Source organism: Vibrio sp. JZG120 (genome assembly GCF_053890955.1).
The window spans coordinates 1-57,671 of sequence record NZ_JBSRRK010000017.1 but is presented as its reverse complement, the minus strand read 5'-3'; the positions used below and the strand labels follow the sequence as shown (position 1 = coordinate 57,671).

The window sequence follows — 57,671 nt, the reverse complement described above, 5'->3', positions numbered from 1 at the left end:
TGCGTAGAATTTGGTGATTAAGGTGGTCTGCGGCTGCTTAGGTATTGCGTTGCTCACCCCTTAGCAGGGCGTTATGTGCTTAGAGGAAAATCGGTAGTGATAAGAGAAATGCATATCTCAGATTACTCGCAAGTAATCTGCTTGTGGTCAACAACAGAAGCGATGTTGCTACGAGATGCAGATTCAAAGGAAAACATAGGTAAGTACCTAAAACGCAATCCAAACCTTAGCTTCGTCGCATTGGATGGTGACAATATTGTTGGTGCTATTCTAGTTGGGACTGATGGGCGTCGAGGTTATGTGCAGCATCTGGCTGTTGATTCAACTTTTCGAGGTAAAGGCGTTGGTGCAAAGCTCATATCGTCAGCAGTGGAAGCGCTATCGAAAGTAGGCATAGCCAAAACACATCTATTTGTCGCAAATGAAAACATTAATGCGCAGTCTTTCTACGAAAAATTAGGTTGGTTTCCTCGCGACGAAGTTCGTATGTTTTCTTTCAATTCCTCTAACAGTGGCAACGTTTAGTACGCACATAACAAACTGTTCAAGAGTGACTCGCAACGCGTGGCATTTTCACTATGCGTTGCGTTTAGTGTTTAAGGTGGTATGCGGCGGCTTAGGTATTGCGTTGCTCACACCTTAACAGGGCGTTAGCTTTCACGGAGATTCGCGTGACAATCATATCTATTTCGCAAGATGTACCTTTAGCGAACTACAATTTGGCGTTGTTTTTAGCATCAACTTTCTCTGCTGTATTCTTTGTATTTTTGGTTTTAAGTAAAAAGTACTCAGTAACGAAAAGCTCAATCTATACGTCACTATTGTTTACTGTTTTTTATTATGCTGCGTACTCACAAGTAGATAAATTCTATCAGTTATCTTTGAATGGTAACTACATTGAGTTGAAATATGCACCTCCTAGCAAAGACAAGCTCATTCTAAAAACTGAGGTTAAGTCTGTAACCTTCGGAGTACCTAGTAAAACAGGACGCAATTGCTACATTGCACTGAATCTGCTATCAGGTGAAAAGTACAAGAGTGCATCAATTGTAGCTAAAGTCGAGTACTGTAAGAATGTTAGGGCAGAGCTTCAAAAACAATTGACGCTATAAAGCTAACAAAGCATTTAAGAGGGATTCACAACGCTTGGCAGTTTTGGTTTGAATCAGCTTTAGTGTTTACGGCACAATATCTTAGGTTGGGTGGTGGCGTTGTTCACCCCTTAATGCGGCGTTATATGCAGGGAGAGGAAATGAAATACGATGATGCAAGTTGGCACTACAGTGGCGACTTTCCTGTGAGCTCTCCGATAGAATTTGGGGCAACTCATATTGCTCTTATTATGAAGTGGTGCTTTCAGAAAGGGTGGGCTGGTGAAGTTCACACTGGAGATGATAACTCAAATAATGCTCTGCAAAAGGTAATCTCTGGTGAGCTTCCAGCTACAGAGTATTTCATGCGTTGGTGTGATGGTAAGCTAACTGATGAAGACTTTACAGAAGAGGGAAATAGTTTTCTCCATAGCTACTATGGTGAAGAAACGGATTTGTACACATCAGACTATGTTGAACATTTCGGTGAGTTAATGTACGTGAAAGGTGAAAATGAGCATGACTACCTAAAGTTCTCAGAAGTAATTGAAAAACGGTATCGAGCCTACCTCAGCAAACCAAAGCCGTGGTGGAAGTGGTGGTAAAGCATATAACAAACTGTTTAAGAGTGATTCGCAACGCTTGGCATTTTTGCTATGCGTTGGTTTTAGTGATTAGGGTGGTGTGCGGAGGCTTTTGTACTGCGTTGCTCACACCTTAACAGGGCGTTATGTGAATGGAGTCAACCTTGAAAATATCAGTTGTCAAAAGTGGTCAGGTTGGGGCTTACGAAGCTGAACTTAATGCTCATCTAAACTCCGTTTTTGGCCAAGATTCCATGTTCATTTTCAATCGTGAGCTCGTCTGTGCAATTCTCATTGAAGACGATAATCAGATTATCGCTACTGGTTTTGCTTATAGTCGTTTAATGAAGCAGGGCTCAATAAGCTTCAAAGGGGGCATAATTGGTGGTATTGCCATTACACCAAGTAAGCGAGGTTTGGGCTTAGCTAAAGTCATCGTGAAAGAACTCGATCGATGCTTAGTGTCTTTTGGGGTAACTCATTCTTTTCTCTTCGCTTATGAGCCAGATGTTTATCGAAGCTCAGGGTATTCGGAGTTAGTTTTGCCTATCCATTACTTCGACGTGCAGCAGAAAAATTGGAATCAGTTTGTCTACCGTGGAGGTATGGTTAAGTCTTATAATGACAGTCATGCTTTAAGCGATCAAGTCATTGAATTTAATGGTTGTGTGTATTGAACACTCTGAAAAAATTCACATAACAAAGCGTTCAAGAGGGATTTGGCACGCGTGGCATTTTTAGTATGCGTTGAGTTCAGTGTTTATGGCGCAATGCGGTAGCTTTTGTATTGCGTGCCGGCACCCCTTAACGCGGCGTTAGGCAAATATTGGTGAGGTGATAATTGAAATGAGTTTAGAAAAAGCACTTATTAAAAATTTATTTACAGATGTTCTTATGGCGCCAGAGTTAGATGTTGCATTAATTGAGCAGTACGTCGACCCATCTTATATACAAAAAGTGGATGGAGTGGAGTTGGATTATGATAGCTTTGTAAATCATATAGAGGCACAGAAGAAAGTTATTAGTACATTAGATGTTAACTTTCTTACTTTGGTTCAAGAGGGCAATGTTCTTTTCAGTAATCATGTAGTAACAGCCCACAAAAAAGATGGCTCGATTATAAAAGTCAAAGTTATAGCCCAGTTCACGATACATAATAATCGTTTAGTCTTGTGTGATGAATTAACAAGGTTAATTGAGGGCGGTGATGAAGATCATGATATTGGGTCAAGGCATTAAATCACTTTGACTATTTGCCTAACAAGCTGTTCAAGAGTGATTCGCAACGCGTGGCATTTTTACTATGCGTTGGTTTTAGTGTTTAAGGTGGTATGCGGCAGCTTTTGTATTGCGTTGCTCACACCTTAACAGAGCGTTAGCAATATAAGAGGAAACCAATATGTCAGGGATTACGGATTTAGACGAACTGCTACGTTCGATGAGTCCCAAATTAGTAGAAACTGAGTTTGTATTTTGTACTGTTTCAGGTCAGCTTGCAGACTACGTTCAGTTAAATCCAGTCGCTACGTTCGCTGAATCTGAGGGCTTAACTTTAGTTCTTGAAAAGTCAGTCGCAGAGAAAGCTGCTTTGTCGTTTGATGGTACGTATAGCCAAATCACTTTGACGGTTCACTCTAGCTTGGAAGCTGTCGGTCTTACAGCAGCAGTTGCGAGTAAGCTCACGTCAAAGGGCATTAGTGCTAATGTAATTGCAGCTTATTATCACGACCATATTTTCGTTCAAAGTAGCAAGGCTGAAGCGGCAGTTTTAGCGTTAGAAGAGTTCAGTGTTTAAGGCTGAGTCATATTGCTAACAAACTGTTCAAGAGGGATTCGCAACGCGTGGCATTTTTACTATGCGTTGGTTTTAGTGTTTAAGGCGGTATGCGGCTGCATCGGTATGGCGTTGCTCACCCCTTAACAGGGCGTTATACGTAATCGCAAGTCTCAATAATTGTTATTTTTAATTCAACAAGTTGCTTATTGGTGGTAAGTTCTAATAACTTTAGTTTATGAGTGATGTTGTGATGGGCAACTATAGTATTACTTATGCGATTTATAACCCTAAATGGACTTACGGGATAGACGAAAGGCTCTTAAAAATAGGAGCTTCTGAAGTTACACCTGAAGAATACGAACAATACATGCATGGTTCCATCTTTTGCCCCAAGTGCTTTACTCCTTTATCTAGAAACCCTTCGAAAAAGAACGTGTCTAAAAATGCTAAAACAGCACACTTCCGACACCTCCCAAGCTTTAAGCACATTCCATGCGCGTATCACACTACTCAGCAAGATGGCTTTAACTATGTCAATGACGAATTGACAAGTGAGACAGAGGAAGATGGTCAGTTCAAACGCGTTAAAGAATGGGCAAAACTACCTCCTGAAGAGTATATGAAAGGTGATAAAAAAATCACTTATAATGGCATTAATCACGACCCAGAAGGTGAAATAACCGAAGAGGCGATCCCTCGCCACAATGGAAATAAGGTAAAGGTAGGTTCAAACATAGAAACAGTGCAATATATTTGCTGGAACTTAGACTCTTTGTTGAATGTCGGTTTTTCTTTGCCAGGCAAACAAGTTACCTTGCCGTTAAAGGACTTGCTGTACAATACGCAAATGTTGCGCAGAGATATCAGCGAGGAGCCGCAGCTCTTTTACGGTAAAATGAAAGGTTTTCACTACCAAACCTTTAGTAATCGTACAAAAATACAATGTCATGGTAGCAAGTTCATGTACATCTATACAAAAAATGAACTTGATGAACGTCGAAGTTTTGGTGCTGATAGTATAGGGCGTTACGTAATGTTTTTCGGTTCAGTTAAATGGGACGAAAGCAAAAAACCATATGTAATGTTAGATGAATGGGGCTCCTATGCTGTTGTACCGAGAAAGTTAGAGCCTTATCTAGAGAAAGTAACAAGCCACGTATAAAGATTACGTATAACAAACTGTTTAAGAGTGATTCGCAACGCGTGGCATTTTTACTATGCGTTGCGTTTAGTGTTTAAGGTGGTATGCGGCAGCATCGGTATTGCGTTGCTCACACCTTAACAGGGCGTTAAGCTTCAATGAGAAAACTATGGATTACGAAGAAGTAAAAAAGCAAGGAATCGAGAGTTTTCTTGCCGACGAAGAACTTAATAAAGCCGATAAAATTGAACGTTTTGTTGAGTTAAATGAATTGTTTGGACCACAAGGTGACAAGCTGTTAACCGGTGGTATGCAATCACAACTTGCGTTGCATGAAGTAGCTAATAGTTATGTCAATGGAAACTACATGGCAGTTGTGCTCCTTGCTCAAGCGTTTATCGAGCACTCTCTATCTGGCGAATTCATAATGCGAGGTCAAAACGCGATTGCAGAGTCGTCATTTAAAAAGATTATCGATAACTCACTGAGCGAGAGCATTATAGGTGAAGAGCTTTACGTTTCACTGGAAGTACTAAGGAAAATTAGAAATCCGTATGTGCACGCTAAAGCGGGCATCAAATCAGGCTCCCTTATAAAAAAGATGATCGATGGGCGCTTTGAGTCAGCTGAACTTTTGGCCAAGTCTGATGCACTAGAATCACTGTCTATCCTTAAAGCCTTTATGGAACAAAAAGTAGTTATGTGGTTCCCTGAAGATGAAGCTTAACAAAGCGTTTAAGGCAGATTCGCAACGCGTGGCATTTTTGGTTTTATTCAGCTTAAGTGTTTATGGCACAATAGGTTAGGTTCAGTGGTAGCGTTGCTCACTACTTAACGCGGCGTTAGTTGCCAACGAGAAAAACGCGGCTAAAACAAAATATTTAGAGCTAAGGTCTGTGTTTTTGGCTAAATTTTCGTATTTCAATTTCTAGTCATTTGGGTTTGTGAAATCGAGCGTTGGTTTCTTTTGTGGTTGGATTTTCTATTTCAGCAACCGATTTATATGTTGAAAGTTAGCTGTGTAACATTGTCTGACCAAAGGAGCTTTTTGGTGTTGTTAGCCCGTTTTCTACGGCGTTGTGTGTTCCAAGTGGTTTCAGTTACAGGCGCTTTGAAACTGCGCCTGATTTGAGCTTCTTAAAACACGTAAAGCTAGTGTTGGCAAAGCGGCAATTAACTCCAAACCCAAGCCTTGGTTTTGGCAACTAACAAAGCATTCAAGAGGGATTCACAACGCTTGGCAGTTTTGGTTTGAATCAGCTTTAGTGCTTACGGCACAATAGCTTAGGTTGGGTGGTGGCGTTGTTCACCCCTTAATGCGGCGTTAGGCATATCGGGACAGTACATGAGTTACAGTGAAGAACAATTAGGAAAACTTTATAAGTTGCGAAGCTCATATGACACGCAGCTACAAAAGATCCAAGAAAATTTTCTAGTCTTATCTGCGAAAATGGATGGTGGTCTATATGATCATACTGTTTACGGTATTTGTCGTAGAGTCAGCACGTTAAGGTTCTGTCTCAACTTCTTTTTTGATGCCTTATCTCCAGAAACAGATGTATTAGAAAATGACGTGTTACCCCAAGGAAATGTGCATTTACATGCCTTTCTGGTTAATTGTTCGGGGGTTAGTGATAATATTGCTTGGTTTCTCGCATACCACCACAAAGTGGATGAAATTGAAGATCTAGATAAATTTAAGTTCAATATTGGTATATTTGGTAAAAAGAAATTTAAGAAATATATCACTGACAACCTATCTGAAAAAATTACAGAGTTTCAAGATTGGCATGAGCACATCAAAGCTTTTAGAGACCCAACAGCTCACAGAATACCTCCATATTTAATCCCTTATGTCATTGATACAGAGAGAAACCTTATTGACTGCACCCCTAAATATATTCATGAATTTAGTAAAAGTGTACCAGTTTTGCTACATGCGCAGGTTATCGCAGATATTGGTGCAGTAATAGGGTTACTCGAAGCACTGTTTAACGATGTGTTGGACTCATATGCCTAACAAACTGTTTAAGAGTGATTCGCAACGCGTGGCATTTTTACCATGCGTTGGTTTTAGTGGTTAAGGTGGTATGCGGAAGCTTCGGTATTGCGTTGCTCACACCTTAACAGGGCGTTATGTATATCGAGAGGTTCTACATCAGTAATGAATAAAAAAATCATTTCGGCATTGAAATACACGGCCGTATTCTTGTTAGGTTTCCTTACCAATTTTAGTGGTTTTTTGGATAACATCACTAGTATTCCTAACTCCTATAAGGAATTTAAAAAAGTGTATTTCTATAATTCCGATCTATTTAAAGGTAAATGGTCAAATAACACCGAGTACCTCTTGGGTGGGGGAGAGTTAGGCTTAGATTTTTCGCAACCTCTCATTACAATGGAACTTGACGTTAATGAGTTTGGTGAAATTAACGGTGGGATTCTAAATAAGCGGGCGTGTGATGCGATGCCTATGACTTGGGATATTTCAATAGAAAGCCCTGAACCTGGGCTAAGCACCATTCTGTTTGACCGTCGTTTTTATATCAAACAGTTAAGAGACGATAAGATGCAAGTCGTTGCGGAGTTTAAACTTTCAGAAGCGGATGAGCGGAAAAAAGTTATAACGTTTGAACGAGTTGAAGATCGTTGGAACATCCTCCCAGAAACTATCCGACTAGCTAAAAACTTGCCGGCATATGAGCGTGATTCTAAAGAACTAAGTGAATACTGTGACGGTTCGCTCCAAAGACTAAGAGATAAAGTTAGGCAAAGTAATGTGTCGTCATGATATACATAACAAAGCATTTAAGAGGGATTCTCGGTTTTACTATAAGGCACTGTTTTATAAGTTATTTTTTCTTGATGCCACCCCCTGGGGGAACATTGAGGGGAACTGCGGAAAATAACTCTTAATTGTGATTTAAATCACTATTTTTGCTTATTTTTGTTTCGGCTCTTCACCGAATAGCCTCTCAGAGCAAAATGTGCTTAAGAGGAGCAATTCAAGTTTGTGGAACTAATCTCAGGCTTCGAGATACTTTTTAAGATAGCGCCCAAGCTTTTTAAAGCGGTAGCTCTTGCCCCATTTCGTGCTGGCAACAAGTAAGAAACCCTTACCAGTTGCTTTCCAACTCAAAGCAATTCTTTAGTTGTTGCGTCCGCTGTAACGAGCCTATGCCCCATTCCTTGCCATTAACGTTCAACCTCACAAGTTACAGTGAGGTGGTTTGACCTACTTCTTCTAATCAGCATAGTGTCTATGAAAGTGGGGTCTTACCAACTTAGCCAACTAGGCCGTCTTATTTCCATTTTTTAACCTACCGAAGAAACGTGTTCTCTGTTAGAGTCACCGTCAACTACGCTATTGAAAAAAGACACCCGCAGATCGCATGTGATTGATGGATTTTTATTCACCCTTAGAACTCATTTTAGGAATCCCTAGTGACTAACAACGAAATTTTACGTCGTATCCAACACGCGTTAAACCTTAAAAACGCACAGATAATGAAAGCTTTCGGGCAGGCCGAAGTCACTGTGGCTCACGATAAAGTGGCAAACTGGTTAAAAGATGAAAGCGACAAATCTTGCGTTAAGATGAAGGATCAAGAGTTAGCGGTATTCTTAAATGGCTTTATTAACCTCAAGCGAGGAAAAAAGACGGCGAGCAACCTAAGCCAGAAGTCGCGTTGACCAACAACATGATTCTCATGAAGCTGCGCATTGCGCTAGACCTGAAAGCAGAAGATGTGTTGGACGTATTAGAAGTGGTTGGTATTAGTTTAAGTAAATACGAAATTGGTGCGTATTTCCGCAAGCCAAACAACAAAAACTACAAACAGTGTGAAGACCAACTGCTGTGCGACTTCTTAGATGGTGTGCAGTTTATCAATCGTCCCGATTCTGAAGAGTTTTCTGGGTAATTTTTATCTCGAATCGAACGAGGTAATTGATTAAATGTAAAAAAGCGAGGTCCATTTCATTTGGCTACTCGCTTTTGTCATGTTAACGACCAATATTAGAGCTTCACAATCACGTCTACTCTTTGTCTTTCTTCAGTAGATACCTATCAAACCACGCTGAAATCTGGTCGGCTTTTAGAATCAAGACACACCGACCCCTATGACCCGACCAAGATAAACCCAAGCTAAAACCTTAAGCCAGTTAGATCTATTCTTGTTAAGCTATTCCAGACATCTTGTAGTGATTCACTAAAACTGGCCACGTATATAGAGTCTTTCCATACTTTTGGTCATGTGAGCAGGGTCACGGCTGACGCCATTGGTAACACGAATTTGCCCCAAAACCCGTTAGACAGAATACCCTACAAAATCCAGAGGCGTGCATTTCCCCTACTAAATCTAATGTATTCGTGGGCGTTACAAATTTGGACAAAAAGAGTCAATGATGAGTAAGTAATTAACTGCAATCTTCCTGGCGGAGTAAACTGTACTTGCTACTTATTTGATTCCGAAATCAATTCTATCTCTAACCTAATAGATGGTAAGGAAATGCAGTAGTTATCTAATATTAGGGTTTTGAATTGGTAAAGCACCGCTCTAGATGTTAATGGTTACCTCCTTGCTTCGTTTGGACTAAACAAACTCAACATGGGAGGTAATCCAACAATTTAGTTTTTAATAATCATTGTGCCGACCAACGTTAAAGAGATTCAACAAACTCTTTGACTTGCTCTGGGTTATGGTCACACCAATGGCGGCACACTTTGGCAAAAAGAGTAGCCTCATCTATCGGCAATGTTTTCACAAACTCTCTAAAATAGTCGTGAAAATCGACACCTTGTGACGATTCTTTTGCTATATCAACTCGATAACCTGCAACACTAAGTTCTGCTGCAATAGTTTCACTATCTAAACCAACAAAGTAATCGTGTATAAGTTCGTCTGGAGCAAGCTGGGACGGCAAGTATCTATCTACACTACTATTGTTGAGTCTAGCTGCGTACTTTCCTCTGGAGTCTCCGTCGAAAACAGCTCGAAACTTGTAGTCATCTACACTGTCGCAAAAGACATCACAACGCTTGATTAGATCCCCTTCAGAACCAGCAATTTCAAAAGAATAAAGGTCAGATAAATCTCCGAGAACTTCTTTGATTAGGATTAATGCAGCCTCATCTTCTACACTCAATAATCCTTTTTTTGAAGTGGTTTTTTGAAGTCCTAGTTCTAAGATCTCACCAACGGCTTCAAAATCTCTATAAAATCGCTTTTCTTGCCCAGAATCCATCATCAAGTTGATCCGTTCGGGATCTATGAAAGACAGTATATGTTCCGAGTGTGTAGATAGAACAACGCTAACGCCTTTTTCACTTACAAGCCATGCAAGGCAATTCATCAAACGTTTTTGTGTCTTAGGAGGTAAATAGCTTTCTGCTTCCTCAATAAATAGTAACGCATACTCGTCAATGCTCGAGATACGTTCGATTAACCAGAAAAAGTATAGCAATGAGATTTCACCGATACCCATAGTCGAACTTTGGTACGTTACGCCATTCCTTTCTACTTCGAAAATAGGAATTATAGGATGTTCATCATACTCTTGCTCAATGTTCCATACTTTCACAGAATTGTAAATGGTATTAGTCAGGTAGTTAATATTAAGTATTTGTTCATTTGAGTATTTTCTATAGCCTACCTGTTCTAATTGTTCATCAAGATTGTCTTGACTACGAATAAAAGATAAGTAGGTAGGAATATACGAACATGGATCAAACAAATATGGTGTTACCTCTCCCTCTTCCAGTTCAGAGGAGTCGATAGCGACAGACTCCCCATTTCTCATTACCGATACGGTAACTTGAACGTTATTTAAGTCAATAAGAGTGTCAATTTTACACCTGTTACTGTTGTCGTTTATAAGGCTATTATATAGTGAAGCAATTAATGTACTTTTACCGACCCCGTTTTTACCTGCGATGGAGGTTAGGCCTTTCCTCAAGCTTAATATAGAACCCGCTAAAATGTCTCCGTTGTTAACTTTGAACTCGCTGATATGACAGTTGAAGTTTCTCTTACTGCTCTTTCTCCAGTAATCATTAAACTTGGCTTGCTTAAAGTTAATCATCTACAACGGTCTCCAATCTAAGCTCTTCGCTAATACTAGGAGTTCGTCTTCTGATATAAATGCCCTATTTGTTAAATGAGAAAATTGTTCTGTCAATTTTTTAATTCGAGGCTCTTCTATATAGGCATCTGAATAAAGATAGAAAAGCCCATGTAAAACGATGTCTCTTAATATAACGGAGGAAGTATCTGCGACTCTTGACGTTGAACGATCAGTGAATATTTTTAGTGACTGTCTAACTCCGTCACTAGTAGCTCTGAATCTTGGGTTGGAAAATAAATCAAACTCATCGTTATTGCGACTGTGCTCGAAATCGTAAATGAAATTAGCTAGCTTTCTCATCGGTAAGTCTGAGCTTGCTAAACTAATTATAAACAGTATCCATGAGTGAAAACTGGCTTTGTTGAACCTAACGTTAGCACCGCTTTCTTTTAGTGCTATTGAAAAGTTCATCAGTGCATTTTTTAAAATAGTTACACTTTCTTTAGAAAAGCCCTGTTCGGAACGGTATTTATCAGTAATTATAGATGATGTAATCTTCTTTCCTAAAACACCATTCTCCATTGTTATTAAGAGCTTAGCTACGATATCGTCATATGCCATTCTAGAGTTTGTAAAACCAATGGTAGATTTGTCAAAACCCAACTCCTCGGTCATATATAACGCTACTGATTTCACTTGTTGCCTTGACTCTCCAAAGAAAGCATTTCTTTGCTCTGCTGAGGTTAGGCTTGTTGGGTGGTTCAACCGATGGAACAGCTCTCCAGGCTCCCCAATCTTATAGTCGCTAATAGTTAGAAAGCGTATTGTAAACAACTCAATTTTATCTTGATAATGTGGCGGTAAGTCACTCCAGTACAACCTATCCAAAGAGCTTAATTCATCATCTTTCGGTTCTAAAGTACCATTGATTGGAAATTCACCAGCAATAAAGTCCCTGATCGAAACAAGTCGCTGCTGACCATCCAATACCTCAATCTTATTCGTCGAAGGCGAGGAAATAAGGTGAATAGGGGGAATATGCCAGCCTCTCAAAATACTATCTATCAATCGTTGCTTTTTAAGGGTGTTCCAAACCTCACCCCTTTGGAAGTCAGGCTGTAAATCAATAAGACCGCGATTGATACGATTTACAATCGATAATATGTCAGGATCAGATGTTTTAATGTGCATTGTTTTGCCCGATAGTAATGATTTAATTACAGTAACTTATTGATTATGAGATGTATAGAACTGTCATCTTTGTTGACGGAGTTCTTTGGTACAATACATACCATTACAGGTCGCCTCCTAATGCTTTGAAGGAATAAATGTTATACCTCACATAATCCGTCAAATGCTAATTTAGCAAAGTCACTGATACGTTTTTGTCCACTTTCGAGTTAGCGAGGTTAAGCTTGATTGGTCGGACTATAGGTCAGCACAAGCGCTTGTTGCTTGTGCATTCAGAAAAGTGCATTTTTGGTAGGTTATATATATAAACTGAACAAATGCACTTTTTACATAAACAGAAGCTCTTTCACTAACACACTCACTCTTTGCCTAGAGAGTCCCATTTCTCTGGCAATTTGGGATAAGTTGACTCGTCCGTTATCTTCTAACTGCTTACGGTAGAGTTCACGCAAAATTTCTCGGCGCTCCACGTCTGCACCATAGCCTTTCATAGGACCCGACTTCAATGGCTGATATATGCGCTGCGTAGCTTCATACCTCGCTAAAATGCTCAGAATAGCAAACCTCAATTGACCGTTATTGAAATGATTTAATTCTTCAGAAGCTTCCCATCGTGAAGATTCACCCTCCGAGTCATCGAGGCTTTCGATAACCATGAATCCCCAACCTAGAAGAGAATTAAAGCTGGAGAATTGAGTTAAATTATCGGCCTGTTGTAAGCGATGAAAGCTAGTAGGGTAGTTATTTTTAGCATAGAGAATTATCGATTCGGCATATGACTCCCAGTGTTCATCGGTTTGATAACTGAGAACATCAACTACTGCGGGGATGCTATCGTTCACCATGCTGAACAACTTAGCAGCTAGGCCTCTTTGCTTTCCGTTCTTCTTTCTATATGCATTGGAAAAATCTTTTAACTCTGAGTTAGAAGAGTGTCTTCCCGTAAATGATAGAACCTTTCGTACGGCCGAGTTGTACGCTTTTTTGTTGTGAATGGAATGGTGCTCTTTACAATAGTAACTGGATGAAAATGTCCGTTTCCAACAAACAGCACACATAGGCAAACGAGTTTTGTATTGGGACTCAAAAAGATTTAATCGCCCTTGCTCTTGAGCGATTTCAAAAGGTATCCACTTTTTAGTTTGGCTAGTTGCACTCCTTGCTTTTAGCAAAACGCTTTCTAACGAAAAAAGTAAGAACTCTAAATCATCATCTACTTCTATCCTCATCGGTAATTCGAATTCGTAAGCGTATTGGATGTTATTTATAGCTGTGCTTAGTCCACCACAGTAGCGTATTAACTCTTCAACACTTTGTGGCTTCAGGCCTTCGTATTTCCTGCAAAAAGGAATGGTATCTGAAATTAAGCTTGAATAATGGGCTGATAATTGTGGTTGAGAAAATGCTGTTGAAACCAGAATTCCCGAACTCTTGTGACACTTCTTTTTGAGGAGGCTAAGCCCTTTGTGAGATGCACTAGCTTTGAGTTTTTCAAGGTTGGATACTAATTCGGCTTCTAGTTCTTTATATCTCATGTCAACAGGGTTGTGTGGTTTTTTGGTTATTTTTTGTATGGTACAGAGATTTTAAAGTGAAGTCATGTTCAACACACAAGTCGAAAAAACAAAATGAAAAAACAAAATAACAACCAAACAACGGAAGTCAGTGAGCAGACTATAAGTAACTTACTTACTGACGGACATACTGAACAAACTAACTTTACTGATCAAGCTTACTTACTGATGGAAGCATCGTTTGTAGAGAAACTGAAATCGTTGGGATATAGCCCTCAAAAAGGAAAGCCATTCTCAGATTACTACAAAGCAATGAAAGAGGGCGAAAATTCAGGGGACCCAATTGAAAACATGACCCAATTGAATGAAGCGGTCGGCGGTAAGTTCAATAAATCGAGAGCGGCTTATGAAACGTACTGGGAGTTCCACTCTCCAAACCTGCCGTCAGAGCCTATTCCGCAGGCTTTTTCTCAAAAACTAATGGGTTCGATTCAAGTTGATATTAAAAGTATTTGGCGGCAGATACAGGAAGAGATTAACAATGCGCTAGCTGAAAAATCTGCTCAAGACGACGTTGAAAAATCAATGCTATCACTTCAGTTGATAGAAAGTGGTGAACTCATCGATGAGCTGAGGGACCAGTTAGTAGTATTGGAAAGGAAGGCGATTGAGTCTCAAATAAAGATGGATGAATTTTCTGAGACTAAGGCTCAGCTAATGCAACTAGAGCAATGTCAGATAGAAATTGAAAGCTTACGAGACAAAGGTGCTGAAAATCAGAGAGTGATAACGGAGCTTCATGTCATGAATCGACAGCTAAAAAATCAAGCTAATCAACTCATGGAGCAAAACCAGCGGTTACAACAAGAGTATGAGTTCTCAATGGCCGAAAGGTACCGCCTTGAAGGGCGATTAGAGCAGCATCTGTCTGAGCAGACATTTAGTTAAACCAGTATAGGTAAGCAGGTACTCAGTACCTGCTGCAAGAAACAATAAGAATAAGAATAAGAATAAGAATAATGAAACTAGTAGCTAAAAATCATAATTTTGCTCATTTAATCGAGCAAGAAAGACAAACGAAAAGTATCGTTGTTAAGGCATCAGGCAAAATCAATTTCCAATCAGAAACAGCAACGATCGTAACCCCTTTAGATAAAAAAAACCTCCAGAAAGTTTGTGAATATTATCGATATGCAAACTATCGTGTAACCATTGCTATTGATAGTCAAAATTTTCGCAAAGAAGCAGTTAGGGTCTTACAAGAGAATTACTTCGGGTTAGGTTGTTCCGTGTTTGATTTGTCAATATCGGAGTCCCTCCCGAATCCTCAAAATGCAAAGCTTGAGTACTTATGTAAAGCATTTGAGTTAACACGCTCTGGAAACCTTGCTCAATTAGCTGCGAAGATAGCGATCAGAAAAATTCCTTTTGTCGTTTCTTGTGCTGAACAGTGTGCAGCAGCATATATTCAGGATGATAGCTTGAAAGCTCCTTTCATTCGATGTATTGAGCGCAAAATAGAAAGGGTGAAAGAGGCTGTAGAGCGTGATTTTAAAATCAATTCATCTGACAACTATCAGCGAGTAGACAGCTTGAGAGATCTAGAACTCTCTCAACTCTCGTCAACTACAGCAATTATCGCTGCGACAGGAGTGGGTAAAACAAGCTATGTATATACTCCGATTGCTCGTAGCGCTTCGGCAGATAAAAATGTGATTTATATCTCGCATTTGATTTCGTTAGTGGAGCAATTTTGTCTGGAAGCAAGCTGTGCTTCCTATCAAGAGCAAGATCTAATGAAGTTAGGGCAAGCCAACAGCATGGGGAGTGTAATTAATAGCATTTGGAAACCCCATATCTTCGAGAAGATATGCTCATCACATACTTTACTAATCGATGAGTTCGAGAAGGTCTTTAAGACTCTCGTATGTAGCGAGAACAGTCGAACGATGCAAGCAGATAGAGTGTTTGATGCACTAGTTCATATTTTAAAAACAGTACCAAGGGTAATAGTAGCTGACGCTGATCTTACTGATAACTCATTATCCTTTCTCAAGCAGATTCGCGGGGAACTGTCAGTAATTGAGTGCGAAGAAAACCCATATAAAGGCCTTAACGCAACGATCTTGAACAAAAAGGAACTTTTAAATCCGAAGCACGTTCGAGATGTATTAGAACGGGATAAAGTGTTTCTGTTTGACAATCTTCAAACGCTGAAACGATTTGTTGGTGAGCTAGGCTATCAAAATCATCTGGGCTTAGATTGCGAAACGAAAGCTTTAAATGACGGTGTTCTTGTGCTGCATAGTGATAATCGAGATATGCCAGCTCAGAAAGCATTCCTAAAAAATCCGAATCGAGAAGTGACAAAGTACAAAGCTATTATTGCTTCGCCATGCTTAGGTGCTGGCTTTTCTATTATTGAAAACTATAGCAAAACAGTGAATGTCATCTGTGAATCCACTTTGATACCAAGAGAGTTAGTTAATTTCTCGAGGCGATTTCGATGTGCAAAGGAATATAACTTTTTGTGTGGAAATTTGAAAAGCTCTCGTACTACTAACCAATTTATTAGCGACTGTCTTGAAAAACATCACCACTCACATCTCGGGCAACGTTATACAGAAAGGTTGAAATTCGAAAAGCAAAAGCGAGAGCTTAATGAGCATCTAGCTCTATCAATGCGATTTACACTAGAAAAGCTTGGCTTTGAAGCCTCTTGTAAAAACTCTATGCAGCAGCATACTGTCGTTTCCACACACAAAAGGCAGTTTGATGCTGAATTCAAAGCTAGGCAGCAAATTGCAGTCGTGAAAGCAGTTGATATCACACTGACGGAATTTGCCACTAAACAACGTTGCAATGCACTATCGTCAATAGATTTAGCAGAGGTAAGAAAGTTTGAGATCAAAATGGTCTACAACTTAGACAAAATCAAGTTAGAGCATGTGAAGTTTGATGATAACTTCGATCGAGAGCTATTTGCTCACCTGCCGTTTGTGTTAGACAAGCCAAGTCTTCTAAGGCTCGGTATTTACTCTAGACAGAAAAAATACATTGCGAATCTGATTTATCTAGTAGTGTTTGATGGTTATAACTTCGAAGAAGAAAAGTCCAATCACTTCTTATTTAAATCTTCTGTAGCCGACGTATTAAGAAAGATGGATGGTGATGGCTTTGATCTCTATTTCCCACCACACTTTAAATTTCCCAGCTTAGGTAAAGAGGAGCAGACTTACAAAGCCACAAGCTATTTAAAAGCAGTGCTAACTAAGCTTGGGTTTGTGCTTGGAAGATACGGAGGAAAGGAGCAAAAAGCTAGAGTATCGGTGTCACCTCTAGCAAAAGAGTACAAAATATGGTTGCGTAACGCCTCACTGAAGCCTGTTGCTGGCTATTAGTTAAGTGATTAATGTATTTGTTAAATAATCAGTTTTTGAACCATAGTTGTGTATTGCTTAGTCAGTTTCTATACAATACGGTTAACGAAATATAAGGTTTAACAGCAAAATGAACTCGAATCTTAAAGATGTTTTTGATAAAAGCCGTCAAGAACTCCTTGATATGGGGCTTAGAGGAAATACATTACTTAATGTCGGCAAGGGAGCCAAAATTCTAGACATTGTTGACGAAAAGTCCGAGCAAGTGTTTCAACATTTGGTTGAAGACTCAAAGACAATGTCATTTCTTCCAGCTCCTGACTCTCTAGAGAAAGAGGATAGCAATTCGATATCTTTAACTGATTTGACAGCTCATCTTGAAGAAACAAATGGTGATAAAAGGCACGCTGATAACGCTCTGCAAACTCAGTTATTTAGAAAATCACTCGATACTCGCCTACTAAAGCTGAGCACGGAAGCTACGACCTTTGTCCAAGAACAGGGTGTTGATCTACTTTATCTTGCTCTTGGTTTCGTTAAGTGGTTTGAAGACGCTAATTCTGACAAACCGAGACATGCTCCCTTAGTACTTATCCCTGTCGAAATTTTCCGAGCTGATGCGGGTGATGCATATAAAATTCGCTACACAGAATCAGAACTAGGAACAAACCTTACCCTTGCCGCTAAGCTTAAAATGGAGTTCGGTATTGTCTTACCTGATTTTGAAGAAGGAGAAGAGGGTTATGATTTCCAAGGATACTTAAATTCAGTTGCGAATGCTATTTCAGGTGAAAAGCGTTGGTCGGTAGAAAGCAATAAAATAGTATTAAGTTTCTTCTCTTTTGGTAAGTTTCAGATGTATCAGGACTTATCAGATGAAGTGTGGCCCGAAGGTAAAAAACCATCGGAAAATAGCTTAATTAAAAAGCTGTTTACGGAGGGTTTTGAACGTGATGCAACTTTGCTCGATTCAACACCAATGGATGTCAACCGTGTTGAAGAAGTTCAACTGGTTTTAGATTCGGACTCAAGCCAAACAGAAGCCGTATTAGCGGCAAAGTCGGGGGCTAATCTTGTTATTCAAGGTCCTCCTGGTACAGGTAAATCACAAACTATTACAAACATCATCTCTCAGGCTTTAGCTGATAATAAAAAAGTGCTGTTTGTTGCTGAAAAAATGGCGGCGCTTGATGTTGTTAAACGCCGACTAGATAACTGCCATATTGGTGATTCAGTATTAGAGTTACACTCCCACAAAGCGAACAAGAAATCAGTACTTTCTTCATTAGAAAGTACATTGATGCAGTACGCTCCTGTCACTCCAGAGAGAAGTGACGATATTGACCGCTTGGTATCTCTTCGTAATAAGCTGGATGATTACTGTCTGTCGGTGAATGAAAGCATTGCTAAGACCGAAGTGAGTTATCATGATGCTCTAGGTTATAGCTCACAGTTTGAGCGAATCATTACTGACGCTTCAATCGACTTGGATGAACTGCCTAGTACCGACTTTGATTTAAATGTATGGGATAAGAGTTATTACTTATCTGCCCTGGCGAAGATAACTGAGGCTGTTGACTATTTAAGTGAGCACGATGCGCCAAGCCTTAATCTGTTTTCATCAACAACCCTTAAAGATTATTCGCCGTCTGATGACAAGCTGGCTCAAAAGCTCGTCTCTGAATTAGAAGAAACACAGCAAGAAATTATCACCCAGGTTAAAGGCCTTCATACATGCGCTGGTTATGTTTCACCTATCACTAATTACACAGACTGTATCTCGGTTTTAGAGGGGCTTTCTCTTATTGCAGATAGACCTGAGCTTGAAAGCGTTGATGCGAACTCTTCCGCTTGGGAGTCTAAAGGTGATGCGATACTCGAGTTCGCTCTTCAAGGTGCAACCCTACAAGATCAAAAGGCAGAGTTATCTGATTACTTTGTCGATAGCGCTTTAGATTACGATTGGATGCCTGTTCGTGGATCATTGCTGACGACTGGTCACAAATGGTGGCGATTCTTATCAGGTGATTATCGAAGAGCGAAAAGTACTTATGCTGGCATGTGTAAGAATGGACTTGCTGGTGGTGCAAGTGAATGGATTGAAAAAATTGATACCGTATTGGAATATCGCTCGACTCAAAAGCGCTTCATCGATTCTGCACAACTAGCAATAGATACTATCGGTAGCCATTTTAAAAATGAGAGTACTGACTGGATAGCGATCTTAAAACCGCTTCAATGGGTTCACCAGTGCCATTCAGGAATTAAGTCTGGCTCACTCGATGCGAGTGCTGCGCAGTACTTAGACCCTTCAAAGGAAATTGGATTTACCACAACAGAGCTTAACCATGTAAAAGAGTTAATCAGTAAGCGTGAAGGTATGCTGAGCGAATTAGCTTCATTACTTCAGCTAGATCTGACGAACTTTACTGACTGTTGTGACTCTTTATCTATTGATGATGTTGAGTTGTTGGGGAAAGATATTCAAAAGTTTTACCCTCTAACTCGCTTTAACCGCTTAGGAGCTGAGTTAGACCGAATTGGACTTTCAAAATGGAAACAGGAGGCATTTACTTGGGCTAATGTGCCAACACTTTTCCGTGACTGCTTCAAATATACGTTTTATCGCTCACTTGTTGAACATCAGTATGATTCAAGAGATGAAATCCGTTATTTCGATCGAGTTGAGCATGAAAAACAGATTGAGCAGTTTAGCTTCATAGACGGGCGACTGTTCCACTTTGCTCAAGAGTCATTGGTTAAGCAGCTCTACGATAATTTACCCAACCCATCAGCAAGAGGTGAAGTTGAAACTTTAAGACGAGAGTTCAATAAGAAGCGACGTCAAATGCCAATCAGAAGACTGCTTAATAAATCAGGTCGTGTGATCCAGCAGATCAAGCCCGTATTTATGATGAGTCCAATGTCGATAGCGACTTATTTAGAGCCAGGTGTGGTTGATTTCGATTTGGTAATCTTCGATGAAGCCTCACAGGTTAAAGTCGCTGATGCACTTGGGGCTATTATGCGTGGTAAGCAGGTTATCGTGGTTGGTGATACCAAGCAGATGCCGCCAACAAGTTTCTTCGGCAAACAATTAATCTTAGATGATGAAGACGCAGAAGAAAGCCTCACTGCGGATATGGAAAGTATTCTGGGCATGTTCTTAGCGTCAGGTACACCAGAAAAGATGCTTAAATGGCATTACCGTAGCCGTCATGAGTCATTGATTGCAGTGTCTAACCAAGAGTTTTATGACAATAAGCTGATGATTTTCCCTTCGTCGGGCATTAACCCTCATGCGAAAGGTTTGAGTTTTAACTACTTGCCGAATACTACATACGATCGTGGTGGCTCTCGAAGTAACGTGGGAGAGGCGATAGAGGTTGCAGAAGCTGTAATTAAACATGCTAAGACAACGCCAAATCAAACACTAGGTGTTGTTGCATTCAGTACAGCTCAGCGTGATGCAATCCTTCTGGAAGTTGAACGACTAAGAAAAGCGAACCCAGATCTTGAGAACTTCTTTGGAAAGCATGAGGAGGGGGAAGACTTCTTTATTAAAAACCTTGAAAACGTGCAGGGTGACGAGCGTGACACCATATATATCAGTATCGGCTATGGTAAGACGAACGAAGGTCGCTTGCCAATGAGTTTCGGTCCACTAAACAGTGATGGTGGTGAACGAAGACTCAACGTTCTTATCTCACGTGCTCGTATGTGTATGGAAGTATTCAGTAACTTCAAAGGTGATGAGATGCCAACGACTGAGGCATCTCCGTTTGGTGTTCGAGCGCTGAAGAACTTCTTACATTATGCTGAAACAGGTGATCTCGTTAAGCGAGAAGAAACAGGCAAGGCACCTGATTCACCTTTTGAAGAGGACGTGATTTCTTCAATTCGCTCTCTAGGTTATCAAGTTCAACCACAAGTAGGTTGTGCAGGTTTCTATATTGATATTGCAGTGAGAGATCCAAATAAACCTGGTCGCTATATGCTTGCAGTAGAGTGTGATGGCGCGACATACCATAGTTCAAAGAGCGCACGTGATAGAGACCGTATTCGTCAGAGTGTCCTTGAAGGACTTGGTTGGCGCTTCCACCGCATTTGGAGTACTGATTGGTTCCGCAACCGTCATAAAGAAACAGAAAGGCTAAATGATGCTATCAAGTCAGCTATTGCTTATTATGAAGCCTATGATTCAGAGCCTATTGTTGAAGAGACTGTAAAATCAAAGCCAAAAGCGGCGATTGAAAGGGTGGAAGTTGAACATCAGGCATCTGCTGCCGTTTACCAAGTTTTCCCTACAGAACAGTTATACCTTGGGTATGGCGATACGATCCCAGAAGCAAGCACGACTGCCCTAGCAGAGGATATTCTCAAAGTTGTAGAGCTTGAATCTCCAATTCACGTCAAACATCTAACTATTCGTCTTTTGTCTGCGGTGGGTAGCTCACGAAGTGGTGCTCGGATAAATCGATCGATTCTAGATGGTATCGGTTTACTCAATCGGCAAGGTAAAGTTGAATTAGACGGTGAATTCATTATTGCTAAAAGCCAAGGTGAAATTACGATTCGTAATCGAGTTGAACTACCATCAAACGAGCGCAAGTATGATTTGATCTATGATGGTGAAATCGCAAAAGCCGCAATAGAGACTGTTAAGGATACTTTCTCTATATCTAGCGATGACCTAGTTAAGTCGATTACGGAAGTACTCGGTTTTTCTAGCACAAGTAAAGCGATGAAAGATAGAACAGAAACAATACTGTCTGAGCAAGTTCAATTAGGTCATTTGGAAATAAAGGGCGGCACCTACCAAGTTGCTTAGTATGCCTTTAGCCATATTCCACTGAGTTGTTGCTCAGTGGAATCCTTTTACTTTTTTATGCATAACAGCACGTTATGCTTATCGATAGACTATCGGATTCATATGTTGATTACGGTATACTGATTAGAAAAGATAAACTGAGCGAACGCACAAAATGGTCACCAGCATCAACAAAGCTAAGCTATATAAAATTGATATTATAACTAGGATTATTCTGTCTGCGTTTAAAGAGTCAGTGATACTATGCGACCAACATAAAGCTCGCTTAAAAGAGTTTCAAGCTACTCAACTGTATCTAACTGAAGCTATTATTGAGTAGGTGGCGTAATTATGGCAATTGTCTTTAATCAACCTCAAACCATTGCACAGTTGTTGGAGCAAAAACTCACGATTCCTGAGTACCAACGCCCATACAAATGGCAGCCAAAGCATGTTAATCAACTGATTGATGATATTTTTAACCATCGTACTAAGCTTTGTTATCGGCTTGGTACGGTGGTACTGCATCAAGGCAAAGATTCAGAAAGTGGGGGGGAAGGTGGCCTCAACATCGTTGATGGTCAGCAGCGCCTTCTTACCTTAACGCTACTTTGCACTATTCTGGATGGAAAAGAGAAAACCATCTCATCAACTCTGCTTGAGCACCAATTTGAATCCTCAGTCAGTATCGAAAGCCTCAAGAACAATGCGCAAATTATCTCTGAACGGGTAGCGAATCTGCCTGCCACAGAAAAGCAGGAACTACTCAATTTTGTTCTTAAAAAGTGTGAGCTTATTCAAGTAACGCTGGATGACCTGAGTGAAGCGTTTCAGTTCTTCGATTCACAAAATGCCCGTGGTAAAGCACTTGCCCCTCACGATCTACTAAAGGCTTACCACCTACGTGAAATGATGGACTCAACAGAGCAAAACGAGCGTCTTCACCACGTAAGCTTGTGGGAGCAGGGCGTCAACCCTGATGATGAGTCGGCGAACTTGCACACCATCATGGGGGAGTTTCTGTTTCGTATGCGCCGCTGGATTGACGGTGACTACGGCATCCAGTTTAGTCGCCATAACATTGATGTATTCAAAGGCATTAACCTAGACAGTACTCAGTACGCCTATGTTGATGCAATGCTTGCGCTTGATTACGCGATTGAAACCTTCAATGCCGATCCTGCGAGAAAATGGGACAAGCAAACTAAGGGTTATCCATTCCGAGTTGACCAAGTGATGATCAACGGAAAACGGTTCTTTGAGTACATTCAGCACTATATGGCGATTCACTCTAAGTTGTTTGTTGGCAAGGATGCAAGGCTAGCTTCATTTGTAAAGGAGCACACAAAATACAGTGGCAGTAACCGCAAAGGGGATAGCTATGTGCGAAACCTGTTCTTGTGTGCGGTGATGTACTACTACGATAAGTTTGGTGATGTGGAATTAGATAAAGCAGCACAGATCTGTTATCGCTGGGCGTATTTCTTACGTCTTGATTTGCAGCGTATTGGTATGGAGTCGGTAGATAATCACGCCAAAGCTCGAAGTGGACTCTTCAGGGCTATTAGCAAAGCCGTTCACCCTCAGCAGGTACTGAACTATCAGCCCCGTTATATCCAAGAACCTAAGTTCAATAACGCTGAGGACGTGCAGGCATCAATTGAAGCAATGAAATCGGGAAGTGTAAATGAGTGATTCGAACCAAGTAGAACAGTTATCAGTTAAAGACCTTTTCGATAGTAAAACTCAATATGTAATTCCTATCTACCAGCGTAACTACGCTTGGGGTGCGACAGAGATTGAGCAGCTAATTCAAGATATCAGTGATGCCGCAGGGCTTATTACTCAATCTGATGAAACAGCTACTGCCCAACAAGCTAAATATTATCTGGGTAGCCTCGTCGTTTATCAGCGTACAAATCACATGCACCAAACTGATGTAGTGTACGAAACCATTGATGGACAGCAAAGACATACCACGCTCTCTATATTATTAGCGTATCTGAAACACCGTAAGGTGCTGGGTGCCGACAAACTCGAAGGGCTAAATATTAATTTAACCTTTGATAGCCGCCCAAAGTCTTCCAGAGCGTTAAATGATATCTATACAGGTAACAATAATGGCGAGTCTGAAGAGCCTAACATCCATGCTGCCTTTAACATTATTCAGCGTTACTTTAAAACCAAAGGGTTAGACGCAGACGATAAAACTAAGCGTTTTTTCGACTACTTGTTAGAAAGCGTCACTATACTAAGAGTTGTTGTTCCACCGCAAACCGATCTCAACCACTACTTTGAGATCATGAATAACCGTGGCGAGCAGTTAGAAAAACATGAAGTATTGAAAGCGAAGTTTATGGCTACGCTCGGTGATGAGGAAAGAAGCTGCTTTTCTACAATTTGGGATGCTTGCTCGAATATGAAGCGCTATACGCAGATGGGCTTTCAATCTGACTTGCGAAAAGAAGTATTCGGTGACGACTGGCAAACCATGCCACATAGCTTTGAAGCTATACAAGATAAGCACACGAACAAGCTGCAAAAGCAAGATGCAATGACGCTACGAGAAATTATCGCCAACAAGACATCCAGCTCAAACAGTGATGATGAAGATCGAGAGAAAGAAGAGCGTTTTGGCACTGTTATCGACTTCTCAAACTTCTTGCTTCATGTTTTAAAACTTATGAAGACAGAAGAAAACGTTTCGTTAGATGACAAGAAGCTGATCGATTCATTTATTTCTAAAGACGATGGTTTGAGGGTTGGTGCCAAAGACTTTGTGTATCAACTGCTTAAGTACCGAATTCTATTTGATAGCTACATAATTAAGCCTGATCAACACGATGAAAAACGTAAGTGGAGTTTGTTAAGGCTCAATGCTTATAAAAACGGTAATAGTCTAAGTCCTGAGTATCCAAATGCCTTTAGTGACCATAACGAAAAGATTCGCATGATATTGGCAATGTTCCATGTATCGAATCCAGCATTAGTCTATAAGCGTTGGTTAAATGATGCGTTAAGGATATTAAATATCCTAGCTACTGACAATGAAAGGTTGGAAGTCGATGGTAGTACGTACTTGATAGATCTTGAAGCTCTGAGTGATAGCTACTTTGATGAAATTTGTGGTGGTTCGAAACTTGAGTTTAGGGAGGATAATGTTGGCGTCTTGCATCAAGGGACGGGCGTCCAAAACTTCGTGTTTAATCGACTAGACTACCTATTGTGGAAGCGTCTATCTGACGATGAGTCGTTTGATGGTATAGGTAAAAAAGAACTTGGGAAGCACTTTGATGATTTCCAATTTTCATTCCGAACCTCTGTTGAACATTACTTCCCGCAAACCGATCCATCTGGCGCACGTAAGATGGACGATGTGGATCGATTTGGCAATCTCTGTCTTATTTCGCCAAGCAGTAACTCAAGACTTAGCAATTACTCTCCTCAAGATAAGAAGAAGTTCTATCAAGAGAACAATCGCGCCGAGAGCTTAAAGCAAGCGATAATGATGAGCTACGATGAGTGGGGGTCAGAAGGGGCAGGGCATGACAATATCCTTAACCATGAAGCTGAAATGATTAAAGTTCTGTGTAATCAGTAGCAATAAGTGAGGCTCTCTGAGCCTCACTTTTCTAACTACCGAATGTCTGTTGAACGATAGGGTTCTTTTCATGCTGAGTTGTTGCCAGTTCATCCAAAGGTGTAATCGAGAGGTTAAACTTATTTTGAAAAGAATACTCGAAGACAGTCAGTATTAGATGATAAAACAAGTTGCTTATCATACTGGATGCAGTGTAAATCCCCCGTTCACACTCATAAATAGCTCTTACAATCGCTTTGTCACGGGTTGAACGTATACGCTTTGCATATTCAAACCAATACTCCATTTGTGATTGCTGAGCAGCTTCATGAGCACGAGAAAACGAGAACAGCAGGTAACGATACTGCTGATGCTCGTATTCCTCTAGTTGTTTCTTGAGTTTATCAGCGTGTTCAATCGCCTGTTTCCGAATCGTCTCAAAATGAATGATGGCTTGATCCACTTCAATTTTGCACTTGTTGTAATTGGTGCTTTCAAGGCATGAAGCGTTCAGTACGCCATTTTGAATCAGTTTACCTAATGTATACTTATTGCCACTTCGTAGCGAGGATGCTGCAAAGCGATATTGATGAAATCGATAAGCAATACCTTTAAATCGAGAGTTTGTTTTGTCTGGTATTAGCTCTATTTCAATTCCTTGTTTGAGCAATGCCATTTCAAACAGAGTCAACGAGCAAGAGGGCTGCAAAGTACGAATTGCAGTATCAACTTTTCTTCTCATCATACGAATCACCGTTTTCTCTTTTTCGCCTTGTACATCAGTGTCGTAACTTGAGTGGAGTTCCCCTGAGCTTTGTAATGCTTGTAACCCTAGCGTAACTTCTTGCTCCCTCATGATTTCTTGGGCTTTGAGGTGCGATTGCCAGTTAGAAATGATTTTTCCAGTAAGTAAATCAGTCGTAGACGCTACAATATGGACGTGTTCATTGTCGGTATCGGAGTGCTTAAAAACGATATAACGAGCATGCTCATATCCTAAATGGTCCATCAGCTTCTTAATCGTGTTTCGCCATTGGGTTAGGGGTAACTGTTCCCCCTCTGCGAGGGAGACAACAAAATGGCGGAAGGGTTGTTTCGTATTAGGGTTAGCTAGGTGAGCGCTTTGTAGTTCAGCAATCGCACGGCTCCAATCAATGTCTCGGGCATCTTGGTTTCTTGCATTCAGGGGAACCGAAGCGATTTCGTTGGCGCAGATAAACTGCGATGTTCCCCCGAGTTCATCACCCTTGGAGTGACTTGAAGAATACTCGACCAACAGCGTGACGTCGTCATTTTGCTTGGCGCCATATTGAACTAACTGCGTAGCATCATGCACCGTTTGTTTATCATTCTTACATTTCAATTCCTCAAATATCATCACTGGCGTTCTCTTGTTCAAGTTTGCGACGGTAAAGCTCACGTAAGGCACGGCTATCCAGAAATTGCATTGCTAACAGCTCGGCAGTTTGAGAATTATGTGCATCGATAGCGAGGTTTCGGATGAGTTGTAAATTCTGCTTTAGTTCATATAGAGCATCACCCAGTTGGCGGGCAGTTTCATGGTCGTAAAGGGGGTTATCTTGTTCAATGAGTGACTCCATCACTGTGGCGATGCGCTTTGTTTGCTTAAAGTACTCTGTGATTTCATCACTGCGTTGAGGTTTGACTGTGAGTTTTTGAGTTATGACATCTCTCAGGAACCGACTAGCGGATTTATAGTTATAGCTATGCATGACTTCAAGAAACTGTTGGTATTCGCTTTCTGTTAGATTGGTTTTTACTGCTCTGCAATACAGCTCTTTGTCAGTTTTTCGTTGTTTCTTGAAATTGGCTTTAACGGTACGAATGAGGGCTTTTACCTGCAAAAGTTCATCTTGATTGGAAGACGTTTGAGGATGTTGGTGGATGAATAGGGTATGAGCAAATGTCGTGATAAATGCTTGCTGCTCCTTGATACTGACACCTGATTCAATTGGGGAAGGTAAAACCCCTGGGAGTAGGGTCGTTAATTCATCAACGGAATAGTCATGATATTCCATCCATGATGTTAGATGTTGCTTTTGTTTTCTGGAGGTGCAGCGAATAACAGCCGCTGCGACTGTATTTATATTAATGTCCATTTTTTAATTCTCTATTTATTATTTTAATTATTTAGAGTGTATTGTTTTTAGCGATAACGCCGAAGGCTGTTATCGCAACCCTACTAAGTAGGGCAAGTTTTCGTGCGTTTATTTGGAACAAATAAGAACGAGCGATATCAGCTTGTTACTATTTTTGTTCTATCTGTTTTTATTATAACAATATAATTTATAATATTAAATGTGCTTATTTAAATAAGTAGAATATATTTTGTGTGATGGTCGGTATAATACGGAGTTCAACTGGGGAATATGATAAGGAACTTGTCGCATGCGACAGGGAAAGTGCGGGTTACGACATCGAAAATGCCGTTTGCGACAAGGAATTTGCGCCGCACTCTCACTACGTCTCAGCCGCTTTCATCCGCTTTTACGCCATCTCACTGAAAGTCAGTAGGTAGTTGTCGGGACAGATGTTATATGATTTAAGTTAAGAAGTAACAACAAAAGGAAGTGTGTTCGTGATGGCTGAGTTAAATTAAAATAAAGGATGTATTTATTGTGTCTTTATTTTGATTGCTTTGCGTGGTTATATTGTGTGATATCCAATATATGTTGCATGTATATTTTGTGCGTTGTTAAATATATAGAGTTTGTATATTTTACCTCATGAAATAAAAGCAAAAAAGTGATTGCTTTTTACTTCTAAATACGAATATTATATTTGCAACGACTCCTTGAGTCATAATAATAAAAAGAACGGAGGCGTCCAATGACGCTTATACACCCAATCAACCAATTAAAAATAGAAAAAAAAGTCGATGTATTAAAACGCGTTGGCTTATCCCAAGCCACGCTTCACAGACGTATAAACGATGGCACATTTCCGCCCGCCGTGCAACTGGGTCCCAAGGCTGTGGGATTCATGTCGCATGAAGTCGATGCGTTTCTTATTGCATGCGCTTTGGGAGAAGATAAAAAGCGAGTTGTATCTGAGCTTCTTGCGCAGCGACAAGCGCTTAAACAAGCGAATCCGTTATTGCAGTACATGAACTTTCAATAATCTATCTTTTAGTTCTGTGCATACGTTGCACAGAGCTTGCTCAACTTCAGTGGTAATTGCAAGATTTTCAACGACTTTTGCGCTCAATCTGAGGAGGATAAAAAACTCTTGACATTAAAGTGCAGGCTAAGTTAGCTTGATAAGGCTTCCAAATCGATCTGCTCTTTGAAAGCTCTGAATAATAATATAACAGCAAAAATAATAACGATAAAAACAAGATAAGTGGCTGAAAGCCATCAACAAAAGTTATTACGTTGTCACTCATTATTACTTCGGAGGAAACATGAAAGAGTTTAACGTCTTAAAGAAAAATCGAAAGTATTTTGCTGCATCGCTTAACGGCTACAAGTGCAGAATCTTAATCGATGAGCTGTCCCAGAATCTCTCAATCGGTACGCAACTGCTGGATGTCGAAGATATCTCTATTCGTTCAAAGTATGGAACCGACCTCATATTCAAACTTAAATCCTCGATTGAGGGGCAAAATGAGTCTGGTTTTATTACTTTAAACAGCACTTACAATACTTATCTCGTTGATAAATGCCGCGCTCTGGGTGGACAATGGGATAAGTCCAGTGAGTGTTGGGTTTTTAGCGGCCTTATCGAAGAAAAGGTTGATGAACTGGCTTATATTTTCAATTCCTCTCTCGTACCCGTCGAAGTGACGATTCATGATGACTATGATGTGTACGAAGAAAAGGGGACACTGTGTTGCCTTGGTTACCCAGTCGCACGCGCATTTGACCGTGATTCAGGAGCAAGAGTTGAAGAAGGGGTGGGTGTCGTAGCGGGCGGCTTCACAAGCGGTGGTAGTAAGAAAAATTGGGTGACTCAAGCCAAATCTGGGACAGTGTTTCGCTTTGAGGTGGCAGAGCAAGTGCTCATCCATTTTTCTGAGAAAGAGCCTCATTACCACTTTAAAGCTATCTGAGAGAGTGTCCCGAATTCTGTGTAACTGTCTAGACTTAAGCCTTAAAGGCTAAGGACGGACAATATGGATAAGAAAGCACTCGAAGCTTTTGCTCGTGAAGCAGCAAAGTCAATTAAGACTGAATCTGATCTTGATGACTTCCGAAAAATGTTAACCAAGGTGACCGTTGAAACGGCGTTAAACGCTGAACTCGATGAGCACCTTGGATATCAAAAACACCAATCCAGAACCAGCTCCAACTCCCGTAATGGCTACTCGGGTAAGTCAATTATCACCGATGATGGAGAGGTCGATATCGACGTCCCTCGCGACCGTGAAGCTAGTTTTGAACCTCAACTCGTCCGCAAGCACCAAACTCGATTCCAATCCATGGACGACAAGATATTGAGCCTGTACGCGAAAGGCATGACCACACGTGAAATCGTCGCAACGTTCAAGGAAATGTATGATGCTGATGTCTCGCCAACGCTAATATCAAAAGTAACCGACTCGGTGCTTGAGCAAGTGATTGAATGGCAGTCGCGACCTCTCGACGAAATTTACCCTATCGTCTATCTCGATTGCATCGTGGTTAAGGTGCGTCAAGACAAGCAAGTCATCAACAAAGCGGTCTATCTTGCGTTAGGCGTTAACATGGAAGGCCAAAAAGAACTGCTCGGTATGTGGCTCTCTGAAACGGAAGGTGCCAAGTTCTGGCTTAACGTGCTGACTGAGCTTCAAAACCGTGGGGTAAAAGACATCCTTATCGCTTGCGTTGACGGGCTAAAAGGCTTTCCTGACGCCATCAACACTGCGTTCCCAGAGACGCAAATACAGCTCTGTATCGTCCACATGGTGCGAAACTCGGTCAAGTACGTCCCTTGGAAAGACTACAAAGCGGTGACGACCGACCTGAAGAAAATCTACCAATCAGCCACAGAAGATGAGGCTCTGCTGGCTCTAGAGCAGTTCTCTGAGCGATGGGATAGTAAGTATCCTCAAATCAGTCGCTCTTGGATGGCGCATTGGGACAACCTCAACACCCTGTTTAACTACCCAGAGGATATTCGCCGAGCGATTTACACGACTAACGCCATTGAATCCCTCAACAGCGTTATTAGAAAAGCGATCAAGAAGCGCAAGCTCTTCCCAACGGATGAATCAGCTAGAAAGGTGATCTACTTGGCTATCCGAGATGCTTCCAAGAAGTGGACGATGCCGATTAGAAACTGGCGACAAGCTCTAAACCGCTTTATGATTATGTTCGAAGACCGACTCACGGAATACATGTAACCCCGACAGTTACACAGAATTATTTACAGGGTCCTATCTGAAAATAAGTGATATAAAGTGGTTGCCACCACGTCTTGATGAAACTGAGGCCGTACTTAACAACGCTATTATTCATAATAGCGTTGTTTTTTTTCAAGTTCTTCATGGGATGCCGCAACTGCGTTTGTCTTGTATGACATATTCATGCCAAGTTATCAGAGTTTCATATGTGAGGTCTGATGGTTTTAAGTTGACCAAATTTTAGTAATGATTCCTTGTGTATATTAGTTCAGTTACGATTTGTCTATCCTTTTTTCTTGTATGTGCAGGTATTCGTAGTCCCTTTTCGGTAAGTAGAACATCCCCAGAAATTGCCATACTTACCTTCCCAAAGCTTCATCTCACCACCGCAGTTTTTACATATTGGACGTTCATCATTACAACTCTTATCTATACAGACTTGGAACCCGCTCTTAATACCTCGGCTCATCGGGCTGCCACATTTGCTGCATGGTGTTTCCTTGTTCTTACAGCGTGGATAGAGAGAACAAGACAGAAATTTACCATACTGACCTGACTTGGGGCGTAAAGTGCCTTCACCGCATTGATGGCAAGAAATTTTATCGGATTCTTTTTGAATAAGAGAAACATCAAATTCGTTGGTTTCTATAGGGTACTTAGCTTTAATCAGCTCGGTAACAAAATCACTAGCATCCGTCATATCAACAAGCAAATAAGCTCTGTGTTTTGCACGAGTGAGAGCAACATAGAACAAGCGGCGTTCTTCAGCATGTTCGAATCTATCTCCCTGTGGCAATAATGCATCCACTAACGGTGGAGTTTGTTTCTCTGAGGGAAATCCAAGCTTACCAGTGGTAAGCCCCAGTACAATTACATACTCAGCTTCTTTCCCCTTGGAGGCGTGGAAAGATTGATTCTCTATGTTCAAAGTCGGGAACTGATGCTTCAAAGTCCTTAGCTGGTGTAAATCAGGGAGTTGGTGCCAGTAGCGGGCAAGCAAGTATACCTTGTTCTTGCTCGGTTTCTGAGAAGCGATCAATTGATTAGATATCGAAATGAGCGCCTTTTCTAATGCCGAGATTCCTTGTTCATCTTTTCCATGACGAACGATACTCACCGCAGGTTTATCTACTTTAACAAGTGAAACTATGTCTTTCTTTAACTGAACGGGGTTTTGTGTGACAAATCGAGTTGCGACATCACCAATTGAGCTATTGAATCGGAAGGTCATATCTAAGGTGGTTTCAGATGTAGAGCCAAAGTAGTTGGAAAACGCTGTGGTAAGACGCACATCGGCACCGCTAAAGCGATATATCGCTTGCCAGTCATCACCAACGCAAAACAGTGATGAGCGTTGCACACTATCCCTAAGAGCCTTAACAAGCCTGGCTCTCGGTTCTGAAATATCTTGAAATTCATCGACTAACAGATATTTCCAAGGAGGCTGGAATTGACCTGTTTGTACATACTTTAACGCTTTTCCAATCATATCGTTAAAGTCGATAACTTGATGGTCTCGCAGGTACTTCTCATAGCTGTGATACAGCGGCATTAATAACTCAAGCGCTTTTGCTGTTTGCTTCGAATCAATCGATTCTTTGATGATTTTGTTTACGCCAGCGTCATCAAGGCATGCTGCTTTATACATATCAACTAGCGCACCGAGTAGCTTAGCTAGCTCAGTTACCCGACCGATCTGCTCCAAGCTGTCTAACAAAGCACTCTCTGAAACTGGTTGAGTTTCCACACCATGCTTATCTAACTCCTTTTCTAGTGCTATGAGTAGGGTGCCTTTCTTGTGTTGGTGGTAAAAAAACTCGATGTAACCTGTCCCATATTTCTTATGGGTTTCACGCTTCCATTTGATACCTGCATGATAACTCTCTCTGTCTATGTACGGTGCGGTATTACCGTTTTCATCAATGCCGTAGTATTCGATATAAATATCATAGTCTGGGAGATAGAAATCTGGCTCATACTGGCGATATTCCGCTGTTGCAACGTCGAAGCGATATTTAGCCTCATACTCGTAGTTGATACCTTTACGAAACAACCAGTTGGCAATAACTAGCTCGCCATAGCTTTTAACTTGCTCGCCTCGCATAGAACGAATGTCGTTATCATTGAGATATTTGAGATATGAGCCGCGGGACTCAAAATCCCAAGGGTTTTTATCTACGTAGTAGTAGGAGCTAAAGTAATCGAGTAATGCCTTTTTGTAACTGCTGTCAGACATCAAGGCCTCGACTTCATCGTGCATCCATTTGGCTTTCATCTTGGCGCTGTCTTCGAGCTTAGACAGACTCGGTGCCTTACCTTCAACGGATGAGATAATCCGTACGCCAATACTATGAAAGGTACTAGCTTTCATGTCCTCAAAACCTAACTTGTCTTTGATTCTCTCATCCATCTCTTGGGCTGCGATGCGGCCATAAGCTAATAACAAGATATCGCTAGGATTAGCTTGTCGACTTTTGATGAGATAACCTGTTCTTCCTACCATGACACTGGTTTTGCCTGTACCCGCACCAGCTAATAGGAGGTTGTTGTCATTATCGGTAACGCAAGCGATTCTCTGCTTATCAGTTAGCGGGTTGGATTCCACACGATCAAAGAACGACTTGTATTGAGCGAGCTGCTTTTGCACATACCGACTTCGTATTTTTTGGACATCCGAAGCGCTCCAACTACTGATATTAGTGAGTTGCGATGCTGTGATTTGAGCTAGTTCTGAGAGACCTTGTACTTTGTCCCAACCTTTCCAACGCTTTAATTCATTACTGGCAGTTGTTCTAATTATCTCAACAGAAGAGTCTCTCAGAAATCTTGATGTGCATTGAAGGTATGCATCACTGAGAAAATCTTGCAGGCGCTTCGCACTTTGATTTGCCCAAGATGGGAAAAGTCGTTTTGAATACCTAAACGGTGTAAGATAGCCCAGCATACGATAACGGTAAGTTTGTTCTTGTGAAACTATGACTAAGCACCCGCCATCAATAGCGAGTGACAGGTGTGGTGGATGATCAAGCTCCGCCCAGTTAAAGTGAGCATCTTCTCCTCCTTGAGCAACATGAATCCCATTATCGTCCACTGTTACCTCGATCTCTTTGTTAAAGAGACGGGCAATTGGATTCGTAGTAAGTGTCAATAAAGTCATTGCACGTAAGCCAGTATATTTACTATTTGTCTCGAAAATTTTTTGTAGTTTACCGTAATGCTTGGAGAGTTGTACTTGAGCTTGGTTAAGCTCTGGGCAGGCACTCAGTTTATGTACAGAAAATTAGCGGACATCTAACTGATGATATTGCTCTAGGGACGTTTCTCAATTTTAAAAGTGTTATAAATAGCTAGCGCAAACGTGTCCCAAAGTGTGTTTGAAAATACTAAATATTTTTGTCTTCCGACATTCACGTCCATCTCCTGAGTCTATTGTGTGTCCTGCCTGAATAGAGACCCAACACATTAGCCTGTCGAGCGTTTTGACTTACTTCATTTTGTTGCTGGTGGAAGATATGAACAAGAAACACTACGTGGGTCATATCATCCCCACACCAAGAGATTTTCCAAGCCTAACTACATAGTTAAAGCTCTTATCAATGCCAGCTTTGAGAATCAAAGTGGCATCGTCACTAATGCCCATAGAGCAAGCTTTGTTTCAAGACTGATTTCAAAGCACTACAAAGCGATTGGTAGCGCAAACACGACCATAGTAGACAGAATGGTGACTTTTATACTGATACATTGCCTCACTCAATTGACTCATTGCGTCATTTAAGTGGGGTGGTTATGGTAAAACTGATTATTTATCAGTGCTTTAAGTGTGGTGTGGGGATGGGGTTTAAACTCCATCTCTTTTAAAGCCTATATCAAGCTCTTGAGTTTTCTAATATCCTTACCTAGTCAACTAAACCTCTTAATCCTAGCTATGACTGATTACCCCTGTACGCGGGTAAAATTAACTTTAACCCTCAAAGGGGTTAAAGTGCTAATATCCTCTGTAGAGGTTAATTGACATTGTAGGTAGATATGCTCATAACAAGTCCTAAGCAATTGGGAATATATTTGCGTGATGTGCGCAGGAATCAAAGGCGGAACCAAACCAAAGTCGGAGATATTGTTGGTCTAAAACAGACAACGGTATCGAAACTTGAACGTGATCCTGCCTCGTCCAGTATCGAAAGTCTGATGCGCCTACTGTCATCACTAGATCTTGAGCTACATATTCAAGACAAAGCTGTCAGTCGTGAACAGGCAAAGCTTCGTGACCCTGATGATTGGTAAAATCCTATAAAACAAAGCCAACTTTATAACTACGTTGCTCTCTCCCAATCATCATCGAGTTAGCAAACCGCTAGTTACGTGAGCAGTTTATTTTTGCCCCAAGACGTGTTTAGGACGTATGAAACCATCATGAGGTTTATTTGGGCAACAAGCTGTCGGACAATTACGAAACAACCTGTTTAGTGAATTATTTCTGCTCCTTTCTGTGCTGGCAACTAGGAAGAAATCCTTCTTGGTTGCCTAATCACCTTTGCCCCATTTCAATTCAGCCCCCTCACTCACGACGTTCCTGAGTATCGACGTTTGCCCTAATTTGCCTAACGAATTAATACCAGTTTAGTTGTATCTGACTGGCTAAATGTCTAAAGGACAATTCAGTGGAGAAACAGAGATTATCTTTCTTCTGGAGAATTCTGAATAAGTTCGTTACATTATTTTTTCATTCGGTATAAGGATTTACTCGAGTATTTATGAAGTTTTGTGACGAAACGTTGGCCCCTCCAATACTGGCATATGCACACAATTATTCTCATGGGGATGTAGAACCACTCCATACTCATCAGTGCGCTCAGTTTTTACATGCTTTAAACGGTGTTATTCGAGTGGATACACATTCAGAGTCGTGGGTTGTGACAACGAATCAAGGGCTATGGATACCTGCAGGTATCTCACACAGCCTCAGAATTACGGGGGACGTTCGAGTTCGTACGCTTTTTGTTGATCCTATGGCCAGGGCAGACCTTCCCAATACCTGTGTGCTATCGAAAGTTTCGTCGTTGCTGACCAGTTTAATTGTTGAGGCCGTATCTCTACCCGATATTCGGATAGCGGGAACGCGAGAAGAACGAATATTTGAACTGATACTTGATGAATTACGTTTGCTAAACCCCATTGATTTTTATCTCCCCAACCCAAGAACCGAAGCATTGGTCATGTTCTGTAAAAACGTATCTGAGCGTCTTTCACACCCATGGACAGCTTCAGATGCCTCCAAGTATTTGGGCCAAAGTGAAAGAACTGTTTCTCGTCGGTTTCAGCAAGAGCTAGGTCTAACGTTCACAGAATGGCTGCGTCAGAAACGATTACTACATGCGTCTGAACTTTTAGCCAGCGGGTGCAGTGTGTTAGATACTGCATTAGCGATTGGATATGACAGCCCTAGCGCATTTAGCGCGATGTTTAAAAGTCGAACGGGGCTGTCTCCGAGGGAATATTGTCCGATGGTTAATCCATTAGAACAAGATTAAAGCGCTAAGTTAGTCTGTAGTAAATTAGAGTAGGCATTCAACAATGCTTGTAGAGACGCTTTTGTTGCATCTTCTTCAATTGCGACGCCAAAAAAGCTCACGTTAGAAATCGCAGACTGTAGCTGCACATAACAGGCCGCTTTACTTTGAGTTCTTGAACCGAGAGTATGCTCGTGATAGTCAACGATATTGACCTGCAGACCATATTGTTCCATTAACCCTTTTAGCAACGCAGACATTAGACCATTCCCAGAACCAACACATCCTATCATTTTGTTGTTGTGATGAATTTTGGCTTCAATTTTTTGGCCAATCTCTGTTGTTTGGCTGTGATAGCTCTGCAAGCTTATGGTCGGGTTACTCACTAGACCATAAGACTGTCTGAATAGTTGCCATAATTCCGAAAGATTAATTTCACATCCCGATCTATCGGTATGACTTTTCACTTTTTTACTCAAATCGGCTTGGAGCATTTTAGGCAGTAACAATCCGTGGTTTTCTTGTAGTAACCATGCGGCACCACTCTTACCTGATTGACTATTTACACGAATCACTTCTTCATAGTTACACCCCAAATCCATAGGGTCTATCGGCAAATAAGGGATATCCCAGAAGGTCTTCAACTTAGAGCCATACGAAGAAAATCCTTTTTTAATGGCATCTTGATGAGAACCCGAAAAGGCGGTGAATACGAGCCTTCCAGCATATGGGTGACGTGGGTGAACAGGGATTTCGTTACACTGCTCGACGAGTTCAACCGTATGCCGAATGTCATGAAAGCGCAATTTAGGATCAATGCCTTGTGAATAAAGGTTTAGCGCGAGTGTGACCAAGTCAACATTGCCTGTACGTTCACCGTTCCCGAATAAACAACCTTCGACCCGAGTCGCTCCTGCTAGCATGGCGAGTTCGGCACTAGCAACACCTGTACCTCGATCATTATGAGGATGAACACTGATTGTCACGTGCTCTAATGAACTAAATGTATTTATGAAGTGTTCAATCTGGTCAGCAAAAACGTTAGGAGTGTTACATTCAACTGTTGTTGGCAGGTTAATGATAAGCTGCCGTGTCTTACTTGGCTGCCATACTGACGCTACTGCTTCACAGATTTCAAGTGCAAACTCGGATTCCGTAAAATTGAATGTCTCTGGTGAATACTCAAGAGTCCATTCAGTTTCAGGTCGTTTTTCACATAAGGCTTTAATCTGTTTAGCCCCATTTACAGCAAGTTCTAGAGTAGACATTTTATCCTGAGAAAAAACAATACCTCTAAAAGATGGAGCTGTAGCATTGTACAAATGGACTATGGCCTTAGACGCCCCTGTTAGAGAATCAATTGTTCGCTCAATCAAGTCCGATCTGGATTGCGTAATCACCTGAATAGTAACATCACTTGGAATTAACTCGTTCTCGATCAGACATCGAACAAAGTCAAAATCCGTTTGCGATGCTGATGGGAATGCAACCTCAATCTCCTTGAATCCGCATTCAACTAAGTGGTGAAAGAACTTCAGTTTTTTATCAATATTCATTGGGTTAGATAAAGACTGATTACCATCTCGTAAATCGGTTGAGCACCAGCGAGGGGCTTTGTCTAATATCTTCGAAGGCCATGTTCTTTGTGGAAAGCTGATAACAGGATCTGCTCGGTATTTTTCTGATGGCATTTCTAACATTATTAATTTGTCCTTTCTTTGTTGAGAAAAGTTCATGCTAGAAGACTATGTGAATGATATCTGAATGGAAGTTGACGAAAATCGTCGCGTTTTGGACAGAGGGGGAACATCATCAGTATGAGAAGAGGCACTTACCTGCTTATTTGCTAATAGTTTTTTGTTCACGGTGATCACAGTTCACGGTGAGCACTTCTAGCTCAGAAATGCCCCAAAGTTGCGTAGCTCAGCAATCTTGACTTACTTCTTACGACATTAGTTGACCTACTTTTGCTAATGATTAAATATGTACTCAGTTTACTATGGTGCGTTGGGCAGATAAGGTCTGATTTTGAACCAAAGTGAGGCTTTACTGTTTTACCAAAGCCTTCAATAGTCATTGAAAATGATATCGTTCAATATCAGTTAGTACTTAAAAAGGGTTGAAGTAAAATTGATTAAGACAGATTGGGAAATATTTAAAGCAAAGTTTTCAACAAATCCACAAGACGCTTTTGAATGGATGTGTTATCTCCTTTTTTGCAATGAATTCCGAGTGAAAACTGGTATTTTTCGATATAAAAACCAGTCGGCAATAGAAACCAATCCAATTTCATCAAATGGAGTCAATATTGGCTGGCAAGCTAAATTTTATGCAACTGCATTATCTAGTCACAAAAATGATATACTAGAAACAATTACAAAAGCAAAACGTGATTACCCTGATTTAAATAAAATAATTTTTTACACAAACTCAGAATGGGGTCAAAACAAAGGAAAAGAACCACAAGGAAAGATAGAAGCAGAAACAAAGGCAAAGGAAAATAACTTAGAAATTGAGTGGCGATGCTGTAGTTTTTTCGAATCGCCGTTTGTTGTCGATGATTGTAGTCGGTTCATTTCGTACTTTTTCACTCAATCTGACAATTTGTTTGGGCTTTTGGAGTCATTTGAGTCTCATACAGGTACAATTTTGGATGATATTGAAACTTCTATAGCCTTTGGCGACCAAGATGTTTCAATCGATCGCTCTAGTATTATATCTGAAATTGAAAAGTCAGACACTAACGCGTTAATTATAAGTGGTGAAGGAGGCACAGGGAAAACATCTCTCATAAAAGAACTTTATGGTAATAAGGGGGCGAATGATGCCTTTTATGTACATAAAGCGACAGAGTTTTCCGTTAGCAACTTAAATGAATTTCTATCAGGTGTTTTTTTAAAGGACTTTATTGAAGCACATGAAGGGGCTGACAATAAAACAGTTGTTATTGATTCTGCGGAACACTTAATTGCTTTAGAAAATACGGCTCCTATTAAAGAGTACCTTTCTAGCTTAATCAAAGCTAAATGGAGGGTGTGGTTCACTACGAGAAATGCCTACCTAGATGACTTGGTTTTTCAATTATATGAAGTGTACAAAATTAGTTTTAAGCCGATACATTTAGAGAATCTGAACGAAGATACATTATTCGAACTTGCCAAAAAACATGATTTTGTCATCCCTGATGATAAAAAGTTCAAAGTGCTCATATTAACACCATTTTATCTCAGGGAATATTTGAGGCATTATCAGGAGAACAAAGGTGCAAGCTACTTTGAATTCAAAGAGTCTTTATGGCCAAGAGTCATTGCGAAACGATCCCCACAACGAGAGCAATTTTTTATACATCTTGCCGAAGAAAGAGCTAATTCAGGAAGATTTTTCGTCATTCCAGACTTTAGCTACTCAAATGAAGCGGTAGAAAAAGCATTAGTTTCCGATGGAATAATCAGCTATGAGCCTACTCGTGGGTATTTTATTACTCATGACATATACGAAGAATGGGCGCTTGATAAATTCGTAGAGAGCAATTTTTTAACTTCAGAAAATTCAGAAATATTTTTTGAAAAAATACAAGAGTCTTTGGCCATAAGAAGAGTTTTCAGGCGGTGGTTATCAGAGAAACTTAGCGCGTCCAATGAAGATGTTAGCCACCTTATTATGGAAACCTTGTCATCTTGCAAAATATCTAATTTGTGGAAAGATGAAGTTTTAGTCTCTATGCTTCTGTCCGATTATTCCGATTACTTTTTTAAAGTGAATAAAGATTCACTATTGGAAGACGATTTCCAACTTCTCAAGCGGTTATCCTTGCTGATAAGAATAGGATGTAAGGAGGTAGATAATAGCCTTTTTGACAAGTTTGGTGTCAGGGCGCCAGATATTTTATCAATGGAGTATGTAATTACTAAGCCGAAGGGAAACGGGTGGTATTCGCTTATCAAGTTCATCCATAATAATATAGAAAATATAGGTATTGATAATCTTAATTTTGTATTACCCGTTCTCCATGACTGGAATAGTCACAATAACTCTGGTGATGCAACAAAATGTGCTAGCCTAATTGCTCTAGCTTTTTACAAGTCGGCAATCGAAGATAGAGTTTATATTGGAGATGACAGTTTTTCCAAAAATTTGATTCTAACTATTCTTTATGGAGTCAGTGAAATAAAAAGCGAGCTTAAAGAGATCATTGATGAAGTAACTTTAAACAACTGGAAGCGACATAATGATCCATATCACTTAATGAGTGAATTCATTTTAACAAAAATGGAATGTTTTAATGTTGCTACTGAAATCCCAGAAAAAGTAATAGCTCTAGCCAAATGTTTTTGGATATATGAACCACAAAAGAATGATTGTTTTTATGGTTCAAGACTAGAGATAGAGCATGAATTTGGTGTTGAGTCTAGTCACCAAGACTATTATCCTGCTAGTGCTTATCAAACACCTATATATGCCTTATTAAAGGCCGATTTAAAACTAGCACTAAATTTCATTACCGACCTAATAAATTATTCATCAAAAACATATGCTGTATCTAGCCTTGATAAAGGTCAAGTAGAGACTGCAACACTGTATCTAGATAATGGTAAAAATGTCAATTTACCTATTTCAACTCGTCTTTGGTGCATGTACCGAGGAACACAGGTAACCCCTAATCTACTCGAATCAATACTAATGTCGCTCGAACGTTTCTTTCTTGAGAGAGGAAAAAGTACTAAATCTGAAGTACTTGAATATTATCTAAATTATATCCTAGAAAGAGCTGAATCTTCTGCGCTTGTGGCTGTTGTTGCAAGCATAGTATGTGCGTTTCATGAGAAAACATTTAATGTTTCCAAAACTCTATTTAGAACGAGAGAGTTTTTCTTTTATGATTCTTCTCGAATGATTCTGGATCAAACACATAAGACTCAACTTACCTCGCTGAAAAACTTTAGTATCAATCGAATGAATGAGCTTCATGAGAATGAAAGGATAAGTGCCTGTGACAAAAAACATAGACAACATTCACTAGAAGACATTGCACTCCAATATCAATTTTTTAGAACTGAGGACGTAAGTGAAAAGGAATCAGAAAAACGACTTCAGGAAATTTGGGAAATTCTGGACTATCACTACAAGAATTTACCAGCTAAGGAACACGAAAATCATCAACATAAAACATGGCGTTTATTTTTGGCTCGCATGGACAAAAGGAAAATGGCTCCTGAAGCGAAAAAAGTAGAAAACGGTATAGCAATAGAACTCAATCCTGAAATTGCTCCAGATCTCAAAGAATATAGTGAAACGTCTCAGCGAGAAGCAAATAAGCCTTTTGCACATTTAGCTTTAAATACTTGGGCCGATAGCAGGCTCTACGATAGAGATAGTTACAATAAGTATGAGTCTTATGAAAATGAGCCATTGACTGCTTTGGGTGAGGCAAAAGAAATATGGAATAAGCTTTCTGAGGGCTGTATGACGGAGGGATTGCTGTTCGATCGAGCCACACCATCGTATGTATGCACTGTGTTGTTGAGGGACTTCAAAGAAAAATTAGGAAAAACCGAGCTAGAATTTTGCAAGGAAGTCATATTTGAATATGCAAACATCGTTAACAATGATGATTACATACATCAGATTGGTGACGGCCTTGTTCCTGCTTTATTTGTTCTTCCAAGGTTAATAAAAGATTTTCCAGATGAAAGATTTACTATCCAGCTTATCTTAATTAGAGCTTTAATGAGACATGACTCGATATCGATGATGGGAATGGATAGGATAAATTCAGTAGCTATTCAAGCTGTGCAGCACTTATGGAACGACGACCCTGAGTTCATGAAGTCTTTGTACATTGGGTATTTGGTAGTTGCTCAAAAATATAGAGTTGTTCAGGATCGTTTAAGGCAAGAGGCGTATGAACAGAAAAAATATGATATTGATAAAAATGACTTTGAACAGGAGTTGTTTAAAGAACTAGAGAGTGTAATAAAGAGTATCGAAGATGAAACCATCAAGGAATTCGCAATCGACAATATTGAAAGCGTAGATAGCGACATATTGATAACTGCTTTTCAGCTTTTGCCATTAGGTAATGTACTTAAAGAACCTTTGCCCTTTGTCGAGGAAATTATTAGGGTAATTTCACAAAAATTACTCTCACGTGATAGAGAAGACCGTCTTGATTATGCATTTAGACATGAGTTTTTGAAACACTATGCTCGTTTTGTCCTTCATCTAGATAATGACAAAAAAGATAAATACCTGAAATATTTTACGGATAATTTCACCTTGAGCGAAGGTACGGCAGATTTATTAAATGAATTTGTTAGCGCTGAAGACTCGCTGAATATGCCAGACTCATTTTGGTATGTATGGAACCGATTTAAAAGCTACATCGTTGATTCACTTAGTAGTCAAGGTTGGCGGCATGATAAAGAGCGCACAATCGAATCCTTTCTATTTGCAAGAATCCCTTGGAAGGACGATGCACTGGCTTGGCATACCTTTTCGGCTGAGAATAAAGTATTTTTTTATGACCTGAGCGGTAAAATAGGTGGAGAACCTTCGTTCATCTATAGTATCAGCAAGCTACTTTGTAGCATTGGAAGTGAATTTATAGATGATGGTATTTACTGGATCTGTAATGCAATAAAAACCTTTGACATTGACTTGTCGCAAGACAAATCAGGAAATACACTATTTTACTTGGAAAGATATATGAGAAGATATCTATTCAAAAATCATGATAGAGTGAGACAAACACCTAAGTTAAAGGTACAGGTATTGGTTGTGTTGGATTTCCTAGTCGAGCAATACTCCATTACAGGTTACCTCCTTAGAGAGGACATAGCCTAGCTAATAACCATTGTAGCCGAGGTATGAATTCTGGTGGACTAAACTAAGTTCACCAGAAGACTGTAGCCAAGGTTACTGTGCCGTATAACAAATGCTTAGGGTTTCAACAGACTTTTTCTAATCTGACAGAAACGGAATAGAGCTATGCGTCTAAATAATATCTGTCCATCAATGTGCCAGTTTGCTCTTGGCTGAGAAGACTTGCCCAAAGTTTGCCGAACGGGCATGTTTAACAATTATTAGCCTAGTCTTTGACTTAATTTACCTAATAAACCTATTATAAATCAGACGTCTAAAAAGACAGTATGTATTCAGAGTTTTGTTTATATAGCAGGGTGTTAAAGTGAATCAAAGAATAGAGAACGATACTTTTTCTGGAGGTGAAACGATTCACCTAAATGCCACAGTCGGTCACAATGGTAGCTTCGCCCCTGAAGGAGAAGCCCGATCAAATACTGATTACGCACTTGGGTTTTCAAGTGCCGCACTGGAACTAATTAGATCCGCGAAAGAATCCTCTGAGTTAAGAACTCACCTTGATTATTTGGTATATCCTATTTGTTTCAACATGAGGCATGCCGTTGAACTAAGGCTAAAAAAGTGGTGGAAAGATTTAAGTATTTTAGCGACCCAAAGGGACGTAAAACTTAAGCAGTATAGGGATGCAAAAGTAGCAAAAGATCGCTCTTTAAAGGGGACACTTATGCCCTTTCCTACAATAGATGAAGCATCCACTCATAACCTGTCTAAATTATGGAGTCTGATTAGTGAATATGCTCCTATAATCGATTCACGCTTCAACAAGCTTGTCCCCCTTCTTGACCCTTACATTAAAGATATTGCAGATATCGACCCTACAGGCCAGACATTTAGATATCCTGCCAGCAACGATAGTCAGGTTCACTTATCTGAAACACCACTTATAAACATCGGAATACTTGAACTCAGGTTTACAATGTTATTCAAGATGTTTGATTTTCAAGATGTTATTACTAATGAGATGAAATATGAATACAGTTGGGTTACCACACCAAATCAACTTTCATTTTATGACCTACAGTCAATTTCTTTAAACCTGGCTAAATATGAAACTAAAGAGGGAGAACCCATAGCTAAGCAAGCCAAACAACTTGTCAGAAATGAATTTAAATTATCTAGTGGTCTATATAGCAGAACAATTTCTGCAATCGAACGTAATCATTATTTGAACCACAGCCTGAAAATTATTAACAAACCAAAGCACCTCAATTTAGAAGCTATCGGAACAATATTCGATGTGTATTTTGATTATAAGTCAGTGGAAGAGTATCGGTCAGTGTACGAACGCACGGAGACTAAAATCCGAATATATAATCCCGATTTTGATAAAATGACGCAGGAGTTATTAAAGAAAAGTGAGTTAAGAGAAAAGTTACTTTCAAGTTTAACGAGAGAGCAAATTGCTGAGGTTACGGCTCTACTTCAGTGTTACTCAGAATTAAAGTATATGGAAATTTATGATCGGGTTGTAGAGGAACATATAGTTGATGTTAATCGGATGAGTGAAACAGAGCTTAAAGGCTACTTATCTGAAAACTTCTTTGGTTCAATGATGCTGGAAAAACTTTCATTAATGCTTCTACAACAAAACTGTATAAACGTAGTGCAGCCGCCAATTGATAAGTATGGACTGGACACCATCAGTTGGTACAAAAACTTTAAAGAACGAGCATTTAATAGGTGCTACGATGGTTTTTTTTATTTTGAACACACAATTGAACAATACCAAGCTGAGGTGGTTAATGTACTGTCTCGAGTTAAAGCAGAAAGGTTGAGCATGTAAGTAAGGGGGTCTCTTGAGGAAGTGTTATCCGTACAAAAACTAATCCTTGTTGCTCTAATTTACAAAAGTCGGTGACACACTTTTGTCCAAAAGAGAGTTAAACAGCTTTCTTGCAAGAAAGCTGTATCTCTAATTTGAATAAGATGTTTGAGGCGTTCAAGGTACCTAAGTTGGTATTGTGGTGTTACGTGTGTTTCTCTCAATCAGGGTTTTAAAATCAAGAATTTTTCTCTGATTTCTGAGTTTGGTCATTGCTTGTGCATCATCCACCACACAAATCCCAGCGGCGGTGTTCTGGCAAAACTGAGAAGCCAGGCAACGTACCTCGATAACTGCGGCTTTATCGCGGCGATGCGCTCGTAAGGTCAGGAGTGATTTCGGTTCGTCATACTCAATAAACTCGTAGTCTCGAAACAGTAAAGCAAAACTCACCGCCGCTGCTTCGGTGTCCGTAGCAGGAACGGTGGCGTAATGGCTTCGGGTGATAGGAACGGAGTGAATTGAGTAATCATCATTGAGTAATACCGATAAGTTTGGATGCATGTCAGCAATATGGCCTTGAATGTAGTCTCTGCGTATATCTTGATAAAATTTCTGGTATTGGAAGTACGAGAGCGTAATGCCGTGGCTAATATCCCAATTGTTATCTCGTAGTAAATCACTAAAACAATAATCATCAATCTTCAACAGTTGCTTGAAGTTGTCAAAACCACCCAACACACGTTTAATTTGCCTTGGACTCACTCCACGATCGAGCAGGTCAGTTTCATTGAGATACGGTTCAGTGCGTAATATCGTGGTGACTAGTTCAATGAGACCGATGTCTACCGCACTGATACCTTGCATCAGAAGCGGCGCAAAGTAGTCTGAATGGGAGTAAGCTAGGCCTTCATCGAGTGCAGAAATGACGCTGAGGCGTATAGAGTTAGTCATCATCATGGTTAAACTCCTAATTAAGAGAAAAGGGGACGTGTCAGTCTTGGGGTAGTGCAATAGCCTCGATAGGTCAGCCAGCGAAAGTAAAAGTGTACTGCATCAATACGCTGTTTTTGCTCTTTGTGGCATACGTTAGATTGGCGGAGTGACTCACGATATTGACGAATGTCTTGTGTCTGTATGTATAATCTTTCATTGCTGCTGGAGTGGTTGTCGTCAACGAAGCGTAAAAAATGATGAAGGTAGTCTGCAATCTGATTGAGTCTGAATTGAGACATTCCTGAATGCTCACGCTCTGCCATCAATTCACTTAACCAGTTGAAGTATGGAAAACGAAGTTCCTCTTCTGAATAGCTCAAGTCTAGAGGGGGCAAGGTTGGGAAGTCGCCTTTTGTCGGTTTGTGTTTGTAAGCACGAACCACAGGAAAATGCTTAGCCACTAAGTGTATTTGCACTAATAATTGCTGACTCAATGACAGAGAGTCGGGAAGGGCATGGGGGTTGTTTTGGAAAAAGAACTTAGCTTGTAAGCGCACTGCTTTCGCTCTGCTTATTGCATGTTTCGGTTCGTCTGTTTTCAGTGCTACAAAATAGTGGGGCTTAATATGGCCTGATATTTTTAATGAAATCGGCGGTGTGATTTTGACTTGATAAATGCCATGCTGATTGGTGGAAATATGATGGGCGCGAAGCTGACGGTGTTGTTTTACTCCGATGTTTCCGTTTTGACGGGGCAGGGCAAGGCGTCCTTTTCGACGTAAGCGGCGCAGTGCTTGCATTTCACTAAAGCGAGGATGTTCGCTGATGGGTTTTACCTCAAATTGGCTTAAGTGAGTTTGATGTAAGTTCGAATTTGGCATAGGCGTGATTCCTTCTTGGCTGAATTTAGGGTGCAAAAATCCGCACCCTTAAATCGTTAAGGCTGTAAAAATTGAGGGTTTTAGTTGAGTGTTAAGCTGTAAGTAGGGAAATGATTAGCTTAACGTTAAGTGACAAATGAATTATGCGATGAGCTTGTTTGGTTGACCATATTGCCCAGCAATTGAATAGTGCTTGCCCGTTGATTTAACAATGTACTCGCTCCAGCATTTGTGGATCTCATACCGTTCTTCGAGGTATTTTGCGCTATTGTACGAGGCACGAGTGGTATTGCTGTCCAGGTGAGCTAAGCACATCTCAATCGCATCCACTTTGAAATCCGTATTCTCATTCAGATGAGTACTCGCTATTCCTCTAAATCCATGACTCACTAATCGGCCTTTGAGTGTAGTCAGATTGAGTGATGAATTGACCGCATAAGGACTGATGTGCGGATATTTGGTATTGGGTTTGTCTGATGGGAACACATGCACCTCATCACCAGATATCGGCTTCATTAATTCTAAAATGCCAAGGGTGTACTCGTTTAACGGAACAAGGTGCTCACGTACACATTTAGTATAGAAATTGGGTACTATCCAAAGCTTGTTCTCAAAATCAATGTCACACCAGCGCATAGCTGCTAGTTCAAATGCACGTGTCATGGTGTGGAGTTGCATTTCAAAAGCGCATCGCGTCACGAGTTTCATGTTGTGGTTCGACATGATGCGCATGACGTCTTCTAGTTCATCTGGCGCAACAGACGGCATGTGAACCACCTTCGATTTCTCAAACTCATCCTTTATGTCTGCTAAGCAATTGCTTGCAATGTAACGTCGATTGACAGCAAAACGCATCACTTGGTTGGCTAACGAACAAGCTCGTTTAACATTTTCAAGTTGCCCTTTGGCTTGAAGAGGGCTTATAACCTCGATCACCCCAGTTGTTGTAATGAAGCTGAGAGGCAAGTTACCTAGTCTAGGATACAAGTGTCGCTTGAAAAATAGCCGCTTACGATGAGAGGTTCTTACGTGTTCTTTTATGCGTTTTATCTCTTCTTCCCCAAAGTTTGTACCGTTTTTTTTGGCCTCTTTGCGAGCCTCTTCAAGAAGCACGTTACGCCTAGTTGTCTCTTTAGCTTCGTCTCGTTCAAGCATACGCTCTGCTACCACTTTAAACGTCAATCCGTTTTCGAGATCACGGTCCAGCTTTTGCTTTTCTCGATATACTTTAGGGTCGATGTTATTGGCCATTTGTATACGAAGCTCTTGGGCTGTTTTACGCACTTCTGCAAGTGTTACGTTTGGGTAAGATCCCAGCCCCATTTTTTTTCGCTTTTTCGTGATAAGGTCAGTGTAAATAAATTGCCAATTTTTTGAGCCGTTTTTTCGGACTCGAAGATAAAGATTGCCACCATCGGAAAGCGAGTATTCTTTATCACTTGATGCTGCATTTTTTACTTGTGTGTTACTTAATCTATTGATACCAGCCATGCTGTTATCCTCCATTTATTTGAGTGTTCCCCTTCAAGTTAACAACGGTTTTAGGGGGACGCAAGGGGGGGCTGGAGCTGTGAGATGTAGTGAGAAAAGGTGACCGTGAAAGAGTGTTATATTGTTTTAAATCAAAAGGTTAGGTTGTTTTTTTGAGAGGTGGTGAGTCATAGTGATTAGTGTGTGGGAATTCTTAAGAGTGATTCCCAACGCATGGCATTTTTTATTCCATCGTTGGGTTTAGTGTTTACGGTGGTCTGGTTGAGTTTCGTGGTAGCGTTGCTCACACCTTAATGCGGCGTTAGCATGCGGGAGTAATATGAAGAAAATTCTCATCATCGGTAATTCTGGCTCAGGCAAGAGTTGGTTGTCGAACCAGTTATCCCGAAAACTTCAGTTGCAAGAAGTTAACTTGGACTCGATTGTATGGGAGCCAGGTGGCTATAATCAAAAACGCTCCACCGGAGCAATCGAAAATGAAATTGCTAGTATAAAGTCTCAATGCAACTGGGTAGTTGAGGGAGTATTTGGTGCTTTAGCCGAACAGCTTATTTTTTCTGCTGACATGCTGTTGTTTTTGGATTTAGAGTGGTCTGAATGTGAAAGTTCTCTTTATGCTCGTGGTTCGGAGAGCTCGAAGCAACTTAATGAGGAACAGGCGGAGAAGAATTTTCGTGAATTATTAAAATGGGCTTCTGAATACTCGGTTCGCGAATCCAAAAGTTCACGACAGTTCCATCAGCAATTGTTCAGAGATTTTCACGGTTCTAAAGTACGTTTCACAACACGCTCTCAAGTGAATGAGTTTGTAGCGGAAACAACATGCTAACAAACTGTTTAAGAGTGATTCGCAACGCGTGGCATTTTTACCATGCGTTGATTTTAGTGATTTAGGTGGTGTGCGGAGGCTTTAGTATTGCGTTGCTCACACCTTAACAGGGCGTTATAGCGCTCGATAAAATTGAATATGGGTGGTCATGGATAATATCGAAAAAGAGCTTTATCAAGCAGCAATAGAACTAGTAAATATGCGATATCCTTCTGGTTGGGGTGGTGCTGCGGCTGTTAGAACAGAGTCAGGAAAAATATTAACAAGCATTGCTCCTGATACTAAAAACGATGCTCTTTCACTATGCATGGAAGTGGGAGCGTATTTAGAGGCTCACAAACTCAATGAGCGAGTGACCCACTCATTATGCCTGTATCGTGAAAACGAGAACGATGAGTTTCTAATCTTGTCACCATGCGGAGTTTGCCAAGAGCGCCTCGTCCACTGGGGTGGGGATGTCAAAGCAGCAATTACGACTCCAGAGAATGCATTGGTTTTCAAAACTATACGCGAATTAATGCCTCATCATTGGTCACTTGTAAACGGCAAAGCGCTATAACAAACTGTTTAAGAGTGATTCGCAACGCGTGGCACTTTTACTATGCGTTGTATGTAGTGTTTAAGGTGGTATGCGGGAACTTCGGTAATGCGTTGCTCACACCTTAACAGGGCGTTATAACTCTTTTGTCATTTCATCATTACCTCTCAGAAGTAAAGAGGGCTAACCTATGAAAACTAGAATATTAGTCGGTACCATTTGGGTTGCTGTTTTTAGTTTGGGGCTCAACGCAAGCCCTCTAAGCACTCAAAGTGATGAACGATTGTTCAAAAATTTTGCTCTTTCATCTTGTATCGCAACCAAATACAAGGGCTCTGATGTGGCTAAAGATGCGGTCACAGCAATGCAAGGTTATCGAGAGTTCTCGGATTTGCCTTTGGAGGTATTCATTGATCTAAGTGAGTTATTGGAAAGCGGAAATACTACAGCTTACAAATCAAAAAATGGTAGCGTGATAGAGTTAGCCTATTGTATCGATTTCTCTAATTCGGACGTCGTGCATAAGCTGTACTCAAAGGCAAAATCAGAGTTATAACAATCTGTTTAAGAGTGATTCGCAACGCGTGGCATTTTCACTATGCGTTGGTTTGAATGTTTAAGGTGGTATGCAGCGGCTTTGGCATTGCGTTGCTCACACCTTAACAGGGCGTTATGCAGACAAGAGAACTTTTCTCTTTGCCTAGAAATATTCTAAGTGATAATGATTGCGTTGTTGTACTAATAATGTATTTTAGAAAATCTTCATATTAAGGTTGTAATGCTATGGGATTTAAAATAATAAAGGTAACAAAAGAAGAACTTAACAGTTTGGGTATTAATGCTGAAGAGGCATGGGCTGTAATAGATGAATCAGGGGAGCGATGGAGTTCTCCTCTCACTCAGGCTCAAGCAAACTCTTTACTAAATGAATTAAATAATAATCCTGAATTATTTAAATCTGAGCTGGAAAGAGTAAAAAAAGCAAATGCTATAACTCTCTCTAAAGAGCAAGTATTTAAAATTCACTTGAAAACACGAGATAAGAGTATTCGTATGAGACAGCAAGAACTTAATTGCTAAAGCTGCATAACAAACTGTTTAAGAGTGATTCGCAACGCGTGGCATTTTTACTATGCGTTGCGCTTAGTGTTTAAGGTGGTGTGCGGAAGCATCTGTATTGCGTTGCTCACACCTTAACAGGGCGTTATATGCAAGTCAGTAGGTAGGTTTATGTCAAATAAGAAATGGTTACAAGTCGATAAGGCATACACATTTTTCCTTGAAAGTTTCAAAGCTGGAAATGAATTCTCGTTAGAAGAACTAGCTGAGGCTACAGGTTGGAGTGTATCCACAGTCAGAACGTATTTAAGAAAAAAGTGGGCAACACTTTTAGAAAGTAGTGGCTCTGGTTTTAAGGTTACTGAAATCATAACCACTTTCAATTCTACGACTTTCCGGCAGCATCAGAGTCAAAAAGATGAAGTAGATAAGCTTTTGCATCAAATTATGCTCGAAAAGTCTATTTCAGCTTGTATTTCCGCAATTGAAATATACAACAAGCCAAACTTCCAGCACCGTGAAGAGACTTTCTCGATTCTAATGACCAATGCGTGGGAATTACTTCTCAAGTCTAAACTAGTGAAGGATGGTGGTGATCTACCACAAGCAATCCACATTATGAAAAAAGGTGAAGTGGTCATATCTCCTAGCGGAAACCCCAAAACAATTTCATTAGGTGCGGCTCTTAATCGTTTGCTAAGTAACGGCTCTATTCCCTCAGTAGTTGGTGACAATATTCGCTTGTTAATGAACATTCGCGATGACTCAGTTCATTTCGTGTGTGGGGATTTAGAATTAAGCACTAGTATTCAAGAAATAGGCACAGCATCTTTAAAGAACTTCATGACTCTCGCCATGAATTGGTTCAATCACGACTTCAGTCGATATAATTTTTACTTAATGCCAGTGTCTTTTTTCCATCTATCTGATGTAACGAGTTTTAGCGTAGACAGTGAAGTTAAGTCAAACTTACTAAAATACCTCAAAGGTGTAGAGAAAGAACATGAACACGACAAAGATGCTAACTACGCAATTTCTCTGAAATTGCATACTAAGTTGGTTAAGACCACCAATGAAGAAGCTTTACAAGTCCGTGTTACAAACGACCCTGATGCGCCAGAAATAGTGCTCTCAGAAGAAGATGCCTTGAAAAACTACCCTCATGACTATCATGAATTGTTAGAGATACTGAAAGCTCGTTATACTAATTTTAAACAAAATAAAGTGTTTCACGACCAAATGAGGACTTTGAAAGCTGAAGGCGAACGATACTGTAAACTTCGTCGACTAGACCCTGATAATCCCAAAAGTATTAGTAAGACCTTCTACCATAATCGAGTCATCGATCAATTCGATCAATGGTATGAAAGAGTCCGAGTAAAATAAGCATATAACAAACAATTTAAGAGTGATTCACCACGCTTGGCATTTTTGGTTTGGGTTAAGTTCAGTGTTTACGGCATCCAATTTGAGTGTCATGGTAGCGTGGTTCACACCTTAATTGGGCGTTATGCCTTTTGGAGGGAAAATGAAAAATCTGCAAGAATTGGTCCTAAATTTTCGTCGTGTAATGGAGTGTTTAAATCCGTCCGATTTTGTAGGAACGTCCCTGTCTGTGAGTAAGTTTCCTTCTGCTTGTTGTGATGACTCCTCTCAGATTTTAGCCGCGTATTTAACCGATAATGGTTTTTCTGGTGCGGCATTAATTCGTGGGGAATACGGTGGAAAAAGCGAAGAGTTACATTCTCATGTTTGGCTCGATTTAGATGGCTTTAAAATAGACGTAACTGCAGACCAATTTAATAAAAGAGGCTATGACAATCCATCAGTAATAATCGCACAGGAAAACGAGTTTCTAGAGACTTTTGAAACAACGAACGATGGTATTGCTGATTTTCGTATTCACTTAAAAGGCTACTCTGACCCTGGCTTAGAAAGTGACTTTGAATCTTGCTACAAGGTAATATTGTCGCACTTATCAGCACAGGCATAACAAACTGTTCAAGAGGGATTCGCAACGCGTGGCATTTTTACTATGCGTTGGTTTTAGTGTTTAAGGTGGTATGCGGCGGCTTTGGTATTGCGTTGCTCACCCCTTAACAGGGCGTTAGTTTCCCAGTAGACATAATCAGTCCGCTGGGAATTTTTGTTTTTGATGCAGTACACGCATGATGCGAATGATGTTGCCTTCAACCCAGTAGGAAACAATCATTGAAATCTCAGGAATAATAAGCAATCGCCCTCTAATTCCGTCTCGTTGGACTCCCATATGAGGTTGCTCTAGAAGGTTCTCAACTTTTGCTTCAATAATTTCGTCAGTTTTGTCAGCAGCTTCGGGGTTGAAGTCGTAAAGAAACTCAAAGATCTTTTCGCGATCGTTAAGAGACTCTTCTTCCCACAAAATCATAACTTGCCTCGGTTACGGATTTTAGCTTTACGCTCGGCCATACGAGATTTAGCTGACTCATGGTCAACAAAAGTGGCTTTTCCTGAGTCAAACTTCTCAAAAGCTAAGTTAACTTGTTCAGTTAACCACGCGTCGTGAGATAAAGTCTTTCTTTGTTGATCAGCTAGTTGCTCAGTCAGCTCACGACAAGCATCACTTAGTGTTCTGCCTTGGCTTTCAGCCATTTGCTGGGCTAGTCGTTTTGTTTCTTCATCAACACGAAACTGAATTCTAGTGTCCATGATATACTCCATATCTTATGTGTGTACAAATGTTAGCACTAGGTTTGTAGTTGGGCAACTAACAAACTGTTCAAGAGGGATTCGCAACGCGTGGCATTTTCACTATGCGTTGGTTTAAGTGATTAAGGTGGTTTACGGCAGCTTTGGTATTGCGTTGCTCACCCCTTAACAGGGCGTTATGTTGTCAAAGATTAAGTATGAAGATTTTAATATTATTTATAGCGGCATTATTGTCTGGCTGCGCTGGTTTAATTGAAAGTGCTAGTTCCCCAAATTATCGAGAACACAAAGCTCGGGACAGTGTATCGCCTAGGAATCATAAAGGTTCAAGGAAAAACAAATTAGTCGGTACTGTTGTACTCACGTTTAATATTAATAGTCAGGGTGATGTGATTGACATAATGGTTACTGATTCTGTACCTAAAGGAGTATTCGATGCTGAAGCTGTGCGAATATTATCAAAACGGAAGTATGCGCCTTCCGAAAAAGGGGAAACTGGCCCTAAAAAAGCTAAGTTCGAGTTTAAAATTTGACACATAACAAACTGCTTAAGAGGGATTCGCAACGCGTGGCATTTTTGCTATGCGTTGATTTTAGTGCTTAAGGTGGTATGCGGCGGCTTTTGTATTGCGTTGCTCACCCCTTAGCAGGGCGTTAGTTTGCAAGAGGAAAAATGCAGCTATATCGCAAGATCTAGTGGTAAAAGCTCAAAGTTGAAATTGTCGTATCGGCGTTCAATTTCAGTGTTAATTAACGTGGTAAAAATCCAAAATTGGCATCGTTTCAACGGTTGATTGGTTCTTAGGTGCGGCGACTTTTGGGTTCACTGAGTCGAACTTTTTTGCTGAAACTCTGCTCGTTGAGTTTGTTGATACAAAAGCCGATTTACTCGCTGTGAGGACGTTTTCTCTGGTGTGGTAAGTTCACGTGGTTTCAGTGGCTTTGTTGAAAGTCCGCATTGTGAGATTGCCTTTCCAAAAGCAGTTTCTGGTGTTGTGAGTTCGTTTTCTGCGGCGTTGCTTGTTCCAAGTGGTTTCATTGACTAGCCGCTTTGAGACTACGCCTGACTTAAGTGCATCAAGGCACATAAATTTTGTTGTTCGCAAAGTTTAAAACAACGTAAAATCAACCCTTTGGGTCTGCAAACTAACAAACTGCTCAAGAGGGATTCACAACGCGTGGCATTTTCACTATGCGTTGAATTTAGTGATTAAGGTGGTTTGCAGCGGCTTCGGTATTGCGTTGTTCACCCCTTAGCAGGGCGTTAGGTTAAAGGAGTTAACTTGGAATTATATCGAAAAATCAAAGCGATGCTTAGTAACCCTGTTGTTGGTTTGTTTCTCGCTATCGCGATTGCATATGTGTTTTATGCTATTGGTACTAAAACAATGGAGCTAAGTTACTCCTTAATCAAGCCCACAATTATCTATAACTCTACAACTTCAGATTCTAAGTTAGAGATCAGTTGGAAGGGTGGTTCAATTGATAGCTCAATTGTTCAGCTTGATATCCCTATATGGAACAGTGGTGATCAATACATAGACTTTAATCAGGTATCGAAATCCAATCCCATTAGTTTCCATTTTCAAGATGATGATATAGAAGTTATTGACTCATCGATTCAAAACAAGTCACGTGAAAGTCTGGATGTAAAGTTAATCCGAGATGGTAACCAAGTAACTCTTGATTTTGTAGGAGATGATGCACTGGAAGCAAAAGAAGGGTTCTTTATTTCAGTACTTTATTTATCAAAAGACGCGGATATGAAGCCTGTAATTGAAGCAAAGGGAAGAGTGAAAGGTATACCCGCAGGGATCACTGAGGGAACATGGACTCCGATTGATGATGGAAGATACTTACCAATTGGATTAGGGTTAGCGTTTTTTTGGTTCGTTGGAATACTACTCTTTATTGCATCGGAACAGTTTTTTAAATCTATACCGTATTTCAGTGCTTTCCTTTATAGCTGGCTCATACCGTTAGTCTGCGCGATTTGCTTACTTTTCGGAGCATTATTTTTTTGGGCAATTGTTGTAGATATGTCTATGGGGCTAACTTGGAGACATTAACCTAACAAACTGTTTAAGAGGGATTCGCAACGCGTGGCATTTTCACTATGCGTTGGTTTTAGTGTTTAAGGCGGTATGCAGCGGCTTCGGTATTGCGTTGCTCACCCCTTAACAGGGCGTTAGCAATCCCCGAAAAATTAGGTTCTGTAATTATGCAATTAGTGTTCGATACTAGAGAACATTTGAATATTGTTTGGAAATTAGCTGAGCAGATTTCAGTTAAAAGGCAAGGTCATAACGAATTTATAAGCGCAATGTTTTTTGTTTCTATAAGCCACTGTGATGCGGTGCAAACTCTTGTAGAAAAGAAAAATTTTGCTTCGGCATTCTCTTTGGTTCGACCTACTTTAGAAAACACTTTTAGGGCAGTTTGGCTCCGAAAATGCGCAAATAAAGATCAAGCGAATAAGGCGATTTACAAAGATAAATGGAATGCGGTAGGAAAGAATATTGAGCTTATAGAGGAGGAATATGAAGACAGTATGCTCTTTAGCAAACTATGGGAAATGCTAAAGCCTTTTGTGCATGACTTTACACATGGTGGGTCAGAACTTACTTCTAGACATATTTCTAAAGGTGGTTTTATAACTCCTACTATAGATGATCAAGAAGTTAGGTTCTTGTTGCAGTTAACTGTTTTAGTTTCTACGTATGTTCTCGCGGAGCTTGTTGAGCTTTCTGGTGAAAAACAATTTGAACCATATGTCGAGAAATTAGCAAATCAAACTTGCACAAAAGTGTTTGGGACCGATTGCTAACAAATTGTTCAAGAGTGATTCGGCACGCGTGGCATTTTTACTGTGCGTGGGCTTTAGTGGTTAAGGTGTTATGCGTAAGCATTGGTATTGCGTGCCTCACACCTTAACAAGGCGTTAGCTCAACGTATTAAGCTTTCATCGCTAAACTCACAGCAATTGATTGTTAGATAAATTGCATTCTCTCGTGAAATCCTACGAAAAATATCCAATCGTAATTGTATGGCGACTTTTAAAAGCGTATCAATCCAAATATATGCTAAGTTGGAGGTTTTATGAGAAGTTACAATTCGCAGGTCGGGGCTGACCCAGTAAAATACTACGCTAGTCTAATTGGAATGGAAAAGTATGAGGGTCGTTTGAAAAGGCTTGCTAAAAGCGGATGATTTAGAATGCTGATAATCATACTAATAGTCATTTTTTCTTTGGCGACAATTCACTTCTCTCACGTACTTTTTTCGGTGTGTCTGTTCTCTCCCAGTAAGTTATCCAAAGGTGTAACTTTATTGCGCTCACTGGCTCTTTGTATAATGGCTGCATGCGCGCAATATTACATACTGTCTCTCATATTGGGTTCTATCTTGCCTGCTATTTCAGGGTTGGTTTTAGTTTTCACTAACGCTTTCTTCTTCATAGGTTTTTACTCTGCGTATAAAGACAAGCACGTTAGAGAAAGTTAGCCGAGCGCATGTTAAGCTAACAAGTTGTTCAAGAGGGATTCACAACGTGTGGCATTTTTACTATGCGTTGGGTTTTTGTGTTTAAGGTGGTTTGCAGTAACTTCAGCATTGCGTTGTTCACCCCTTAACAAAGCGTTATATGAAAATCAAAATATCAATAAGGAATTAGTAGAAAATGAGTGAAGAAAACTCGATTAAGAGTTGTAAGCTAAGTGCTGATGAATCGTCAGTTGTATGCTGTAGTTGTGGGAAAATAAACAGTATTCAAGGTAATACTAAAGATAGAAAAGCAACAGAATACAGCAAAGCAGGTGGTTGTGAATTGTTTTGGTTTTGCCCTGAAGAAGATTGTAGCTATGTATGTTGTTTGGATCGTGGAGGCCCTAGACTGGGGCTAACTCCAAAGAAAACAAAAAAGCGAAAAGGTTATGGGTTTTCATGATTTCCATATAACAAACTGTTTAAGAGTGATTCGCAACGCTTGGCATTTTTGCTATGCGTTGCGTTTAGTGTTTAAGGTGGTATGCGGTAGCTTCGGTATTGCGTTGCTCACACCTTAACAGGGCGTTAGGCGACATGAGACAAACGATAGAGTAGTGATAGTATCTTGGGGTGCATTCAGCTTCAGTTAACGGAAAAGGAGCGGGTTAATGAATGGTAAAGCATTTGATAATTGGCAAAAATCGCGAAAGAAAGGGTGTTTAAATTGGCTTTTCAGAACCACTTTCGTCACAGCCATTTTGTACATGATTTTTAATGTTATTTTCCTTTATCCATCTTCTGATGCGCCAAGCATTACGATTTTCTTATCGGATAATGCTCTTAATTACTCAATTTACACGATCGGGATGTTTTTCGCATTTTGGGCTATTTGGCTATACAACGAATCTTCGTATGAGAAAGAAGTTAAACGTAGAAATGTCGCCTAACAAACTGTTCAAGAGGGATTCGCAACGCGTGGCATTTTCACTATGCGTTGGTTTTGGTGTTTAAGGTGGTATGCGGCAGCTTCAGTATTGCGTTACTCACCCCTTAACAGGGCGTTATAAAGCTCGAAGAAAAAGGACATTTCGTGGAAATTCGAACAGGTAAACTTGAAGATGTTGCTGGTATTAC

Annotated in this window: 45 protein-coding genes and 1 pseudogene; 34 read left to right on the top strand and 12 right to left on the bottom strand. The window is 40.4% G+C overall.

The annotated features are described in order from the left end of the window. The first annotated feature begins 108 nt into the window (after nucleotides 1–108). From ACWPOD_RS21705 to ACWPOD_RS21655, 11 genes and pseudogenes are all read left to right on the top strand, one after another. Entirely contained in the window at nucleotides 109–525 is a 417-nt protein-coding gene (locus tag ACWPOD_RS21705) for a GNAT family N-acetyltransferase (RefSeq protein ID WP_456232228.1), read from the top strand. 146 nt (nucleotides 526–671) lie between these two features. Beyond that, a complete protein-coding gene (locus ACWPOD_RS21700; protein ID WP_456232224.1) occupies nucleotides 672–1,112 on the top strand; it encodes a hypothetical protein in 441 nt (146 codons plus the stop codon). Nucleotides 1,113–1,252: 140 nt separating this feature from the next. Further along, nucleotides 1,253–1,696 (top strand): DUF7832 domain-containing protein, encoded by a 444-nt coding sequence (locus tag ACWPOD_RS21695; RefSeq protein WP_182035228.1) that lies wholly within the window; start codon nucleotides 1,253–1,255, stop codon nucleotides 1,694–1,696. 143 nt (nucleotides 1,697–1,839) lie between these two features. Then, nucleotides 1,840–2,352 (top strand): GNAT family N-acetyltransferase, encoded by a 513-nt coding sequence (locus tag ACWPOD_RS21690; RefSeq protein ID WP_456232223.1) that lies wholly within the window; start codon nucleotides 1,840–1,842, stop codon nucleotides 2,350–2,352. Nucleotides 2,353–2,521: 169 nt separating this feature from the next. Continuing rightward, entirely contained in the window at nucleotides 2,522–2,914 is a 393-nt protein-coding gene (locus ACWPOD_RS21685) for a hypothetical protein (protein WP_031850676.1), read from the top strand. A 160-nt stretch (nucleotides 2,915–3,074) separates the two neighbouring features. Beyond that, a complete protein-coding gene (locus ACWPOD_RS21680) occupies nucleotides 3,075–3,470 on the top strand; it encodes an ACT domain-containing protein (RefSeq protein WP_064355029.1) in 396 nt (131 codons plus the stop codon). A 217-nt stretch (nucleotides 3,471–3,687) separates the two neighbouring features. Further along, on the top strand, nucleotides 3,688–4,614 hold the full coding sequence (locus tag ACWPOD_RS21675; protein WP_104969566.1) for a hypothetical protein: 927 nt from the start codon (nucleotides 3,688–3,690) through the stop codon (nucleotides 4,612–4,614). Between the two features lie 148 nt (nucleotides 4,615–4,762). After that, the gene (locus ACWPOD_RS21670; protein WP_140060841.1) at nucleotides 4,763–5,320 is read left to right on the top strand and encodes a hypothetical protein; all 558 of its coding nucleotides are present in this window, start codon (nucleotides 4,763–4,765) and stop codon (nucleotides 5,318–5,320) included. 618 nt (nucleotides 5,321–5,938) lie between these two features. Beyond that, nucleotides 5,939–6,613 carry a hypothetical protein gene (locus ACWPOD_RS21665; protein WP_456232222.1) on the top strand — a complete coding sequence of 225 codons (675 nt, stop codon included), beginning with the start codon at nucleotides 5,939–5,941 and terminating at the stop codon, nucleotides 6,611–6,613. A 144-nt stretch (nucleotides 6,614–6,757) separates the two neighbouring features. Then, nucleotides 6,758–7,384 carry a hypothetical protein gene (locus ACWPOD_RS21660; RefSeq protein WP_456232221.1) on the top strand — a complete coding sequence of 209 codons (627 nt, stop codon included), beginning with the start codon at nucleotides 6,758–6,760 and terminating at the stop codon, nucleotides 7,382–7,384. Between the two features lie 653 nt (nucleotides 7,385–8,037). Next, nucleotides 8,038–8,516 (top strand): annotated as a pseudogene (locus tag ACWPOD_RS21655) (DUF1456 family protein). A gap of 739 nt (nucleotides 8,517–9,255) precedes the next feature. Here ACWPOD_RS21655 and ACWPOD_RS21650 read toward each other — a convergent pair. The 3 genes from ACWPOD_RS21650 to ACWPOD_RS21640 all read right to left on the bottom strand — a co-directional run bounded on the left by ACWPOD_RS21650 (nucleotide 9,256) and on the right by ACWPOD_RS21640 (nucleotide 13,385). Further along, the gene (locus ACWPOD_RS21650) at nucleotides 9,256–10,677 is read right to left on the bottom strand and encodes an AAA family ATPase (RefSeq protein ID WP_438046231.1); all 1,422 of its coding nucleotides are present in this window, start codon (nucleotides 10,675–10,677) and stop codon (nucleotides 9,256–9,258) included. Then, nucleotides 10,678–11,850: a DUF262 domain-containing protein gene (locus ACWPOD_RS21645; protein ID WP_456232220.1), complete on the bottom strand. Its 1,173-nt coding sequence runs from the start codon at nucleotides 11,848–11,850 to the stop codon at nucleotides 10,678–10,680. 326 nt (nucleotides 11,851–12,176) lie between these two features. Further along, on the bottom strand, nucleotides 12,177–13,385 hold the full coding sequence (locus ACWPOD_RS21640; protein WP_456232219.1) for a winged helix-turn-helix domain-containing protein: 1,209 nt from the start codon (nucleotides 13,383–13,385) through the stop codon (nucleotides 12,177–12,179). Between the two features lie 93 nt (nucleotides 13,386–13,478). Here ACWPOD_RS21640 and ACWPOD_RS21635 point away from each other — a divergent pair, with 93 nt between their 5' ends. From ACWPOD_RS21635 to ACWPOD_RS21615, 5 genes are all read left to right on the top strand, one after another. Further along, entirely contained in the window at nucleotides 13,479–14,312 is an 834-nt protein-coding gene (locus ACWPOD_RS21635; RefSeq protein ID WP_456232218.1) for a hypothetical protein, read from the top strand. A 71-nt stretch (nucleotides 14,313–14,383) separates the two neighbouring features. Next, entirely contained in the window at nucleotides 14,384–16,765 is a 2,382-nt protein-coding gene (locus ACWPOD_RS21630) for a hypothetical protein (protein ID WP_456232217.1), read from the top strand. 109 nt (nucleotides 16,766–16,874) lie between these two features. Continuing rightward, a complete protein-coding gene (locus ACWPOD_RS21625) occupies nucleotides 16,875–21,575 on the top strand; it encodes a DUF3320 domain-containing protein (RefSeq protein WP_444492969.1) in 4,701 nt (1,566 codons plus the stop codon). Between the two features lie 330 nt (nucleotides 21,576–21,905). Beyond that, nucleotides 21,906–23,249, top strand: a complete 1,344-nt coding sequence (locus ACWPOD_RS21620) for a DUF262 domain-containing protein (RefSeq protein ID WP_456232216.1) — start codon at nucleotides 21,906–21,908, stop codon at nucleotides 23,247–23,249. After that, a complete protein-coding gene (locus ACWPOD_RS21615) occupies nucleotides 23,242–25,155 on the top strand; it encodes a DUF262 domain-containing protein (RefSeq protein WP_456232215.1) in 1,914 nt (637 codons plus the stop codon). Before ACWPOD_RS21620 ends, ACWPOD_RS21615 begins: the two co-directional genes overlap by 8 nt. 31 nt (nucleotides 25,156–25,186) lie before the next feature. Here ACWPOD_RS21615 and ACWPOD_RS21610 read toward each other — a convergent pair whose 3' ends face one another. Together ACWPOD_RS21610 and ACWPOD_RS21605 are read right to left on the bottom strand one after the other, a co-directional pair. Beyond that, nucleotides 25,187–26,512 carry a relaxase/mobilization nuclease domain-containing protein gene (locus ACWPOD_RS21610; RefSeq protein ID WP_456232227.1) on the bottom strand — a complete coding sequence of 442 codons (1,326 nt, stop codon included), beginning with the start codon at nucleotides 26,510–26,512 and terminating at the stop codon, nucleotides 25,187–25,189. Continuing rightward, a complete protein-coding gene (locus ACWPOD_RS21605; RefSeq protein WP_456232214.1) occupies nucleotides 26,502–27,254 on the bottom strand; it encodes a chromosome segregation ATPase in 753 nt (250 codons plus the stop codon). Before ACWPOD_RS21605 ends, ACWPOD_RS21610 begins: the two co-directional genes overlap by 11 nt. Nucleotides 27,255–27,984: 730 nt before the next feature. Here ACWPOD_RS21605 and ACWPOD_RS21600 point away from each other — a divergent pair. The 3 genes from ACWPOD_RS21600 to ACWPOD_RS21590 all read left to right on the top strand — a co-directional run bounded on the left by ACWPOD_RS21600 (nucleotide 27,985) and on the right by ACWPOD_RS21590 (nucleotide 30,478). Then, nucleotides 27,985–28,275, top strand: a complete 291-nt coding sequence (locus tag ACWPOD_RS21600; protein ID WP_065871663.1) for a helix-turn-helix transcriptional regulator — start codon at nucleotides 27,985–27,987, stop codon at nucleotides 28,273–28,275. A 283-nt stretch (nucleotides 28,276–28,558) separates the two neighbouring features. Further along, nucleotides 28,559–29,206 carry a hypothetical protein gene (locus tag ACWPOD_RS21595; RefSeq protein ID WP_120416713.1) on the top strand — a complete coding sequence of 216 codons (648 nt, stop codon included), beginning with the start codon at nucleotides 28,559–28,561 and terminating at the stop codon, nucleotides 29,204–29,206. 63 nt (nucleotides 29,207–29,269) lie between these two features. Next, nucleotides 29,270–30,478: an IS256 family transposase gene (locus ACWPOD_RS21590; RefSeq protein ID WP_456232213.1), complete on the top strand. Its 1,209-nt coding sequence runs from the start codon at nucleotides 29,270–29,272 to the stop codon at nucleotides 30,476–30,478. A 283-nt stretch (nucleotides 30,479–30,761) separates the two neighbouring features. Here the strand turns inward: ACWPOD_RS21590 and ACWPOD_RS21585 are convergent, their stop codons facing one another. Next, nucleotides 30,762–33,635: a UvrD-helicase domain-containing protein gene (locus ACWPOD_RS21585; protein ID WP_456232212.1), complete on the bottom strand. Its 2,874-nt coding sequence runs from the start codon at nucleotides 33,633–33,635 to the stop codon at nucleotides 30,762–30,764. A gap of 869 nt (nucleotides 33,636–34,504) precedes the next feature. On the opposite strand from ACWPOD_RS21585, the gene ACWPOD_RS21580 reads away from it, so the two are divergent. Both ACWPOD_RS21580 and ACWPOD_RS21575 read left to right on the top strand, forming a co-directional pair. Continuing rightward, entirely contained in the window at nucleotides 34,505–34,759 is a 255-nt protein-coding gene (locus tag ACWPOD_RS21580) for a helix-turn-helix domain-containing protein (protein ID WP_011106029.1), read from the top strand. 470 nt (nucleotides 34,760–35,229) lie between these two features. Next, nucleotides 35,230–36,006 (top strand): AraC family transcriptional regulator, encoded by a 777-nt coding sequence (locus ACWPOD_RS21575; RefSeq protein ID WP_140162645.1) that lies wholly within the window; start codon nucleotides 35,230–35,232, stop codon nucleotides 36,004–36,006. Here ACWPOD_RS21575 and leuA read toward each other — a convergent pair. Next, on the bottom strand, nucleotides 36,003–37,685 hold the full coding sequence (gene leuA / locus ACWPOD_RS21570; RefSeq protein ID WP_456232211.1) for a 2-isopropylmalate synthase: 1,683 nt from the start codon (nucleotides 37,683–37,685) through the stop codon (nucleotides 36,003–36,005). The two genes, ACWPOD_RS21575 and leuA, sit on opposite strands and share 4 nt — an antisense overlap. Before the next feature lie 430 nt (nucleotides 37,686–38,115). Here leuA and avs4 point away from each other — a divergent pair, with 430 nt between their 5' ends. Both avs4 and ACWPOD_RS21560 read left to right on the top strand, forming a co-directional pair. Continuing rightward, nucleotides 38,116–42,828, top strand: coding sequence for an AVAST type 4 anti-phage nuclease Avs4 (gene avs4, locus ACWPOD_RS21565; protein WP_456232210.1), 4,713 nt, complete (start codon nucleotides 38,116–38,118; stop codon nucleotides 42,826–42,828). 343 nt (nucleotides 42,829–43,171) lie between these two features. After that, a complete protein-coding gene (locus ACWPOD_RS21560) occupies nucleotides 43,172–44,650 on the top strand; it encodes a transcriptional regulator (RefSeq protein WP_456232209.1) in 1,479 nt (492 codons plus the stop codon). A gap of 165 nt (nucleotides 44,651–44,815) precedes the next feature. Here ACWPOD_RS21560 and ACWPOD_RS21555 read toward each other — a convergent pair whose 3' ends face one another. The 3 genes from ACWPOD_RS21555 to ACWPOD_RS21545 form a co-directional block, all read right to left on the bottom strand. Beyond that, the gene (locus tag ACWPOD_RS21555; protein ID WP_456232208.1) at nucleotides 44,816–45,589 is read right to left on the bottom strand and encodes a hypothetical protein; all 774 of its coding nucleotides are present in this window, start codon (nucleotides 45,587–45,589) and stop codon (nucleotides 44,816–44,818) included. Between the two features lie 14 nt (nucleotides 45,590–45,603). Then, nucleotides 45,604–46,446 (bottom strand): hypothetical protein, encoded by an 843-nt coding sequence (locus tag ACWPOD_RS21550; RefSeq protein ID WP_069501030.1) that lies wholly within the window; start codon nucleotides 46,444–46,446, stop codon nucleotides 45,604–45,606. Nucleotides 46,447–46,587: 141 nt separating this feature from the next. Beyond that, the gene (locus ACWPOD_RS21545) at nucleotides 46,588–47,937 is read right to left on the bottom strand and encodes a tyrosine-type recombinase/integrase (protein ID WP_140079445.1); all 1,350 of its coding nucleotides are present in this window, start codon (nucleotides 47,935–47,937) and stop codon (nucleotides 46,588–46,590) included. Nucleotides 47,938–48,256: 319 nt separating this feature from the next. Here ACWPOD_RS21545 and ACWPOD_RS21540 point away from each other — a divergent pair, with 319 nt between their 5' ends. From ACWPOD_RS21540 to ACWPOD_RS21515, 6 genes are all read left to right on the top strand, one after another. Then, complete coding sequence (locus ACWPOD_RS21540) at nucleotides 48,257–48,766, top strand: P-loop NTPase family protein (RefSeq protein ID WP_054868433.1); 510 nt, start codon at nucleotides 48,257–48,259, stop codon at nucleotides 48,764–48,766. Nucleotides 48,767–48,914: 148 nt separating this feature from the next. Next, complete coding sequence (locus ACWPOD_RS21535) at nucleotides 48,915–49,325, top strand: cytidine deaminase (protein ID WP_025630327.1); 411 nt, start codon at nucleotides 48,915–48,917, stop codon at nucleotides 49,323–49,325. Between the two features lie 169 nt (nucleotides 49,326–49,494). Next, the gene (locus ACWPOD_RS21530) at nucleotides 49,495–49,860 is read left to right on the top strand and encodes a T6SS amidase immunity protein Tai4 family protein (RefSeq protein WP_456232207.1); all 366 of its coding nucleotides are present in this window, start codon (nucleotides 49,495–49,497) and stop codon (nucleotides 49,858–49,860) included. A gap of 227 nt (nucleotides 49,861–50,087) precedes the next feature. After that, the gene (locus ACWPOD_RS21525; RefSeq protein WP_025769007.1) at nucleotides 50,088–50,384 is read left to right on the top strand and encodes a hypothetical protein; all 297 of its coding nucleotides are present in this window, start codon (nucleotides 50,088–50,090) and stop codon (nucleotides 50,382–50,384) included. A gap of 150 nt (nucleotides 50,385–50,534) precedes the next feature. After that, nucleotides 50,535–51,749: a DUF3644 domain-containing protein gene (locus ACWPOD_RS21520; protein ID WP_301578123.1), complete on the top strand. Its 1,215-nt coding sequence runs from the start codon at nucleotides 50,535–50,537 to the stop codon at nucleotides 51,747–51,749. Nucleotides 51,750–51,891: 142 nt separating this feature from the next. After that, a complete protein-coding gene (locus tag ACWPOD_RS21515; RefSeq protein ID WP_029842504.1) occupies nucleotides 51,892–52,356 on the top strand; it encodes a hypothetical protein in 465 nt (154 codons plus the stop codon). 135 nt (nucleotides 52,357–52,491) lie between these two features. On the opposite strand, the gene ACWPOD_RS21510 is transcribed toward ACWPOD_RS21515, so the two are convergent. Together ACWPOD_RS21510 and ACWPOD_RS21505 are read right to left on the bottom strand one after the other, a co-directional pair. Then, a complete protein-coding gene (locus ACWPOD_RS21510; RefSeq protein WP_456232206.1) occupies nucleotides 52,492–52,770 on the bottom strand; it encodes a type II toxin-antitoxin system RelE/ParE family toxin in 279 nt (92 codons plus the stop codon). After that, nucleotides 52,767–53,051: a type II toxin-antitoxin system RelB/DinJ family antitoxin gene (locus ACWPOD_RS21505; protein ID WP_005497249.1), complete on the bottom strand. Its 285-nt coding sequence runs from the start codon at nucleotides 53,049–53,051 to the stop codon at nucleotides 52,767–52,769. The genes ACWPOD_RS21510 and ACWPOD_RS21505 overlap by 4 nt, the downstream gene beginning before the upstream one ends. A 197-nt stretch (nucleotides 53,052–53,248) precedes the next feature. Between ACWPOD_RS21505 and ACWPOD_RS21500 the strand changes: the two genes are divergently transcribed. The 5 genes from ACWPOD_RS21500 to ACWPOD_RS21480 all read left to right on the top strand — a co-directional run bounded on the left by ACWPOD_RS21500 (nucleotide 53,249) and on the right by ACWPOD_RS21480 (nucleotide 57,484). Further along, on the top strand, nucleotides 53,249–53,584 hold the full coding sequence (locus ACWPOD_RS21500) for an energy transducer TonB (RefSeq protein WP_031781252.1): 336 nt from the start codon (nucleotides 53,249–53,251) through the stop codon (nucleotides 53,582–53,584). A gap of 750 nt (nucleotides 53,585–54,334) precedes the next feature. Beyond that, nucleotides 54,335–55,120, top strand: a complete 786-nt coding sequence (locus ACWPOD_RS21495) for a hypothetical protein (RefSeq protein WP_025573051.1) — start codon at nucleotides 54,335–54,337, stop codon at nucleotides 55,118–55,120. A 152-nt stretch (nucleotides 55,121–55,272) separates the two neighbouring features. Further along, the gene (locus tag ACWPOD_RS21490) at nucleotides 55,273–55,878 is read left to right on the top strand and encodes a DUF6988 family protein (protein ID WP_456232205.1); all 606 of its coding nucleotides are present in this window, start codon (nucleotides 55,273–55,275) and stop codon (nucleotides 55,876–55,878) included. 852 nt (nucleotides 55,879–56,730) lie between these two features. Further along, nucleotides 56,731–56,997 carry a hypothetical protein gene (locus ACWPOD_RS21485; RefSeq protein WP_456232204.1) on the top strand — a complete coding sequence of 89 codons (267 nt, stop codon included), beginning with the start codon at nucleotides 56,731–56,733 and terminating at the stop codon, nucleotides 56,995–56,997. Between the two features lie 208 nt (nucleotides 56,998–57,205). Further along, nucleotides 57,206–57,484, top strand: a complete 279-nt coding sequence (locus ACWPOD_RS21480) for a hypothetical protein (RefSeq protein ID WP_033905615.1) — start codon at nucleotides 57,206–57,208, stop codon at nucleotides 57,482–57,484. The last annotated feature ends 187 nt before the right edge of the window (nucleotides 57,485–57,671 follow it).

Excerpts from the sequence above, each read along its gene's own strand:
- ACWPOD_RS21705 (WP_456232228.1), top strand. The coding sequence starts at position 109 with ATGCATATCTCAGATTACTCGCAAGTAATCTGCTTGTGGTCAACAACA.
- ACWPOD_RS21695 (WP_182035228.1), top strand. The coding sequence starts at position 1,253 with ATGAAATACGATGATGCAAGTTGGCACTACAGTGGCGACTTTCCTGTG.
- ACWPOD_RS21685 (WP_031850676.1), top strand. The coding sequence starts at position 2,522 with ATGAGTTTAGAAAAAGCACTTATTAAAAATTTATTTACAGATGTTCTT.
- ACWPOD_RS21680 (WP_064355029.1), top strand. The coding sequence starts at position 3,075 with ATGTCAGGGATTACGGATTTAGACGAACTGCTACGTTCGATGAGTCCC.
- ACWPOD_RS21675 (WP_104969566.1), top strand. The coding sequence starts at position 3,688 with ATGAGTGATGTTGTGATGGGCAACTATAGTATTACTTATGCGATTTAT.
- ACWPOD_RS21670 (WP_140060841.1), top strand. The coding sequence starts at position 4,763 with ATGGATTACGAAGAAGTAAAAAAGCAAGGAATCGAGAGTTTTCTTGCC.
- ACWPOD_RS21665 (WP_456232222.1), top strand. The coding sequence starts at position 5,939 with ATGAGTTACAGTGAAGAACAATTAGGAAAACTTTATAAGTTGCGAAGC.
- ACWPOD_RS21660 (WP_456232221.1), top strand. The coding sequence starts at position 6,758 with ATGAATAAAAAAATCATTTCGGCATTGAAATACACGGCCGTATTCTTG.
- ACWPOD_RS21650 (WP_438046231.1), bottom strand. The coding sequence starts at position 10,677 with ATGATTAACTTTAAGCAAGCCAAGTTTAATGATTACTGGAGAAAGAGC.
- ACWPOD_RS21645 (WP_456232220.1), bottom strand. The coding sequence starts at position 11,850 with ATGCACATTAAAACATCTGATCCTGACATATTATCGATTGTAAATCGT.
- ACWPOD_RS21640 (WP_456232219.1), bottom strand. The coding sequence starts at position 13,385 with ATGAGATATAAAGAACTAGAAGCCGAATTAGTATCCAACCTTGAAAAA.
- ACWPOD_RS21635 (WP_456232218.1), top strand. The coding sequence starts at position 13,479 with ATGAAAAAACAAAATAACAACCAAACAACGGAAGTCAGTGAGCAGACT.
- ACWPOD_RS21630 (WP_456232217.1), top strand. The coding sequence starts at position 14,384 with ATGAAACTAGTAGCTAAAAATCATAATTTTGCTCATTTAATCGAGCAA.
- ACWPOD_RS21625 (WP_444492969.1), top strand. The coding sequence starts at position 16,875 with ATGAACTCGAATCTTAAAGATGTTTTTGATAAAAGCCGTCAAGAACTC.
- ACWPOD_RS21620 (WP_456232216.1), top strand. The coding sequence starts at position 21,906 with ATGGCAATTGTCTTTAATCAACCTCAAACCATTGCACAGTTGTTGGAG.
- ACWPOD_RS21615 (WP_456232215.1), top strand. The coding sequence starts at position 23,242 with ATGAGTGATTCGAACCAAGTAGAACAGTTATCAGTTAAAGACCTTTTC.
- ACWPOD_RS21610 (WP_456232227.1), bottom strand. The coding sequence starts at position 26,512 with ATGATATTTGAGGAATTGAAATGTAAGAATGATAAACAAACGGTGCAT.
- ACWPOD_RS21605 (WP_456232214.1), bottom strand. The coding sequence starts at position 27,254 with ATGGACATTAATATAAATACAGTCGCAGCGGCTGTTATTCGCTGCACC.
- ACWPOD_RS21600 (WP_065871663.1), top strand. The coding sequence starts at position 27,985 with ATGACGCTTATACACCCAATCAACCAATTAAAAATAGAAAAAAAAGTC.
- ACWPOD_RS21595 (WP_120416713.1), top strand. The coding sequence starts at position 28,559 with ATGAAAGAGTTTAACGTCTTAAAGAAAAATCGAAAGTATTTTGCTGCA.
- ACWPOD_RS21590 (WP_456232213.1), top strand. The coding sequence starts at position 29,270 with ATGGATAAGAAAGCACTCGAAGCTTTTGCTCGTGAAGCAGCAAAGTCA.
- ACWPOD_RS21585 (WP_456232212.1), bottom strand. The coding sequence starts at position 33,635 with ATGACTTTATTGACACTTACTACGAATCCAATTGCCCGTCTCTTTAAC.
- ACWPOD_RS21580 (WP_011106029.1), top strand. The coding sequence starts at position 34,505 with ATGCTCATAACAAGTCCTAAGCAATTGGGAATATATTTGCGTGATGTG.
- ACWPOD_RS21575 (WP_140162645.1), top strand. The coding sequence starts at position 35,230 with ATGAAGTTTTGTGACGAAACGTTGGCCCCTCCAATACTGGCATATGCA.
- leuA (WP_456232211.1), bottom strand. The coding sequence starts at position 37,685 with ATGTTAGAAATGCCATCAGAAAAATACCGAGCAGATCCTGTTATCAGC.
- ACWPOD_RS21555 (WP_456232208.1), bottom strand. The coding sequence starts at position 45,589 with ATGATGATGACTAACTCTATACGCCTCAGCGTCATTTCTGCACTCGAT.
- ACWPOD_RS21550 (WP_069501030.1), bottom strand. The coding sequence starts at position 46,446 with ATGCCAAATTCGAACTTACATCAAACTCACTTAAGCCAATTTGAGGTA.
- ACWPOD_RS21545 (WP_140079445.1), bottom strand. The coding sequence starts at position 47,937 with ATGGCTGGTATCAATAGATTAAGTAACACACAAGTAAAAAATGCAGCA.
- ACWPOD_RS21540 (WP_054868433.1), top strand. The coding sequence starts at position 48,257 with ATGAAGAAAATTCTCATCATCGGTAATTCTGGCTCAGGCAAGAGTTGG.
- ACWPOD_RS21535 (WP_025630327.1), top strand. The coding sequence starts at position 48,915 with ATGGATAATATCGAAAAAGAGCTTTATCAAGCAGCAATAGAACTAGTA.
- ACWPOD_RS21530 (WP_456232207.1), top strand. The coding sequence starts at position 49,495 with ATGAAAACTAGAATATTAGTCGGTACCATTTGGGTTGCTGTTTTTAGT.
- ACWPOD_RS21525 (WP_025769007.1), top strand. The coding sequence starts at position 50,088 with ATGGGATTTAAAATAATAAAGGTAACAAAAGAAGAACTTAACAGTTTG.
- ACWPOD_RS21520 (WP_301578123.1), top strand. The coding sequence starts at position 50,535 with ATGTCAAATAAGAAATGGTTACAAGTCGATAAGGCATACACATTTTTC.
- ACWPOD_RS21515 (WP_029842504.1), top strand. The coding sequence starts at position 51,892 with ATGAAAAATCTGCAAGAATTGGTCCTAAATTTTCGTCGTGTAATGGAG.
- ACWPOD_RS21510 (WP_456232206.1), bottom strand. The coding sequence starts at position 52,770 with ATGATTTTGTGGGAAGAAGAGTCTCTTAACGATCGCGAAAAGATCTTT.
- ACWPOD_RS21505 (WP_005497249.1), bottom strand. The coding sequence starts at position 53,051 with ATGGACACTAGAATTCAGTTTCGTGTTGATGAAGAAACAAAACGACTA.
- ACWPOD_RS21500 (WP_031781252.1), top strand. The coding sequence starts at position 53,249 with ATGAAGATTTTAATATTATTTATAGCGGCATTATTGTCTGGCTGCGCT.
- ACWPOD_RS21490 (WP_456232205.1), top strand. The coding sequence starts at position 55,273 with ATGCAATTAGTGTTCGATACTAGAGAACATTTGAATATTGTTTGGAAA.
- ACWPOD_RS21485 (WP_456232204.1), top strand. The coding sequence starts at position 56,731 with ATGAGTGAAGAAAACTCGATTAAGAGTTGTAAGCTAAGTGCTGATGAA.
- ACWPOD_RS21480 (WP_033905615.1), top strand. The coding sequence starts at position 57,206 with ATGAATGGTAAAGCATTTGATAATTGGCAAAAATCGCGAAAGAAAGGG.